Annotated in this window: 42 protein-coding genes, 1 pseudogene and 1 riboswitch (1 of these 44 only partly in view); of the genes and pseudogenes, 22 read left to right on the plus strand and 21 right to left on the minus strand. The window is 73.0% G+C overall.

The window, feature by feature from the left end; genetic code table 11:
* Nucleotides 1-160 precede the first annotated feature (160 nt).
* Nucleotides 161-1,921, plus strand: a complete 1,761-nt coding sequence (locus tag ACIGXE_RS06715; protein WP_399744199.1) for a protein kinase — start codon at nt 161-163, stop codon at nt 1,919-1,921.
* Nucleotides 1,922-1,927: 6 nt separating this feature from the next.
* Here ACIGXE_RS06715 and ACIGXE_RS06720 read toward each other — a convergent pair whose 3' ends face one another.
* The gene (locus ACIGXE_RS06720; protein ID WP_399744201.1) at nt 1,928-3,760 is read right to left on the minus strand and encodes a glycoside hydrolase family 15 protein; all 1,833 of its coding nucleotides are present in this window, start codon (nt 3,758-3,760) and stop codon (nt 1,928-1,930) included.
* 189 nt (nt 3,761-3,949) lie between these two features.
* Here ACIGXE_RS06720 and ACIGXE_RS06725 point away from each other — a divergent pair, with 189 nt between their 5' ends.
* Together ACIGXE_RS06725 and ACIGXE_RS06730 are read left to right on the plus strand one after the other, a co-directional pair.
* Nucleotides 3,950-6,262: an MMPL family transporter gene (locus ACIGXE_RS06725; protein WP_399744203.1), complete on the plus strand. Its 2,313-nt coding sequence runs from the start codon at nt 3,950-3,952 to the stop codon at nt 6,260-6,262.
* A gap of 352 nt (nt 6,263-6,614) precedes the next feature.
* Nucleotides 6,615-6,771: riboswitch (cyclic di-AMP (ydaO/yuaA leader) on the plus strand.
* Between the two features lie 4 nt (nt 6,772-6,775).
* Nucleotides 6,776-7,603, plus strand: coding sequence for a transglycosylase SLT domain-containing protein (locus tag ACIGXE_RS06730; RefSeq protein ID WP_399744205.1), 828 nt, complete (start codon nt 6,776-6,778; stop codon nt 7,601-7,603).
* Between the two features lie 156 nt (nt 7,604-7,759).
* Here ACIGXE_RS06730 and ACIGXE_RS06735 read toward each other — a convergent pair whose 3' ends face one another.
* From ACIGXE_RS06735 to ACIGXE_RS06745, 3 genes are all read right to left on the minus strand, one after another.
* Complete coding sequence (locus ACIGXE_RS06735) at nt 7,760-10,699, minus strand: ABC transporter permease (protein WP_399744207.1); 2,940 nt, start codon at nt 10,697-10,699, stop codon at nt 7,760-7,762.
* Nucleotides 10,696-11,436 carry an ABC transporter ATP-binding protein gene (locus ACIGXE_RS06740; protein ID WP_399744209.1) on the minus strand — a complete coding sequence of 247 codons (741 nt, stop codon included), beginning with the start codon at nt 11,434-11,436 and terminating at the stop codon, nt 10,696-10,698. The genes ACIGXE_RS06735 and ACIGXE_RS06740 overlap by 4 nt, the downstream gene beginning before the upstream one ends.
* A gap of 549 nt (nt 11,437-11,985) precedes the next feature.
* The gene (locus tag ACIGXE_RS06745; RefSeq protein ID WP_399744210.1) at nt 11,986-13,479 is read right to left on the minus strand and encodes an AMP-binding protein; all 1,494 of its coding nucleotides are present in this window, start codon (nt 13,477-13,479) and stop codon (nt 11,986-11,988) included.
* Between the two features lie 418 nt (nt 13,480-13,897).
* Between ACIGXE_RS06745 and ACIGXE_RS06750 the strand changes: the two genes are divergently transcribed.
* On the plus strand, nt 13,898-14,488 hold the full coding sequence (locus ACIGXE_RS06750; protein WP_399744212.1) for a LapA family protein: 591 nt from the start codon (nt 13,898-13,900) through the stop codon (nt 14,486-14,488).
* A gap of 80 nt (nt 14,489-14,568) precedes the next feature.
* Here ACIGXE_RS06750 and ACIGXE_RS06755 read toward each other — a convergent pair whose 3' ends face one another.
* Nucleotides 14,569-15,219, minus strand: a complete 651-nt coding sequence (locus ACIGXE_RS06755; protein WP_399744214.1) for a CBS domain-containing protein — start codon at nt 15,217-15,219, stop codon at nt 14,569-14,571.
* A 305-nt stretch (nt 15,220-15,524) separates the two neighbouring features.
* Between ACIGXE_RS06755 and ACIGXE_RS06760 the strand changes: the two genes are divergently transcribed.
* Together ACIGXE_RS06760 and ACIGXE_RS06765 are read left to right on the plus strand one after the other, a co-directional pair.
* Nucleotides 15,525-15,674, plus strand: a complete 150-nt coding sequence (locus tag ACIGXE_RS06760; protein WP_399744216.1) for a hypothetical protein — start codon at nt 15,525-15,527, stop codon at nt 15,672-15,674.
* On the plus strand, nt 15,671-18,061 hold the full coding sequence (locus tag ACIGXE_RS06765; RefSeq protein WP_399744218.1) for a glycoside hydrolase family 65 protein: 2,391 nt from the start codon (nt 15,671-15,673) through the stop codon (nt 18,059-18,061). Before ACIGXE_RS06760 ends, ACIGXE_RS06765 begins: the two co-directional genes overlap by 4 nt.
* A 66-nt stretch (nt 18,062-18,127) precedes the next feature.
* Here the strand turns inward: ACIGXE_RS06765 and ACIGXE_RS06770 are convergent, their stop codons facing one another.
* Nucleotides 18,128-19,144, minus strand: coding sequence for an Acg family FMN-binding oxidoreductase (locus tag ACIGXE_RS06770; RefSeq protein ID WP_399744220.1), 1,017 nt, complete (start codon nt 19,142-19,144; stop codon nt 18,128-18,130).
* Nucleotides 19,145-19,169: 25 nt separating this feature from the next.
* Nucleotides 19,170-19,790, minus strand: coding sequence for a CBS domain-containing protein (locus tag ACIGXE_RS06775; RefSeq protein WP_399744222.1), 621 nt, complete (start codon nt 19,788-19,790; stop codon nt 19,170-19,172).
* Nucleotides 19,791-20,078: 288 nt separating this feature from the next.
* On the opposite strand from ACIGXE_RS06775, the gene ACIGXE_RS06780 reads away from it, so the two are divergent.
* Both ACIGXE_RS06780 and ACIGXE_RS06785 read left to right on the plus strand, forming a co-directional pair.
* Nucleotides 20,079-20,981: a universal stress protein gene (locus tag ACIGXE_RS06780; protein ID WP_399744224.1), complete on the plus strand. Its 903-nt coding sequence runs from the start codon at nt 20,079-20,081 to the stop codon at nt 20,979-20,981.
* A gap of 184 nt (nt 20,982-21,165) precedes the next feature.
* Entirely contained in the window at nt 21,166-22,896 is a 1,731-nt protein-coding gene (locus ACIGXE_RS06785; protein WP_399744225.1) for a GAF domain-containing protein, read from the plus strand.
* A gap of 143 nt (nt 22,897-23,039) precedes the next feature.
* On the opposite strand, the gene ACIGXE_RS06790 is transcribed toward ACIGXE_RS06785, so the two are convergent.
* The 3 genes from ACIGXE_RS06790 to ACIGXE_RS06800 form a co-directional block, all read right to left on the minus strand.
* Entirely contained in the window at nt 23,040-23,729 is a 690-nt protein-coding gene (locus ACIGXE_RS06790; RefSeq protein ID WP_399744227.1) for a response regulator, read from the minus strand.
* A gap of 51 nt (nt 23,730-23,780) precedes the next feature.
* Complete coding sequence (locus ACIGXE_RS06795; protein ID WP_399744229.1) at nt 23,781-24,419, minus strand: CBS domain-containing protein; 639 nt, start codon at nt 24,417-24,419, stop codon at nt 23,781-23,783.
* 332 nt (nt 24,420-24,751) lie between these two features.
* Nucleotides 24,752-25,459, minus strand: coding sequence for a B3/4 domain-containing protein (locus ACIGXE_RS06800; RefSeq protein ID WP_399744231.1), 708 nt, complete (start codon nt 25,457-25,459; stop codon nt 24,752-24,754).
* Between the two features lie 135 nt (nt 25,460-25,594).
* Between ACIGXE_RS06800 and ACIGXE_RS06805 the strand changes: the two genes are divergently transcribed.
* The 4 genes from ACIGXE_RS06805 (at nt 25,595) to ACIGXE_RS06820 (ending at nt 28,775) form a co-directional block, all read left to right on the plus strand.
* A complete protein-coding gene (locus ACIGXE_RS06805; RefSeq protein ID WP_399744232.1) occupies nt 25,595-26,179 on the plus strand; it encodes a helix-turn-helix domain-containing protein in 585 nt (194 codons plus the stop codon).
* Between the two features lie 193 nt (nt 26,180-26,372).
* Nucleotides 26,373-26,912 (plus strand): YbhB/YbcL family Raf kinase inhibitor-like protein, encoded by a 540-nt coding sequence (locus tag ACIGXE_RS06810; protein WP_399744234.1) that lies wholly within the window; start codon nt 26,373-26,375, stop codon nt 26,910-26,912.
* A 150-nt stretch (nt 26,913-27,062) separates the two neighbouring features.
* Nucleotides 27,063-27,965, plus strand: a complete 903-nt coding sequence (locus ACIGXE_RS06815; RefSeq protein ID WP_399744236.1) for an AraC family transcriptional regulator N-terminal domain-containing protein — start codon at nt 27,063-27,065, stop codon at nt 27,963-27,965.
* Nucleotides 27,966-28,127: 162 nt separating this feature from the next.
* A complete protein-coding gene (locus ACIGXE_RS06820; protein ID WP_399744238.1) occupies nt 28,128-28,775 on the plus strand; it encodes a TetR family transcriptional regulator in 648 nt (215 codons plus the stop codon).
* A gap of 233 nt (nt 28,776-29,008) precedes the next feature.
* Here ACIGXE_RS06820 and ACIGXE_RS06825 read toward each other — a convergent pair whose 3' ends face one another.
* Together ACIGXE_RS06825 and ACIGXE_RS06830 are read right to left on the minus strand one after the other, a co-directional pair.
* On the minus strand, nt 29,009-30,616 hold the full coding sequence (locus ACIGXE_RS06825; protein WP_399744240.1) for an MFS transporter: 1,608 nt from the start codon (nt 30,614-30,616) through the stop codon (nt 29,009-29,011).
* Nucleotides 30,617-31,309: 693 nt separating this feature from the next.
* The gene (locus tag ACIGXE_RS06830) at nt 31,310-31,945 is read right to left on the minus strand and encodes a TetR/AcrR family transcriptional regulator (RefSeq protein WP_399744242.1); all 636 of its coding nucleotides are present in this window, start codon (nt 31,943-31,945) and stop codon (nt 31,310-31,312) included.
* 135 nt (nt 31,946-32,080) lie between these two features.
* Here ACIGXE_RS06830 and ACIGXE_RS06835 point away from each other — a divergent pair, with 135 nt between their 5' ends.
* The 5 genes from ACIGXE_RS06835 to ACIGXE_RS06855 are packed head-to-tail and all read left to right on the plus strand — an operon-like array spanning nt 32,081 to nt 38,243.
* Nucleotides 32,081-33,235, plus strand: coding sequence for a VOC family protein (locus ACIGXE_RS06835; protein ID WP_399744244.1), 1,155 nt, complete (start codon nt 32,081-32,083; stop codon nt 33,233-33,235).
* A 28-nt stretch (nt 33,236-33,263) separates the two neighbouring features.
* Nucleotides 33,264-34,292, plus strand: a complete 1,029-nt coding sequence (locus ACIGXE_RS06840) for a fumarylacetoacetate hydrolase family protein (RefSeq protein ID WP_399744246.1) — start codon at nt 33,264-33,266, stop codon at nt 34,290-34,292.
* The gene (locus ACIGXE_RS06845; protein WP_399744248.1) at nt 34,289-35,923 is read left to right on the plus strand and encodes a bifunctional 3-(3-hydroxy-phenyl)propionate/3-hydroxycinnamic acid hydroxylase; all 1,635 of its coding nucleotides are present in this window, start codon (nt 34,289-34,291) and stop codon (nt 35,921-35,923) included. Before ACIGXE_RS06840 ends, ACIGXE_RS06845 begins: the two co-directional genes overlap by 4 nt.
* The gene (locus tag ACIGXE_RS06850; RefSeq protein WP_399744250.1) at nt 35,920-37,893 is read left to right on the plus strand and encodes an acetoacetate--CoA ligase; all 1,974 of its coding nucleotides are present in this window, start codon (nt 35,920-35,922) and stop codon (nt 37,891-37,893) included. Before ACIGXE_RS06845 ends, ACIGXE_RS06850 begins: the two co-directional genes overlap by 4 nt.
* Nucleotides 37,890-38,243, plus strand: a complete 354-nt coding sequence (locus tag ACIGXE_RS06855; RefSeq protein WP_399744252.1) for a DoxX family protein — start codon at nt 37,890-37,892, stop codon at nt 38,241-38,243. The genes ACIGXE_RS06850 and ACIGXE_RS06855 overlap by 4 nt, the downstream gene beginning before the upstream one ends.
* A 155-nt stretch (nt 38,244-38,398) precedes the next feature.
* Here ACIGXE_RS06855 and ACIGXE_RS06860 read toward each other — a convergent pair whose 3' ends face one another.
* The 3 genes from ACIGXE_RS06860 to ACIGXE_RS06870 form a co-directional block, all read right to left on the minus strand.
* Nucleotides 38,399-39,874 (minus strand): NUDIX domain-containing protein, encoded by a 1,476-nt coding sequence (locus tag ACIGXE_RS06860; protein ID WP_399744254.1) that lies wholly within the window; start codon nt 39,872-39,874, stop codon nt 38,399-38,401.
* 382 nt (nt 39,875-40,256) lie between these two features.
* Nucleotides 40,257-41,816: a DUF4139 domain-containing protein gene (locus ACIGXE_RS06865; RefSeq protein WP_399744256.1), complete on the minus strand. Its 1,560-nt coding sequence runs from the start codon at nt 41,814-41,816 to the stop codon at nt 40,257-40,259.
* An 8-nt stretch (nt 41,817-41,824) separates the two neighbouring features.
* Nucleotides 41,825-44,047, minus strand: coding sequence for a DUF4139 domain-containing protein (locus tag ACIGXE_RS06870; protein WP_399744258.1), 2,223 nt, complete (start codon nt 44,045-44,047; stop codon nt 41,825-41,827).
* A 361-nt stretch (nt 44,048-44,408) separates the two neighbouring features.
* Between ACIGXE_RS06870 and recQ the strand changes: the two genes are divergently transcribed.
* Nucleotides 44,409-46,547 (plus strand): DNA helicase RecQ, encoded by a 2,139-nt coding sequence (gene recQ, locus ACIGXE_RS06875; protein WP_399744260.1) that lies wholly within the window; start codon nt 44,409-44,411, stop codon nt 46,545-46,547.
* 179 nt (nt 46,548-46,726) lie between these two features.
* On the opposite strand, the gene ACIGXE_RS06880 is transcribed toward recQ, so the two are convergent.
* Both ACIGXE_RS06880 and ACIGXE_RS06885 read right to left on the minus strand, forming a co-directional pair.
* Nucleotides 46,727-47,422 (minus strand): type 1 glutamine amidotransferase domain-containing protein, encoded by a 696-nt coding sequence (locus ACIGXE_RS06880; RefSeq protein WP_399744262.1) that lies wholly within the window; start codon nt 47,420-47,422, stop codon nt 46,727-46,729.
* Between the two features lie 473 nt (nt 47,423-47,895).
* A pseudogene (locus ACIGXE_RS06885) lies at nt 47,896-48,828 on the minus strand (GlxA family transcriptional regulator); the annotation flags it as partial.
* 89 nt (nt 48,829-48,917) lie between these two features.
* Between ACIGXE_RS06885 and ACIGXE_RS06890 the strand changes: the two are divergent.
* Nucleotides 48,918-49,850, plus strand: coding sequence for an NADP-dependent oxidoreductase (locus tag ACIGXE_RS06890; RefSeq protein WP_399745144.1), 933 nt, complete (start codon nt 48,918-48,920; stop codon nt 49,848-49,850).
* 151 nt (nt 49,851-50,001) lie between these two features.
* Here the strand turns inward: ACIGXE_RS06890 and ACIGXE_RS06895 are convergent, their stop codons facing one another.
* A complete protein-coding gene (locus ACIGXE_RS06895) occupies nt 50,002-51,432 on the minus strand; it encodes a PLP-dependent aminotransferase family protein (protein ID WP_399744264.1) in 1,431 nt (476 codons plus the stop codon).
* 116 nt (nt 51,433-51,548) lie between these two features.
* On the opposite strand from ACIGXE_RS06895, the gene ACIGXE_RS06900 reads away from it, so the two are divergent.
* Both ACIGXE_RS06900 and ACIGXE_RS06905 read left to right on the plus strand, forming a co-directional pair.
* Nucleotides 51,549-52,409 carry a hypothetical protein gene (locus ACIGXE_RS06900; protein ID WP_399744266.1) on the plus strand — a complete coding sequence of 287 codons (861 nt, stop codon included), beginning with the start codon at nt 51,549-51,551 and terminating at the stop codon, nt 52,407-52,409.
* Nucleotides 52,410-52,538: 129 nt separating this feature from the next.
* A complete protein-coding gene (locus ACIGXE_RS06905; protein ID WP_399744268.1) occupies nt 52,539-53,336 on the plus strand; it encodes a polysaccharide deacetylase family protein in 798 nt (265 codons plus the stop codon).
* 2 nt (nt 53,337-53,338) lie between these two features.
* Here ACIGXE_RS06905 and ACIGXE_RS06910 read toward each other — a convergent pair whose 3' ends face one another.
* The 3 genes from ACIGXE_RS06910 to ACIGXE_RS06920 form a co-directional block, all read right to left on the minus strand.
* Entirely contained in the window at nt 53,339-54,763 is a 1,425-nt protein-coding gene (locus ACIGXE_RS06910) for a glycosyltransferase (RefSeq protein ID WP_399744270.1), read from the minus strand.
* Between the two features lie 182 nt (nt 54,764-54,945).
* The gene (locus tag ACIGXE_RS06915; RefSeq protein WP_399744272.1) at nt 54,946-55,497 is read right to left on the minus strand and encodes a YciI family protein; all 552 of its coding nucleotides are present in this window, start codon (nt 55,495-55,497) and stop codon (nt 54,946-54,948) included.
* Nucleotides 55,498-55,684: 187 nt separating this feature from the next.
* Nucleotides 55,685-56,128 (minus strand): Lrp/AsnC family transcriptional regulator, encoded by a 444-nt coding sequence (locus ACIGXE_RS06920; protein ID WP_399744274.1) that lies wholly within the window; start codon nt 56,126-56,128, stop codon nt 55,685-55,687.
* Nucleotides 56,129-56,230: 102 nt separating this feature from the next.
* On the opposite strand from ACIGXE_RS06920, the gene ACIGXE_RS06925 reads away from it, so the two are divergent.
* Nucleotides 56,231-57,137: the 5' portion of an SMP-30/gluconolactonase/LRE family protein gene (locus ACIGXE_RS06925; protein WP_399744276.1), read on the plus strand. It continues 38 nt past the right edge of the window; the window shows 907 of its 945 coding nt (coding positions 1-907); its start codon is at nt 56,231-56,233; its stop codon lies off the right edge, out of view.

Consider the following 57,137-nt stretch of genomic DNA (forward strand, 5'->3'; position numbering starts at 1 on the left):
GGGGGCGGGCGGGCGGCGAGGGTCGGCGGCCGGCCCCCGCGGCGGGTGGCGGGGGGGGGGCCCCCGCCGGCGCGCCCCCCCCCCGGGCCCCGCCCCCCCCGCCGCCGTAGGGCACGGCCGGGCACCGGCCTGTCACCGGCACCGCCTACGATGACCGCCCATGAACACGAGTGACGACGACGGCAGACCCCTGGTCGACGGACGCTTCAGGCTGGTCTCCCGCCTGGGCAGCGGCGGCATGGGCACCGTCTGGCGAGCCCGCGACATCGCACTGCACCGCGATGTCGCGCTCAAAGAGGTCCGCCCGCCCGACCCGGCGGTCGAGGAGGCGAACCCCGGCTTCGCCGCGCAGCTGCGCGAGCGGGCCGTCCGCGAGGCCCGGGCCCTGGCGCGCCTCTCCAACCCGCACGTCGTGACCATCCACCACATCGTCGAGCCCCCGGACGGCTCGCATCCGTGGATCGTCATGGAGCTCGTCGAGGGCCGTTCCCTCTACGACCGTCTGGCCGAGGGACCGATGCCGGTCGCCGAGGCCGTCACCCTGGGCCGCCAGGTGCTGTCCGCCCTCCGGGCGGCACACGCCGCGGGCATCCAGCACCGTGACGTGAAACCGGCCAACGTCCTGCTCCGGCCCGACGGCAGCGCCGTGCTCACGGACTTCGGCATCGCCGCGTTCGACGAGGCGACGTCCCGGCTCACCTCCAGCGGTGACCTGATCGGCTCCGCCGAGTTCATCGCCCCCGAGCGCGTGCGGGGCGAGGAGGGCAACCCGGCCTCCGACCTGTGGTCGCTCGGCATGCTCCTGTACGTGGCGACCGAGGGCCACCACCCGCTGCGCCGCGCCACGAGCCTGGCCACGGTGGTCGCCGTGCTGGACGACCCGATTCCCGCGCCGGTGCGTTCCGGCGCGCTCACCCCCGTGCTCGACCGGATCCTCGTCCGCGACCCGGCCCTGCGGCCGGACGGCGCCCAGCTGGAGCAGCTGCTCGCCGAGGCGGAGACCCGCTCCGGGACCGGCCAGGGCCAGGCCGCTCCCGCCACGCCCGGCGGCGCCGTACCGCCCGCCCCGGGCATCTACACCCCTCCGTACGCCCACCCCGCCTACGGGTCGCCCGCCGGCTACGGGCAGCCGCTCGCACCCCACGGTGCCCCCGCGCCCGGCGGCTTCGGCCCGCCCGTACCGGCCCCGACGGTGCCCGGCGGCGCGCCCGTAGCGGCGCCGACCGTCCCCAGCGGCGCGCCGCGCCCGACCGGGGCCCGCCCGGGCCGACGGGCCGCCGTCCTCGTGGGCTCCCTCGCGGTGGCGACGGCGGTCGTCGTCGGCGCCGTCAACCTCATCCCGGACGGCGGCGACAAGGGCGACGGGGCGAAGGGCGGATCGACGCCGTCGAACAGCAGCCGTACGCCGGGCGGGTCGACCGGCGCCACCGCCGCGAGGACACCCACGACCGTCCCCGCGGCCGGCGGTTCCCTCCTGACGACGGCCGGGGCCCGCACCGTCATCGAGGCGTTCCGCAAGGCCAGCGGGAGCACGACCATGAAGGAGCTGACGATCTACGAGGACTACGCGCTCGCGGCCATCCCGACCCGGCCGGGCGCGAAGTCCTACGACTCGTGGGAGTACCGCGGCGGCGTGGCCCGCAAGGCCGGACCCGGCGGCACCATCAACGCGAGCTTCCCCGACGAGCAGCCGATGGACGTCGCGGCGATGCCGTGGGACACGCTCCCCGCGCTGATGAAGCGCGGCGAGAAGGAGCTGAAGGTGGAGAACCCCAACATGCGCTACGTCGTCGTCGAGCGCTGGACCTTCAACGACGACCGTCCCACGATGCGCTTCTACCTCACCAACGAGTACAGCGCGACCGGCTACCTCGCCGCCGACGACAGCGGAAAGGTCGTGTCGAGTCACCCGGCGGACTGACGGGGCTCACGCCGGGCTCATCCTGTCCAGGACCTCGTCCAGGGTCGTGGCCGCCATGATGAGCGAGAGATGGGTGAACGCCTGGGGGAAGTTCCCCAGTTGCTCCCCGCTCGGGCCGATCTCCTCCGCGAACAGCCCGACGTGGTTGGCGTACGTGAGCATCTTCTCGAAGGTGAACCGGGCCTGCCGCACCCGCCCGGCCCGGGCCAGCGCGTCCACGTACAGGAAGGTGCACAGGCTGAACGTGCCCTCCGCGCCCCGCAGGCCGTCCGGGGACGCGCCCGGGTCGTAGCGGTGCACCAGGCTGTCGTGCACCAGGCCCCTCTCGATGGCGTCGAGCGTGCTCAACCAGGCCGGGTCGGTCGGGTTGAGTAGGCCCGCGCGGGGGATCAGGAGCAGCGAGGCGTCGAGGACGTCACCGCCGAAGTACTGCACCAGGGCGCGGCGCCTCTCGCTCCAGCCGCGGTGCATGATCTGGGTGAAGATCTCGTCGCGCGCGGTGCGCCAGGTGTCCAGGGCCGCCGGGCGGCCGAACTCCTCGGCGAGCCGCAGCCCGCGGTCGAAGGCCACCCAGGACATCACCCGGCTGAAGGTGAAGTCCCGCTGGCCGCCCCGGGTCTCCCAGATCCCCTCGTCGGGGCTGTCCCAGGACGTGGCCAGCCAGTCGAGCAGGGCGGCCACGGCCTTCCAGCCCCGGTACGTGGGCTGCGGGTCGAGGCCGCGGCCCTGCGCGAGGGCGTACAGGGCCTCCCCGTAGATGTCGAGCTGGAGCTGGTCCGCCGCCCCGTTGCCCACCCGCACCGGCGCCGAGCCCCGGTAGCCCTCGAAGTCGGACAGGATCTCCTCGGGGAGCCAGGGGTCCCCGTCCACCCGGTACATGATCTGCAGCGGCCGGCCCCCTGCGGAGGGCGCGCCGGCCCGTTCGGTGACGCGCTCGGTGAGCCAACCGGTGAACGCGGCCGCCTCCTCGACGAACCCGAGGTCCAGCAGGGCCCGTACGGCGAGGGCGCCGTCCCGGATCCACGTGTAGCGGTAGTCCCAGTTGCGCTCGCCGCCGACGAACTCGGGCAGCCCGAGGGTGGCCGCGGCGATCGGGGCGCCGGTGGGAAGGTAGGTGAGGAGCTTCAGGGTGATGGCCGAGCGGTGCACCATGTCCGGCCAGCGGCCCCGGTACCGTGCCCTGCGCACCCACTTCTGCCAGAAGTCGACGGCGTCCCACAGGGCCGCCTCCACCTCCTGGGCGTCGGGCAGCGGCGGGACGGGGGCGTCCGGGCCCGTCACGGTGAACGAGGCGCCCGCCATGTTCCCTTCGGTCAGGGTGAGGCGTCCGTGGACGTCGTACCGTCCGTTCTGCTCCAGCGGCACGTTGGTCTGGAGGAAGGCGGTGACCCCGGGCGCCCGGAACGTCGCCGTGCGTCCGTCGACGTGGGTGTCGTGCGGATTGCTGCCGAAGCCGAAACGGGGCCGGCACTCCAGGGTGAAGGTGACGGTCCCGCGGGTGCACCGCATCACGCGCAGGATGGCGTGGTCGTCCGTGGGGCGGCCGGTGCGGTCGGGAGGCATCCAGTCGATCAACTCGCCCACGCCGTCGGCGGACAGGAAGCGGGTCACCAGCAACGCCGTGTCGGGGTAGTAGAGCTGTTTGACCGTCACGTCCGGGCCGTCGACCGACAGCCGGAAGTAGCCGCCCCGGTCGTGGTCGAGCAGCGCGGCGAAGACGCCGGGGGAGTCGAAGCGGGGCGCCGCGAACCAGTCGACCACGCCCTCGTCCGAGACGAGGGCGGCGGTCTGCAGGTCTCCCACCAGGCCGTGATCGGCGATGAGCGGGTAGCGCTTCATGATTCCACTATCAGCGACGGGGCGGCTTGGCGACATCGGGGGACGCGGGCGGGCGGTGGCCTGGTCGGAAGTGGTCGAGATGCCGCCGCCGGATGAAGGGCGAACAATTGATTCAGGACCGGCACACCCGCACGTCGTCGGAACCGTTTCATCCGCTCGGGGACATTCCTATCCGGACTCGGCGGTGCCATGAACGCAGCAAGCCCGGCCCAGGGCAGCGGATCGTCAGCGCGCAAGGCCACGAGCAGTCCAGCGGCGCAGAAGAGCAGTCTCTACCGGCTGGGGCACTGGTGCGCCCGGCACTTCGTCATCACCATCGCGCTGTGGCTCGCCGCCGTCGCCGGACTCCAGATCGCCGACCGCGCGGTGGGCGGCCAGTTCTCCGACAACTTCGCCCTGCCCGGCGTGCAGTCCTCCGAGGGACTCGACGTGCTGCAGGCGCACGACCCGGCCGCCGGCGGCTACGGGGCCCAGGTGGTCCTCAACGACCCCTCGAAGCCGCTCACTCAGGACGCCTCCCAGGTGAACTCGGCGGTCGCGGCGTTGCAGAAACTGCCCGACGTGCTCAACGTGCAGAACCCGCTGCCGCCGCCGGGCACGACGCCGCCGACACCGCCCGCCAATGTGCCCAACACGGGCCCGCTGTCCACGGACGGCAAGACCGCCTACATCACCATCCGCTTCAGCGTCCCGCCGTCCACTCTGGGCACCGACTACCTGAACGGCGTCGACACCGCCGTGCAACCCCTGCGCGCCGCGGGCGTCGACGTCGAGTACGGCGGCCCGCTCGGCGAACTGGCCCGGCCGGCGGCCGACGACCGCACCAGCGAGGCGATCGGCTTCGCCGTCGCGATCGTGGTGCTCCTGATCGGCTTCGGCAGCGTCATCGCCGCGGTGATGCCGCTGGTCACCGCGCTCATCGGCGCGATCTGCGGGCTCGCGCTGCTCGGCCTGACGGCGGCGGCCTTCACCTTCGGCACCGTCTCGCCGACCCTGGCCACCATGATCGGTCTGGGCGTCGGCATCGACTACGCGCTGTTCCTGATCACCCGTCACCGCCAGAACATCATGAACGGGCACGATCCCGACGACTCCGCGGGCCTGGCGACGACCACGAGCGGCCGGGCGGTCCTCGTCTCCGGCTGCACCGTCATCATCGCCCTGTCCGGCCTGTGGGTCTCCGGCGTCACCTTCATCGGCAAACTCGGCCTGGCGGCCGCCTTCACGGTCGTCACCGCGGTCGTCGCCGCGCTCACCCTCGTCCCGGCCATGCTCGGACTCGTCGGACGCCGCATCGACCGCTACCACGTGCGCAAACCCGTCGCGGAGACCGACGCCGAGCCCAGCGCCCCCGCGCACGGCACCTGGCACCGGTACGCCCAGCGGGTGGAGCGGCGGCCCTGGTACTTCCTGGTCGGCGGGGTCGTCACCCTGGTGATCCTGGCCATCCCGCTGTTCTTCATCCAGCTCGGCCACATCGGCGACGGCGCCGACCCCAAGTCGTTCACCGACCGGCGCGCCTACGACCTGATCTCCACGGCCTTCGGGCCCGGGGCCAACGGGCCCCTGACCGTCGTGGTGGACCAGACCGCGGTCCCGGCCGGCGATCGATCGGCGCTCGCGAGCAAGCTCCAGCAGTCGCTCACGAACGTGCCCGACGCGGCCTCCATCACCCCCTTGCAGCCCACTCCCGACGGTGACGTGCTGATCGGCACCGCCTACTCGGTCGCCTCCCCGCAGGACGAGAAGACCACCCAGCTCACCAACCACCTCGTCGACGACGTGCTGCCGCAGGCGGTGTCCGGCACGGACGCGAAGACCTACGTCACCGGGACCACGGCCGCCCAGGTCGACTTCCTGGACATCGTCTCCAGCCGGCTGCCGCTGATCATCGCGGTCGTCGTGGCGCTCGCCTTCCTGGTCATCCTGATCGTCTTCCGAGGGCTCCTCGTGGCCCTCAAGGCCGCCGTCCTCAACGTGCTGTCCATCGCCGCCTCCTACGGCGTCGTCGTGGCCGTCTTCCAGTGGGGCTGGGGCGGCCCCGCCCTCGGCGTCTCCGGCAAGGTGCCCATCGAGAGCTACGTGCCGATGATGATGTTCGCCATCGTCTTCGGCCTCAGCATGGACTACGAGATCTTCCTGCTGTCCCGGGTCCGCGAGGCGTGGCTGCGCACCGGCGACGCCGAGGCGAGTGTGGCCCACGCCCTGGAGATCACCGCGAGGGTCATCACCTGTGCCGCGCTGATCATGGTGAGCGTCTTCGCGGCCTTCATCGTGTCCGACAACATCGTCATCAAGATGCTCGGCCTGGGACTCGCGGTGAGCGTGCTCATCGACGCGACCGTCGTCCGGCTCCTGCTCGTGCCCGCCGTGATGACCCTGCTGGGCCGGCACGCCTGGTGGACCCCCCACTGGCTCGACCGCATCCTCCCGCACCTCGACACCGAGGGGGAGGCGGCCCTGGAGCAGGACGAGGAGCGGGGCCGCGAGCCGGCCCACTGAGCACCGCGCGTGCACATTCGGACAAAGAGGTAGATGTCACTCTATTAAGCTCCAATGCCGGAATGCTGAAGGAATTCCGGCATTGGAGCTATTTCTGTGCCGTAAGGGCATGAGGGTGGGGCTGAGTGAGATGGGTCACGGCTATTCCGGGCCGGGGAATGCTGGCGCGACGTCAGATGCGAGCCGGTGAAGAGGCGTTGGCGCGGCGCGGATGAATGAGAGGAATGATCCTTTATATTTCCTCGAATGATCCATTTGCTTTGATTAATTTCCGTCTTGTTCTCGCCGGATGAATTCGCTTACGGTCACCCGGCAACCGGACGGAAACGCCGAATCCTGCCGCCGACCGGGAACCGCACACACGACCACTTCCGGCAGGAGCGGGGGACCCAGGTTTGCCGCCGGTCCCGGACTCCGGGGACGGCTCGGGGTGAAGCCGTGCCTCCAGCGCGGCCGGGCATCTCCTGCCCGAACCCGACAGCTCACCTCGCAGGCGGAGGAGAGGACCCCGCCATGCGTGGAAACGGCAAGCACCGTCGCACCAAGAAGTCTCCGCTCACCCGCGGCATCGCCGCCGCCGGTCTCACCGGCAGCGCCGCGCTGGCCCTGCCCCTGGCCGGCGCGACGACCGCGGGCGCGGTCACGCCGCAGGCGGCGCACACCGTCGCAGTCGAAAAGGCGACGGTTCGCGTGGCGCAGGTGGCGCAAGCCACGCAGCTGGCGAAGGCGCCCGCCACGGTCCGTTATTCCGTGGTCGCCGGCGACTCCCTTTCGAAGATCGCCCGCAAGTATTCGGTGAAGGGCGGCTGGAAGAAGGTCTACCAGGACAACCGGCGCGCCGTCGGCGCCGACCCGGGTCTCATCCGCCCCGGCCTGCGGCTGACCGTCGACGCCCGGGGCGCGGCGCTCTCGGGGGCGAAGCCCCCGACCGCCCGTACCGGGACGGCGGCGAGCACCAAGACGGGCGCGAGCGCGGGCACCGTGGTCCAGGCCGCGGCCCCGGCGAAGGCGACCTCGTACCCCGACAACCTCGACGGCTGGATCCGCGAGGCCCTGGACATCATGGCCAAGCAGGGCATCCCCGGCAGCTACGACGGCATCTACCGCAACATCATGCGCGAGTCGTCGGGCAACCCGCTGGCCATCAACAACTGGGACTCCAACGCTTTGGCCGGCACCCCCTCCAAGGGCCTGCTCCAGGTGATCGACCCGACCTTCCAGGCCTACCACGTCCCGGGCACGGCCAACGACCCGTACGACCCGGTCGCCAACATCACGGCGGCCTGCAACTACGCGGCCGACCGCTACGGCTCCATCGACAACGTCTTCGGCGCCTACTGACCCCGGCGCACCCGCTGACAGCACACGGTGCTCCCGTACCCCGGCCGACCGGGGTACGGGAGCACCGTCGTACGTGCGGGTCCCGGTCGAGGGCCTCGGACCCGGTGGGGCTGACGGCGGCGGGGTGGCGATCCGCGGGGGCCGGGAGCCGTCGGTTCAGTCCGCGACGCGGACCGCGCGGGCCGGGCGGATGGCGGCGGCCCGGCGGGCCGGGCCCACGGTGGCCAGGAGGGATGCGGCGAAGGTGGCCGCGGCCAGGGCGCAGATGCTGGTCCACTCCAGCGGGAACCCGCCCTCGAGGCCTTCGAAGGCGGCGCTGTTGCGGTACATGAGCCAGGTCGTGAGGACGCCGAGGAGGGAACCGAGCACGATCCCCTCCGAGGCGACGAAGGCGCTCTCCCAGAGGAAGGACCGCTGCACGGTGCGCGCCCGGAAGCCGAGGGCCCGCAGGATGCCGATGGTGCGGCGGCGTTCGCGTACGGCCCGGACCATGACGACGCCGAGGCCGGTGATGCCCACGCCGAGGCCCAGGGCGAGGAAGCCCTGCATGAGGCGGAAGAAGGCGGTGCTGGAGTCGAACTGGTGGCGGATCTCGGATGCGATCGGGGTGGCCACCAGGCTGGACCGGAGCTGCTCGCCCTGCACCTGGGCGGCCAGGTCGTCCGCGGAGGTGCCGGGGCGGGTGCTGACGAGGGCGGAGGCGTTCTGCGCCTGGTCGCCGTAGAGCTCGCGGATGCTCCGCTCTCCCATGACGACGGGGTAGGTCGTCGAACTGGCGCCGGTACCGGGGTAGAAGACCATGCCGTTGTCGAGCACCCCGGCGATGACCTTCTGCTCGCTGCGGCCGGTCCGCGGGTCGGTGACGGTGAGGGTGTCGCCCGGGTCGTAGTAGTCGCCGGCCGGGCCGCCGGTGCTGCCGAAGAAGCCGTCCAGGACGACGTACCGAGGGTCGGTGGCGAGCGCGTGCCAGACCGCCGCGTCGTCCGCGAGCCCGGGCAGCCGCTCCCGGAAGGTGATGCCGGTGATCGCGCCGTCCGGCACCCCCACGGCCGCGACGTCCAGCGGCTGGGTGCTGCGGTGCCCGGGGTCGGTGGCCCGGCCGGCGGCGTTGAGCAGCGGTGTGACGGCGGAGATCCGGGCGGCCGACGGGCCGTTGCGCAGCTCGGCGACGAGCCGGTCGCCCGCGACCTGGGGGTTGTAGTCGAGCCGCAGCGAGTACCCGGCCGTGGCGTCGGTGACGACTCCGTCGACGCCGGCGCGCAGGATCCCGGAGATCTCCGTCAGCAGGACGAGGACGAACACGATCAGCGTGTACATCACGAGCGTGGCGCCCGTACGGAAACGTTTCGCCAGGGGGTAGGCGACCGCGAGGCGCGCCGCCAGCCCCGACTCCGAGGGCCGCTCGAGCAGACGCCGCACGGGGCGGAGCAGGGCCTTCTGGTTGTCGCTGACGAGCACGACCGCGGAGAACGCGGCGAGGGCTCCCTGGATGACGTACACGGACATGGAGGGCGTGTCGAAGATCCGGGGGCGCAGGACCGGTGCCAGAAGGGTCCACGCGAGCACCGCGCCCGCCACGAGCGTGGTGGCGGCGTGCCGGGGCATCACGCGCATCAGGGCAGGGGTGGCGAACGCGAGCGCGAGCGCCGGCATGAGGTAGGTGGCGTCGGCCTGGCTGCGAGCGATCGCCGGCACGGCCGCGAGCGCGAACAGGATCGACAGGACGCTGCACACGACGAGCAGCCTGCGGCGCGGGCGCCGGCCGGGCGTCGACGGCAGGTCGCGGATGGCGGCGATGATGTTGAACCTGCTGATGCGCACACTGGTGGCCAGGATCGCGGCGAACGCGATGAGCAGGCCCATGGCCACCCCGTTGAGGATGCTGGTCGGCGTGACGGCGAACGCGATCCGGATGCTGCTGCCGCCGACCGACCAGCCGCTGAAGATCTCCGCGGCCACCACGGCGACGCCCCAGCCCACGGCGACCCCGATGGCCACCCCTGGCAGGGCCGACAGCAGCGCGTACACCGCCCCTTCGAGGGTGAAGGAGCCGACCAGGCGTGAACGCTTCATGCCGATGGCCCGCACCATGCCCATCTGGGTCTTCCGCTCCTCGCCGAGCATGACGAAGATGTTCACCAGCAGCAGGGCGCCCGCGATGATGCTGAAGCTGCCGATCATCAGGAACAGCGCGCCGAGCGAGTCCCCGGCCTGCCGGGCGTCCCGCAGCACCGTGTGCTTCGGGGTGTCGACCGCCGCCTGGCCGGCGAGCGGGCCCAGCGCCTCGCGGATGTCCTCGGTCACGCGCGGGGTCAGGGTCTCGCCCCGCTCCACGCCGCCACGGTTGGACACGAACGTGACCGACCGGGGCTCCGTCCCGGCGGCGCGCGCCGCGGCGTCCAGGGTTCCCGGCGCCAGGAACGCGTCGCGGTTCAGCCTGCCGCCCAGGCCCACGCCGGCCAGGCCCTGCTCCGGCACCACGCGTTCCACGCGGTAGGTCTGCGGAGTGCCGAACAGGTAGAGCGTGACGGGGTCACCGGCTCCCGCCCGCAGGGACTGCGCCAGCGCCGCGTTGATCACGACCTCGCCGGGCTCGGGGTTCGGCCCGGCGAGACCGGAGCTCCCGTTCGGTGCGCCGAACCGGGCGGCGTCGTCGAAGTCCATCTGCCAGGCCAGGACGCGTGGTTCGGCGACGGTGCGGCCGCCGGGGCGCGAGACGGCCGACGCCTGGGTGGCCTGAGCACTCAGCACGCCGTCGACGTCGGGGTCGCCCGTCAGGGAGGCCAGCCGTTCGGTGACGGTACGTCCGGCCGGGCCGGGCGGGGCGACGACGCGCTCGTCCACCGGGCCCAGGGTGCGGTAAGCCTCCTGCCGCACCGAGAAGTTCAGGGTGTCGCCGACGACCAGGGCCCCGATGATGATGGCCGTTCCGAGCACGGATCCGCCGATGACGAGCGCGGCCTCGGTGCGCCGCCGGGCGAGCTGCCGGAAGGCCAGCCGACGCGAGACCGGCTGCCGGACGGCGACGAACAGGAGCACCGCGAGAGCGAGCGCCAGCGCGATGAGCAGCGGGGCCAGGAGGTTCGGATACATCATCGGCCCCGGGAGACGCCGGTGACCCGGCCGGGGTCAGGGACGCGCCGGCGCAGGTCCTCCACCAACCGCCCGTCACGCATCCGGATGAGCCGGGGAACGCGTGCGCCGATGGCGGCGTCATGGGTGACCAGGACGATCGTCTGGCCCTCGTCGCGGTTGAGCGCGCACAGCAGGTCCATGACCTGGTCGGCCATAGCGCTGTCGAGGTTTCCGGTCGGTTCGTCCGCCCACACGACGGCGGGCCGGCCCGCCAGGGCCCGGGCGATGGTCACCCGCTGCTGTTCACCGCCGGACAGTTCACTGGGCCGGTGGTCGACGCGGGGCGCGAGGCCCACCCGGTCGAGCATGGCCAGCGCCCGGCGCCGCGCCTCACGCGGCGGGGTGCCGACGAGCAGCAGGGGGAGTTCCACGTTCTCCGCCGCGGAGAAGACCGGGATGAGGTTGAACGACTGGAAGACGAAGCCCATCGTGCGGGCCCGGTGCTCCGTGCGCGCGGCGTCCGACATCGCGAACAGGTCGCGACCGTCGATCTCCACCCGGCCACCGTCGATGTCGTCGAGCCCGGACAGGCAGTTGAGCAGGGTCGTCTTGCCGGATCCGGACGGGCCCATGACTCCGACGAGCTCTCCGTGGCGTACGACGAGGTCCAGGTCGTCCAGGGCGGTGACCGCCACCGAGCCCGTCCGGTAGATCTTGCGGACTCCCGCGGCGACCAGAAGGGGCCGGTCACTGTTCATGCCTTCCATCCGAAACCCGGAAGGAAGCCGCCGCTACGGCCATCCGGACCCGGGCGGGGGGACAACCGGCCCTATCGGGAGCCGGAGGGCGAGGCCGCGGGGCCGGGCTGTCCGGGGCCGCCGGGCAAGGCTGTCCGGAGCCGCAGGGTGAGGTCATGCGTCCTCGTCGGCACGCGCGCGTCCCGACGGTCGTCGAGGGGCGGCGCCCAGGCGAGCGGTGCGGTGACGGCGATGTGCCGTGTACGTCGTGACGGGCGGCCCTCTCCGTGCCCGACCGGCCCGCGCAGGGGCCCGGTCGGCCCTATGCGTCGTCTGCCGCCCAGGGGAGGGTGGGGAGTGTCCGGCCCGATCGGGAGCAGGGACTCCTGCAGGGTCGCCGGTCCGGCCGTCGGGAGCGTGAGTGGCCATGATGTTCTGGTACGGCAACGGCATGAACGGGTGGGGCTGGTTCGCCATGTCCGCGGGGATGATCCTCTTCTGGGGTCTCCTCATCACCGCCGTCGTGTTGGTCTTCCGCACGCTGGACCGATCCGCGGGACGGCCCGCGCGTCAAGGCCCCGCCGCGCCCGAGACGCCCGGCGGACCGGATGACGTCGTCCGCGCGGCCCACGGACCAGAAGCCGCGGAACCAGAATCCGCGCGGCCCACGAACCAGAACCAGTCGTCGGCGTCGCGGCTGACCAGGTCGCCCGTCAGGTACCAGCCGTCGGCGAAGCACGACTCGTGACGCCGGGGCTCGTGCAGGTACCCGCGGAACATCGACGGCCAGCCCGCCCGAAGGGCGAGCTCACCCTGCGCGTCGGGTTCCCGCAGGACCCGTACGCGTCCGTCGTCGACCACGGCCCGGCCGTCCTCGCCGCAGGCGAGCACGGCGGCTTCGACGCCGGGCATCGGCCGTCCCATCGAGCCGGGGCGTACGGGATCGGCCGGGAAGTTGGCGAGCATGACGGCGCCGGTCTCGGTCTGCCACCAGGTGTCGTGGACCGGTGTTCCGAGCGCTTCCCGACCCCAGTGCACGGCCTCTGGACTGAGCGGTTCGCCGACGCTCGCGAGGGAGCGGAGCGACGAGAGGTCGTGACGCGCGGCCGGCCGGACGCCGCCGCGCGGCGCCGCCCGCATGAGCCCGCGCAGGGCGCCGGGTGTCGTGTACCAGACGGTCACGTGCTGGTCGGCGAGGATGCCGTACCAGCGGTCGGGGGCGAAGCCGCCCTCGTCGACGATCGTCGTCACGCCGTGGGTGAGCGGCGCGACGATTCCGTACGACGTTCCGGTGACCCAGCCTGGGTCGGCGGTGCACCAGAAGACGTCTCCCTCGTGCAGGTCCAGGGCGTAGGCGGCGGTGACGTGATGGGCGAGGACCGCCTCGTGCACGTGCACCGCGCACTTGGGCGGGCCGGTCGTGCCGCGGGTGAAGTGGAGCAGCGCCGGCTCCGCCGGATCGGTCGGTCCCACCGTGTACGCGCTTGGCGCGCCGTCCGTCAGCGCGTGGAAGGAGAGGGTGCCCCGTGGCGGGGCGCCTCCGGGGTCGAGCAGCAGCACGTGCCGCAGGTGCGGGAGCCGGGACCGCACGGGTGCCACCTCGCGTTCGTACAGCTCCCGCGTCGTGACCAGGGCCCGGGCGTTGCCCAGCTTCATGTGCGACGCGACGGGTCCGGGGCCGAGCGCGGTGAGGAGAGGACACACGACACGTCCGGCCCGCAGGGCCCCGAGGACGATGGCGTACAGCTCGTAGCGGCGGCCGAGCAGGATGAAGACCCGCTCTCCCCGGCCGACACCGAGCTGCTCCAGGACGTGGGCGAACCGGGAGCTGTCGCCGGCCAGCCCGGCGAAGCTGACCGTCCGCAGGGAACCGTCGCGAGCGACGCAGCGCAGCGCGTCCCGTTCGCCGTGCCCCTCCCGCAGGTGCCGGTCGACCGCCTCGTACCCGATGTTGACGCCGCCACCCGGCAGCCCGGCGAGCCGGGACCGCTCGCGGCGCCAGGAGAACGTGGCCCGGGCGCTCTCGTATTCGGCCATCACGGGGGCCACCCACCAGGCGTTCATCGCGGTGACTCCCGGACGCCGGCCCGGCGGCCCTCCCGAGCGGGGAGCTCGGCGGTGGGAGCGGCGGTCACCACGTCGAGCGTCCCCACGTCGAAGACAGAGCGGTGCTCCATGACGCTCCTCCATCACGGGACGGGCGGATCCCGTGGCTCCCACCCTGACGCGCGGACCGTCCCGGCAGCAGTGCCGAACGGTCCCCATCAGGGACCGTTCGCCCCCATGAGACCGGCCGACCGAGGAGATCTGCCGCCGACCGGGCGAACTCCGGCACAAGGGTGAGAGTGGAGGTAGGGGCCGAACCGGGTTCCGAAACCCGGTACGGATCCAGGCCTGGGCCCACCACATCGGCAGCGAGCTCTGCGCCACACGCCGAGCGGCGCTGTTGAGGTATCCGGCCCTCCCACCCCGGAGGTGCGACATGAGCCGGCAGGACGCATCAGGCCGCCGTCCGGCGGCGTCCGGAACGGACCGGCGCGCGCGTGCCCCGCTCGTCCTCGTTCTGGCGATCGCCGTGCTCTGCGGTGCCGTGGCCGCCGGAGTCCTGTGGAATGCCGGAGCCAGGGCCGACCGCGAGCTCGCCGCCCACCGTCACCGGGTGCAGGCGACCACGACGGGGCGCGCCCACGATTCACCCGTCGCGGTGCGGCCAGGGGCCAAGCCGCAGCCCGTCGCACCGGCGGTCTGGGCGTACCCCGACAACGTCCGCAGGTCGGGGACCGTCCAGGTCCCGCCCCGGACGCCTCAGGGGCACACGCTGATCATATGGGTGGACGACCACGGCAGCCCCGCCCGCCCACCGGGAAGCACCGCGGACCGCGCGCTGACCGCGATCGCGGGCAGCACGACGGTGGCGAGCGCGGCAGCGGCGTCGGGCGCGGGTGTCCTCGCCCTCGTACGACGGCGCTCCGAAGGCCGTCGGCTCGCCGCCTGGGAACGGGAGTGGGAACAGGTGGAACCCGTCTGGTCCGGCCGGCTCCGGCGGGGCACCGGCGGGACCGGCGACGAATGACCGTACGAGCGGTGCGGTGGCACGGCGGCCGGGCGGACCGCACGTCGACGCAGCGCCCGCACCCCACGTCGTCCAGGCGTTCACGCCCCCTCCGCGGTGAGCTCGCACCGTACGTCCACCACGCCCTCGACGGCCCGGGTCAGCCGCTCCGCGAGGGGGACGAGGGCGCCGTCCCGGACCTGTCCGGTCAGGGTCACCACGCCGGCGTCCACCCGGACGTCGACGCGCTGCCGCGAGAGCGGGAACAGGGACTCGACGACCTCGCGGCGGATCTCGGCGGCCAGCTCCTCGTCCGGGCGCAGGAAGACCTTCAGGAGGTCGGACCGGCTGACGATCCCCTGGATCGTGCCGTCCGCTTCGACGACCGGGAGCCGCTTCACCCGGTGGGTGGCCATGAGGCGCGCCGCCTGCGGCAGCGACGCCCCCGGCGCGACGGTGACGGCCGGCGAGGTCATCAGGTCCTGGGCCCGTCGTGAGCCCGCCTTGGCCGTGGCGTCACGTCGGTGCAGCTGTTCGACGAGCCCCAGGCGGTGGTCGTGGAACTCCTCCTTGAGGAGCAGGTCCGCCTCGGAGACCACCCCGACGACCCGGCCCTCGCCCTCGACCACGGGAACGGCGGTGACGTTCCACCGCTGCATCGTGGTGACGATCTCCTTGAAGTCCGCGCCGGGCAGGACGGCGACGACCTTCTTGGTCATGACGTCGGCGACGGTGAACTGCTGCGTGGTCATGGCTCTCTCCTCATCGGGGCGTAGGACAGGGGCTCCGCGTCGACGTGCCGGCCGTGATGTCCTCCGGCCCTTCTCTCACAGGTTCCCGCGGTGTGTGCGCCCGTGGCAGGGCCGCGCAGGGCATACCAGGGGTCCGAAGGACCCTGGTCGGCGGACCAGGACGGGCACACCCGAGCGGGGGAAGCGGCCGGGTCGAATCGCCTGTCCGGCGTCGGCGTCGCGGCATACCGGGCGAACCGGTCCCGGTTGCGGCTCCCGAGGTTCGCGAAACCCTGGAAGGGACCGCAGGCGAGGAGGATCCGCGCATGAGACGTCGAGGCGGCTTCGGGCTCGTCGTCGGCCTCGACCGCGCCCGCGACGGGCAGGGCACCGCCGCCCTGCTCCCGCAGGGCGCCGACCCGGTAGCCGCCGATCGCGTGGCGCCGGCCTGCGGCGCGTGGGGCGAGCGCGGATGAACACCGCCTGGACGTGGAGGTACGACCGCTACGCGCCGGAACGCGAGCAGCTCGTCGAGGCACTCTGCACGCTCGGCAACGGCCGGTTCGCCACCCGGGGGTCCGCCCCCGAGTGCGGCGCCGGCGCCGGCCACTACCCGGGCACCTACCTGGCCGGCTGCTACGACCGGACCACGTCCGCCGTCGCCGGTGAGCGGGTCGAGAACGAGGACCTCGTCAACCTCCCGAACTGGACGGCGCTGAACTACCGCTGCCTGCCGGACGACGGGCCGCCCGGCCCCTGGCTGACGCCCGACGCCGAGGAGCTGCGTCACCACGACGTACAGCTCGACCTGCGCGGGGGCGTGCTCACCCGAAGCATGCTCTTCCGGGACGCCCACGGACGCGGACTTCGCGTCGGCCACACCCGGATCGTGCACATGGGAGACGCGCACCTCGCGGCCCAGCGCACCATGTTCCGCGCCTACGGCTGGAGCGGTGCCGTCGAGGTGAAGTGCGTCCTCGACGGCGACGTCACCAACTCCGGGGTGGAGCGCTACCGGCACCTGGAGAAGAACCACCTCGGAGACCACCGGACCGGGTTCGCCCCCGACGGCGTCGCCTGGCTCACGTGCGGGACGGCCGATCCGGGCTTCCGGATCGCCCTGGCCGTCCGTACCGTCACCCGCCCCGCCCGTCCCGCGCGGGAGGCGGCCACGACCACCGGCACCGTCCAGACCTACCTGCTGCCCCTGGGCCACGGCCGTTCGGCCACGGTGGTGAAGACGCTGGCGCTGCGCGCCTCGATGGACCGGCCGGCCGCCGACCCGCTCGCGGCGGCCCGGGACGACCTCGCCCTGGCCCCCGCCTTCCCCCGACTGCTCACCACCCACCAGGCGGCCTGGCAGCGCCTCTGGGAGCAGGGGGAGCTGCGCGTGCCCGGAGAGGCGGGCCGCATCCTGCGGCTCCATCTGTTCCACCTGCTGCAGACGCTTTCCCCGCACACGGCCGACCTCGACGTGGGCGTCCCCGCCCGGGGTCTGCACGGCGAGGCCTACCGGGGCCACGTCTTCTGGGACGAGCTGTTCGTGCTGCCCTACCTGGACCTCCACTTCCCCGAAGTGGCCCGGTCCCTGATCATGTACCGGCACCGTAGGCTCCCGGCCGCCCGCGAGGCGGCCCGCCGGGCCGGCGGCGTCGGGGCCGTCTACCCGTGGCAGAGCGCGAGTTCGGGCCGGGAGGAGACGCAGGAGCTGCACCTCAATCCGCGTTCCGGGCGCTGGCTGCCCGACTTCTCCAGGCTCCAGCGGCACGTGGGCTCGGCCGTCGCCTACAACGTGTGGCGGTACGCCGAGACCACCGGCGACCGCGGCTTCCTGCACTCCGCCGGCGCCGAGATCCTCCTGGAGATCGCCCGCTACTGGGCCTGGGCGGCCGCCTTCGACCCCGAGGCGCGGCGTTACCGGATCCGCGGTGTCGTGGGCCCGGACGAATACCACGACGCCTATCCCGATGCCACGACCCCCGGCATCGACGACAACGCCTACACCAACGCGACCGCCGCCTGGGTGCTGGCCCGCGGCCTCGATCTGCTGGGCGAACTGCCCGACGCCCGGCGCGCCGAACTGGCCGAGCGGCTGGCGCTCGACGACCGGGAACTCGACCGCTGGGAGGATGTGTCCCGCCGCCTGTACGTGCCCTTCCATCAGGGCGTGATCAGCCAGTTCGAGGGCTACGGAGAGCTGGCGGAACTCGACTGGGAGGCGTACCGCGCCCGGTACGGGGACATCCGCAGGCTGGACCGGATCCTGGAGGCCGAGGGCGACACGGTCAACCGGTATCAGGCGTCCAAGCAGGCCGACACCCTCATGCTCGGCTATCTCTTCCGGCCCGAGGAGCTGTCCGCCCTGTTCGCTCGGCTCGGCTACGTGCTGGACGACGAGCTGTGGCGTGCCACTGTCGCGTATCACCTGCGGCGCACCAGTCACGGCTCGACGCTCAGCAGCCTCGTGCACGGCTGGGTACTGGCCCGGCAGAAGGGCGCCGACGCCTGGCGGTACTGCGAGGAGGCGCTCCTCGCGGACGTGGCCGACGTCCAGGGCGGCACGACCGGCGAGGGTGTCCACCTCGGGGCGATGGCGGGCACGATCGACCTCGTCGAGCGTGGGTTCACCGGCCTGGAGGCCGGTCCGGAGGGGTTCCGGGTGGTGCCGGTGCCTCTGGCGGAGATCCCTCGGTTCGCCTTCACGCTCTGCCTCCGCGGGCATCGAGGGGTGAGGGTCCGCATGCTCCCCGGGCGGCTGGCCGTCCGCGTCCCTCCCTCGCCGAACGAGCCGCTCGTCGTCGTGCTCCCGGGTGAACGGCGCTTCACGGTGCCGGCCGGCACAGAGCGCTGGTTCCGATGGTGAGCGGCCCCGTCGAACGCCGGTCCGATGGTGAGCGGCCCCGTCGAACGCCGGTGAGGGCTCAGGCGCTCAGTCGAAGGAGAGCACGTCGGCGACGGGCCGACGGGGGGTGGCCCGTCCCCGGGGCCCGTAGCCGAGCCGGATCACCATGTGGACGAAGCCGATCGTCGAACCGGGATCGCGCGCCTGGGAGCGGAGCTCGGGCCACTCCAGGAGCTGGGACATGAGGGAGGTGGACAGCCCGTCGAGGGTGGCCTGGAGCAGTATCCGCTGCATGGCCTGGCCGGCCCTGAGCCAGTCCTCGGGGGTGTCGTCGACCGTGCCGAGCAGCGCGATCAAGGGCCTCTTCTCGAAGCGCGCCGAGGAGCGTTCGGGAGCTCGGCGGGCGGTGTCGAAGTCCCGGACCGGCGAGGTGACGTCGTACTGTCGCGGGCCGAGGGCGTACGCGGGGATCCCCTCGGTGTCACCGCCCTCCCCTGCCGCGTCACTCCGCACCCAGGTGGCGATCTCCGCGCGAACGGACGCGTCCGCGGCTTCGTACAGCTCGGACGCGTGGACCAGACCCAGCACGGTGTCGGTGTGCCACGCTCCCGGCACGACCAGTCGGCAGCCTTCCAGGAGGGCCGCGGCACAGAGCTCGTCGAGGATCTCGGGGGGAATCCGCTCCTCGGTGAACGGGAGGCGACTGGTGTGCCGTTCCCGCAGGGCGGGGTGGAGCACGGCCAGGTCGACCTCCTCGGCACCGGCGGCCGGGTCGACCTCCTCGGCACCGGCCCGCGCGAGCCGCGCGTCGGCGAGATGCCACGGGTCTTCGGGGTCGGGGAGCAGCCGGATCACGGCATGCCGGCCACGGTGCGCGGCGGCGACCCGCAGGTTGAACAGGGCGGCGCCGCAGCCGAGGTGGAGGCCGCGGTGGTCGGGGTCCTCGCGTGGCATCTCGCGCGACGGGTCGCCGTACAGCTCGACGGTGTCGGCACCGGCCCGGTGGACGAACCTCCACGGCTGTGCGTTGTGCATCGACGGAGCGGTGACGGCGTCTTCGACCAAGGACGTCACGAGCGTTCGGGGCAGAGTGGTGGTGGACACGGTTCGTCCTGACTGTGCGGGTGATTCACGGGAGGTCATGCGCGCTGCGCGCGGGGGAGGCGAGTCGTGCGGCCGCCTCGTCGACGGACAGCCGGTCCACGACGGCGACCACACCGTCCACCCGGTCGGCGAGTCCGACGAGCGTCCGGGCCTGGCCCTGTCGCCGGACCCGGCCTTCGAGCGTCACCACACCGTCCAGCACATGGACGTCGACCGCGTCGGCGCCGAGACCCAGGGCGTCCGCCAGCACGTCCTCCCGTACACGGCGGCGTATCTCCGGATCCGGACGGAGGAAGACGCGGAGCAGATCGCGGCGGGTCACGATCCCCACCAGCCGCTCCTCCTCGTCGACGACGGGAAGACGCTCCACTCCCCGGCGCACCATCAGCCGGGCCGCGTCCGCCGCCCTCTCCTCCGCGTACACCGTGATCGCCGGCGCGCTCATGAGCTCCCGCGCGGTCGGCTGTCCGTGGGCCGGCAGGTCGGATTCCGAGACGACCCCGACGACGTGATCGTCGTCGTCGATGACGGGGACACCGCTGATGTCGTGCTCGGTGAGCAGCTTCGCCACCTCCCTGAACGAGGTGTCCGGGACCGCGGCGACCACGTTGTCGGTCATCAGGCTGCCGACCTTCAGGTGCTTCATGGCCGCACCTCCTGTTCGAGCGGCCGGGCGGCTGGTTCCGCTTTCCACCACCGTCCGTCGCACGCCCGGCGACCTGCGAGGGCCGAACGGTCCAGCGTCGGGCCCGACCGGACCCCGCGTGAGCGAGAGGGACCTTTGGCCCCTCCCTTGCCCCCAGAGGCCCCTCCAGGCGCGGGGACACGGATGTCACGGTGGAGAACAGTCCCTCCGACCGGATTCCCACGGACCGGATTCCCACGGACCGGATTCCTACGGACCGGACTCCCGCGGACCGGACGAGGAGGAGCCATGGACGGAACCACGGACCGCCCCGGCCTCGGCAGGGTCGTCGTCGGCGTGGACGGATCGCCGTCCGCCCGGGTGGCGGTGACGTGGGCGGCGGACGAAGCGGTGCTGCGCGGCGGCGGTCTCTGCCTCGTCCACGCGACGGACAGCGAGACCGCCTCGCGGCTCCTCTCCGCCGCGGAGGTCGAGCAGACCCGGCGAGCCGGTCAGGAGTTGCTCGACCGGACCGCCGGGGAGGTCGTGGGGCGCCATCCCGAGCTCGTGGTCGTCACGGAACTCAGCGGTCGTTCGCCCGTCGAGGGCCTGCGCAAGGCCGCCGCGCTGAGCGGCACGATCGTCGTCGGCCACCGCGGCCGAGGCGGCTTCTCCTCGCTCCTGCTCGGCTCGGTCGGGCTGGAGGTCACGGCCCGCGCCACGACCCCGGTCGTCGTGGTCCGGGCGGCCGAGGAGCCCGCCGAGCTCGGTGCCGTTCTCGCGGCGGTCCGGGACGGGAACGACCTCGGCTGCGCCCGGACCGCGGCCCGCGAGGCCCTGCTGCGCAAGGTGCCGCTGCGGCTTCTGCACGTGTGGGGCACGGTCCCGTACGCCGGGGGACGACCCCCGCTGCGCAACGGCGCGCCGGGGAACGCCCGCGAGCACGTGCGCGCGCTGTCCGAGGTCGCGGATCGACTCCGGGAGGAGTTCCCGGAACTGGCGCTGCACACCGAGGGCGAGAAGAGCCACAGCGTCCCCGGCACGCTCGTCGAGGCGTCCCACCACGTCGACCTCCTGGTCGTCGGAGGCCGCCGGGCGCCCGGGTTCCTCGGACCGACGCTCGGCCGGACCACGCTGAGTCTGCTGCAGCACGCCCACTGCCCGGTGGTCCTGATCCCGCGGCACGGACCCGGCCACGGGAGCACGACATGACCGCCGCCGTCTGCGCGCCCGCCGGATTCCTCGCGCCGGCCTGGGCCGCGGGCGCCTCGCGGCACGGCTGGTCCGGACGGCTTTCCGGCGGATGAGCCCAGCAGGAACGGCCGGGACATCGGGACTACGGTGAGATCAGGCGTGCCGGGCCGGTCGGGTGCGCCTGACGCGACCGGAGGTTTCGATGGGCCGGGAGGACACCGAGTCCGGCCACGCGCGGCTGCCGCGGCTGAGGCTGGACGAGCTGCTCGACGAGCTCCAGGTGCGCATCGACGAGGTGCGGGGCACCAGGGACCGGCTCAACGGGCTGCTCGAAGCGGTCATGTCCGTCGGCCGTGAGCTCGACCTGCCCCAGGTGCTGCGCGGCATCGTGGAGGCGGCCGTGACCCTCGTGGACGCCGAGTACGGAGCCCTGGGAGTCATCGGCGACGACCAGAAGCTCGCGGAGTTCCTCCCCATCGGCATCGAGGACGACGTGCGCGAGCGGATCGGCGCACTGCCCTCCGGACACGGCATCCTGGGCGAACTGATCCGCCACCCCGAACCGCTGCGCCTGCCCGAGCTGTCCGAGCACCCGGCCTCGTACGGCTTCCCGCCCCACCACCCGCCGATGCACACCTTCCTCGGTGTCCCGATCCGCGTCCGCGACGAGGTCTTCGGCAATCTCTACCTCACCGAGAAGCGCGGAGGGATGGACTTCGACACCGAGGACGAGGCCGTGGTCACGACCCTGGCCGTCGCCGCCGGCATCGCCATCGAGAACGCCCGCCTCTACGAGGAGGGCCGGCTGCGTGAGCGCTGGCTGGCCGCGAGCTCCGACTTCACCAGCGCGCTCCTGTCGGGCGTGGAGGAGTCCGAGGTCCTGGACGGGATGCTGGAGCGGGCGGTGGACATCGCTGGCGCCGACATCGGGGTCTTCTACCTGGTCGGACCCGGGGGTGAGCTGCGCGGATCGCTGGCCAGCGGCGAGGGGGCCGAGACCCACCGGGGTGTCGTGCTGCCCAGCAGCGAGGGAACCCTCGCCGCCGCGGCTCTGGAGCGGGACGGTCTGGTCACCGCGGCCGATGTCGAGCACGACCCCCGCATCACCGTGCAGCCCGAGCGCTGGAAGGGCTTCGGGCCGGCGGTGGCCGTCACGGTCGGTACGAAGGAGCGGCTGAGCGGAGTGCTCATCCTCGCGAGGCGCCACGCGCGGCCGCCCTTCGCGGGCGCCGAGATCATCGCCCTGCCCGCCTTCGCGGGGCAGGCGGCACTCGCCCTCGAACTGGCGGACCGGCGCCGCGACGCCGAACAGGTGAGCCTCCTGGAGGACCGCGACCGGATCGCCCGCGACCTGCACGACCTGGCCATCCAACGCCTCTTCGCCACCGGCATGACCTTGCAGAGCGCCCGCCGGTTCGTCGAGCACCCGGAGGCCGTGGACCGGCTGACCCGGGCGATCGACGACCTGGATGCCACCATCAAGATCATCCGATCCACGATCTTCGGCCTCCGGGACCACGAGGCCCCGGGAACCAGGCCGAAACTCAGAAGCCGCATCGTCAAGGCGGTGGACCAGGCCGCCTCGGCACTCGGCTTCGCGCCCGCCCTGCGGATGGAAGGCCTCCTGGACACCGAAGTGCCGGCCGACATCGCCGACGAGGTCATCGCGGTCGTCGGCGAGGCGCTCACGAACGTGGCTCGCCATGCGCGGGCCCGGCGGGCCGAGGTGTCCGTCGCCGCTGACGACGGCGTCCTGACGGTGACGGTACGCGACGACGGCGTCGGCATCGGCCGGGACCACCCCCGCAGCGGACTGCGCAACCTCGCGGAGCGTGCCGAACGCCTGGGCGGCGACCTGTCGGTCCGGGCCGGGGCGGGCGCGGCGGGGGGAACGCTGCTGGAGTGGCGCATCCCGCTGGCGTCCGACGATTGAGGAGGGCGACGGAGGACGACTGAGGCGGGCGACTGAGACTGAGGCGGGCGACGGAGCAGGGCGACGGAGGGGACGACTGAGGAGGGCGACGGAGAGGACGACCGAGGAGGGCGAGTGGCGAGTGAGGAGGACGACCGAGGAGACTACTTCTCGGCGTCGCGCTCGTGGACCTGTGCCGCGATGACGGCGGCCTGTACGCGGCGTTCCACGCCGAGCTTGCCGAGCAGCCTCGAGATGTGGTTCTTGACCGTCTTCTCCGAGAGGTAGAGGCGCTTGGCGATCTGCCGGTTGGTGAGCCCCTCGCCGATCAGTTCCAGCACGGCCCGCTCCCGTTCCGACAGCGCCGCGAGCCGCTCGTCCTCCGGCGCCTTCGCCACCTCGGGGTCCCGCAACGAGTGCATGAGCCGGGCGGTGGTGGCCGGATCGAGCATCGACTGCCCCGTGGCCACGGTCCGTACCGCCGACACGAGGTCGGAACCCTTGATCTGCTTCAGCACGTAGCCGGCGGCCCCCGCCATGATCGCGTCGAGCAGGGCCTCCTCGTCGTCGAACGAGGTCAGCATCAGACACGCCAGGTCAGGCATCCGCGAACGAAGCTCCCGGCACACCGAGATCCCGTCCCCGTCGGGCAGCCGCACGTCGAGGACGGCCACGTCGGGCCGCAGGGCAGGCCCTCGGGCCAGTGCCTGGTCCGCCGTCGAGGCCTCCCCGACCACCGCCATGTCGGGCTCGTCGTCGATCAGGTCGCGCAAGCCCCGCCGGACGACCTCGTGGTCGTCCACGAGGAAGACCCGCGTGGTCGTCGTCGTGTCGGCTGCCGGCAGATCGGTCATGGCGACCCCTGTGGTCGGTGGATACCTGCCCACCCCTACAAGGATTGTCCGTCAAGCCGCGTCATCCCGGGCACCGAGTTCCATCCGTACGTCCACGACACCTTCCACGGCCCGCACGGCGCGGGCGACCAGGGGCACCAGCGCGCGGTCGGACAGCTCGCCCCGCAGGACGGCCACCCCCTCGACGACCGTGACGTCCAGCCCTGTGAGGGTCGCCGCGCCCCCGAGCACGGCACGACGGACCTCCGCCTCGATCTCCTCGTCGTCCCGCAGGAACACCTTGAGCAGATCGCTCCGGCTCACGACCCCCTCCAGCATCCCGATCCCGTTCACGACCGGAAGCCGCTTCACCCTCCGCCGGGCCATGATCCGCGCCGCCTCCGCGAGAGAAGCGTCCGCGTGGACGGTCACGGCCGGACTCGACATGAGCTCCCCGGCCCGCACCGCCCTCGCCTTGGCGGCCTCGTCGAACTCGTCCGGACGCGGGTCCACGCCCCGGAACTCCTCCTTCGGGAGCAGATCCGCCTCCGACACCACCCCGACCACTCGGCCCTCCCCTTCCAGGACGGGGAGGGCGCTCACCTTCCACTGGTCCATGAGGGCGACGATCTCCTTGTAGGACGCGTCACGGCCGATCGCGATGGCGGTGTGGGTCATGACGTCGCTGACGGTGTAGCGCGAGACGGTCATCGTGTCCTCCCCAGGACAGCGGGTCGGCGTACCGACCGGCCCACGGGCGCGGTCTTCCGTCGCTCTCCGAGCGCCTTCTCCGGCCTCCCTCCGAGTGTCTCCCCGGCCCGGCGGCCTTGGGGAGGGCCGGATGGCCCCATGCCCTCGCCGTGCGATGCGCGGGAACCCGGGCCGGCGGGGGTCGTGGATGCCGGATGCGCAACCCTTCCGCTCCTCCGGCCGCGAGGGGCCTCGGGGGCGCCGTCGCCCTGCCCGCAAGCTCCACCGGCGGGGGAGGAGGTTCGGTCGAGGGCATGCCCGGGGGCGCCTGGGGAGAGGCGTGGAAGGGAGGCTCAGACGTCGGCCTCGGGCTGCGTGGCGCTGAGGTAGTGGATGCCGGTCCGGTCGGTGTGCGGGGCGAGCAGGTCCTGGAGTTCTCCGGCGGCGGTCTTCAGGAGGTTGCCGTCGCGCGTGGCGTGCAGGGTCTCGAGGACGAAGGTGACGTGGGTGGAGTCCTCGGTGACGCAGGTCTGGTGGGCGTCGCGGTGGTTCCAGTGGCGGGTCAGCACGATGTCGGCGTCGGCGTAGACGATCTCGCCGGGCCTGGGGTTCTCGACCGTGCCAGGTTCGCCGAGAGGGGTGAACTCCTCGCTGCCGTCCGCGGGGCGGATGTCGACCGCGCCGGTGACGCGGTCGAGGTCGAAGGCGCCGGCCGGCAGGCCGTGGCGGACGGAGACGGAGTTGTAGGAGTCGACGGCCGGGTTGATGCGCGGCAGCGTGCCCTTCTTGGTGAAGCGGCGGCCGAGGGCGTCGACGCTGGGGCGGATCCGGCGCGGGTTCGTACCGAAGGAGCGGTAGGCGGCATGCCACGCCTCGATGCGCGGGTCGGTCTCGTCGGCGGGCTGCCATGTGCCGTCGGCGAGCCGCCGCTCCAGGTCGTCCATGGCGGCGGCGGTGGCGGGCCACGGCTCGTGGCCGCGGATGCCGGTGGCGGTGACCAGGGCCACGAGGGCGTCGGGGAAGGCCTCCGCGACGGCGGGGGCGAGGCGGAAGACGGTCATGTGCGCGGTTCCGTTCGATGTGGGCGTTACTCTTCCAATGGAACGACCAGACCGTACAACGAATCGACCGCCCGGTGTCAACAGAACGACCGGACGGTGCAATGGAATGATCCCCCTGGTGAGGATGGTGACCGGATGGCCGAGACCGAGGCAGCCCTGCGCACGCTCGCGCGCAACGTGAGGGCGGCCCGCAACCGCGCGGGCCTGTCCCTGGACGAGCTCGGCCGGCGCGCCAAGGTCAGCAAGGGCGCGTTGGTCGGCCTGGAGAAGGCCCAGGGCAACCCGAACTTCGCCACCCTGGTCAGGCTCGCGGACACGCTCGGCATCTCCGTCTCGGCCCTCATGGAAGGCCCGAGCGAGGCCCGCGTCCGCGTCGTGACGGCCGACGCCGTGATGCCGCTGTGGAAGGGGGAGCGCGGCAGCGAGGCGCGGCTCATGCTGACGACCTCGGGCCCGGCCCCGGTCGAGGTGTGGCGCTGGCGCCTGGAACCGGGCGAGGAATACCCGAGCCACCCCCATCAGGCCGGCGTCGTGGAGACCGTCAGCGTCACCTCGGGTCGCCTGGTCCTCGTCGTCGACGGCGGCGAACACCCCGTCGAAGCGGGGCAGACGGCCACGTTCGACGGCGACGCCGCCCACGCCTACCGAGGCGCCGGCACCGAAACGTGCCATCTGATCATGACGGTCCACCTGCCGCCCGGCCCCACTCCCACGACCTGACCTGCGCGACCGACCTGTCCCGCGCGGCCGCGCACCTGGCCGATGGTGCCGGCCACAGGGCCTCACGAATCACGAATCTGCCGACTCCTTGCACGATCCTCTCGGCGACGGGTCGCCGGCACTCCCTGCGTGGTCGGATGAGGATCACGCCCGTTCGGGCGATGTCATCCAGAGCACGGAGAAGGAATCAGAAATGAGCGACCCGTCGAACCGACGTCCGCTGCCGCACGACTTCCACCCGCCGGTGCCCGTCCTGGCGGTCAACAGCGAGGACCTGATGGACGGTGGGGTCCTGCCGGACGCGCACGTGTACGCGAAGGGGAACTCCTCGCCGCAGCTGAGCTGGTCGGCGGGGCCGGAAGGCACCCGTGGCTACGCGGTCACCTGCTACGACCCCGACGCGCCGACCGGCAGCGGATTCTGGCACTGGACGGTCTTCGACATTCCGGCGGATGTCACCGAGCTGCCGGCCGGGGCCGGAACCGGGGCCTTCGAAGGGTTGCCGGCGGGTGCCGTGCAGGCCCGTAACGACTACGGCAGCAGGGACTTCGGCGGGGCCGCCCCGCCGCCGGGGGACGGTCCGCACCGCTATGTTTTCACGGTCTACGCCGTGGACCAGGAGAAGCTGGGACCGGACGCGGACGCGGCACCGGCTCTCGTCGGCTTCCATCTGCGGTTCCACACCGTGGCCCGGGGTCAGCTGATCGCCGAGTACGAGCACACCGAAGACTAGGACCCCGCACCCGGTTCTCGGGTCCCTCCCCGTCGGCGTCCCCTCCGCCCGGCAGCACCCCTCCCGCTTCCCCGCACGATCGTCGCGCGTCCTTGCACGATCCTCTCCCCGCTGGGAGGAGCATGTCGGTGGGTGTGCTGAGATGGCGGCATGTCCCTAGACGAGCTCCGCGATCTGCTGGAGCGGCATGCGCGGCCTGACCTGACCACACCCATCGACGGCGTCCGGATCTGCCGGGCCGACCCGGGCGCCGAGCCGGAGTACGCGATGTCCGGCGTGATGCTGGCGGTCATCGCGCAGGGCGCCAAGCGGCTCGCGCTCGGAGACCGGGTGTACGAGTACGGGGTCGGCCAGTATCTGGTCACCTCGGCCGATCTGCCGGTGACCGGACGCGTCGCACCGGGCGGGCCGCAACTCGGTTTCGGGATGACGCTGGAGCCCGCCGTCATCGCGGAGTTGATGCTGCGGGCAGGCCCGGGCGACCTGCCGCGATCGGCGGGGGCACCTCGGCCGGGGATCATGGTCAGCGCGGCCCCGGCGGAGCTGATCGACGCGATCGTCCGCCTGCTCCGCCTCCTGGACCGGCCGGGTGACCGCCGAGTGCTGGTCCCTTTGGTCAAGCGTGAGATCCTGTGGCGCCTGATGACAGGGGAACAGGGCGAGGCCGTCCGCCAACTCGGCCTCGCGGACAGCAGCCTGAGTCACATCACCCGGGCGGTCGACTGGATCCGGGACAACTACGCGGCGGCCTTCCGGGTCGAGGACCTGGCGCGTTCCTCCGGGATGAGCGTCTCCGCGTTCCACCGGAACTTCCAGTCGGTGACGGCGATGAGCCCGATCCAGTTCCAGAAGCAGATCCGGTTGCAGGCGGCGCGGCTGCTGATGGCCAACCGACCCCACGACGTGACCGGCGTCGGCCACCGCGTGGGCTACGACAGCCCCTCGCAGTTCAGCCGGGAGTACAAGCGCCAGTTCGGCGTGGCCCCCAGCATCGACGCGGCACGCCTACGCGAGCAGCAGCCCGCCGCCCCCGCACCCGCTGCCGCGCCCTGACGGGCGCGGGGGGGGCGACCCCCAAGAGCCGGAGAGCATCAAGGAGCGTCCCGCCTGATCAGAGGGGACGCTCCGCGGACGCGGCCACGGACCGGGCCGGGACCCACATGTCAGAATGGATGTGCCCCTTCTTCGTCCGGTTTTCATCATCGAGGTTCATCCGTGTCCCAGCCCGTTGGCCGTGTGCCGCAGCGACGCAATGCACGGTCCAACCGGGCGCGCATTCTGGCCACAGCGCGCCAGGAGCTCGGACGGAACCCGGACACCACTCTGGAGGAGCTGGCGCGTGCCTCCGGCGTCGTGAGGCGCACTCTTTTCGGGCACTTCCCCGGCCGGGCGGCGCTCCTGGAGGCGCTGGCCGAGGAGGCCGCCGAGGCGCTCAAGGCCGCCGCAGCGGCTGGAGTGAAGGCACCCGAGCCGGCCGAGCGGGCGCTCGCGCGCTTCTCGTTGGCGATGTGGCCGGTGGGCGACCGTTACCGGATGCTCCTGGCGCTGGCCCAGCGGGATCTGGGCATGGAACGGGTCGGTGAAATCCTCAAGCCCGCCAGGCTCAGGGTCACGGCCATTCTGGAGCGGGGGCAGCGGGACGGCGTCTTCCACTCCCACCTGCCGCCCTCGGTCATGGGTGCCGGCCTGGAGGCGATGACGGTCGCCCTGCTGGAAGAGGTCAACGCCGGCGCGCTGGAGGACGACGGGACGCGTACGGCCGTCGCCACGCTCATCGCGGCCGGTGTGCCGGAGAAGCAGGCGCGCGTCGTGGTCGAGGACGTGGCCGCCGCGATCGCGGCGGAAGCCGTCGCCGACAGCTGAGTCGCAGCACGGCTGTTGGTGCGAGACAGACCCCGGTGCGAAGGCATCGGGGTCTTGGCACGTGTGCCCCGCCTCCAACACCGTGGTGACGTTGGGGACGGTGCCGGGTGTCCCCTCCCGGCACCGTCCGGAGCCGTGCGCCGCTCAGGCACGGCCCGTTCGGGGGTGGAGGAGGCCGGATCGGGTATCCGACCTCCGGTCGGCGCTCAGGGGTCGCGCCGGGCCTGTGGGGCTCAGGCGGCGCCCACGGGCTCGGCCTCAGCCGCCACCGGATCTTCCTCGCCGTGCTTCCCCGTCGCCTTGCGACCGGGAAGCACGGCAATGACGATCAGAGTGCCGGCGCCCATGACGATCGCGCCGATGAGGCTGGTGTGGGCGATGGCGTGGGCGAAGGACTCGTGTACCGCCTCGATCAGGGTCTGGGCCTGCTGGGGGCCGCCGCCCGGGGTCTTGGCGACGTGCTCGGCGACCGCGAGGCCGCCGCCCACCGAGTCCTTGGCGGTGTCCATCGCCTCGGCCGGGAGGCGGCCGCCGATCATGTCGGTCAGCTTGTCCTTGTAGGACGTCGCGAGGAGCGAGCCGAGCACGGCGATACCCAATGCGCCGCCGAGTTCCAGCGCGGTGTCGTTGGCGCCGCCGCCGACGCCCAGCTCGGACTCGGGAAAGGAGCCCATGATGGTGTCGGTGGCCGGGGAGAGGCTCAGGCCGATCGCGAAGCCGAGCATCAGCAGGGGCGTCAGGAAGTCCGAGTAGGTCGAGCCCGACTCGATCTGCGTGAGCAGGAAGACGCCCGTCGTGCCGATCACCATGCCGGCGCCCACGACCAGCTTCACCCCCGACTTCGGGGCCAGCTTGCCGGTGACCGCGGCGCCGACGAAGACGGCTCCCGCCAGCGGCAGAAGGCGTATGCCGGTCTCCAGGGCGTTGTAGCCGAGAACGAACTGCAGGAACTGGGTGGAGTAGTAGATCGAACCGAAGGTGCCGAAGAAGAAGAACAGCACCGCGAGCATCGAGCCGCTGAAGGGGCGCTCCTTGAACTTGCGCACGTCCAGCATCGGGTTCGGATGCTTCAACTCCCAGGCCACGAAGGCCGGCAGGCCGACAGCAGCGACGACGGCCGCGGTGATCGGGCCGGCGCCCCAACCGAAGTGCGGGCCCTCGATGGTCGCGTAGACCAGGCTGCCGATGAAGACGATCGAGAGCAGACCGCCGACGTAGTCGATCCGGCCCATGCCCTTCGCCTTGGACGGCGGCACCAGGAGCAGTGCGCCGATGACGCCGAGGACCGCGATGGGGACGTTCATGAGGAAGGTGGAACCCCAGGCGTGCTCCTCCAGCAGCCAGCCGGCGGCCACCGGGCCGGCGGCGATGGCGAGACCGGACGTGGCGCTCCAGGCCGTGATGGCCTTGGCGCGCTCGGTCCTGGGGAAGATCGCGACCAGCAGCGACAGCGTGGCCGGCATGACGACGGCGGCACCGACGCCCATGATCGCGCGGGCGATGACGACCAGGTTGGTCTCGTGGACCAGGCCGCCCATCACCGAACCGCCCGCGAAGACCAGCAGGCCCAGGATGAGTGCGCCGCGCCGGCTGTATTTGTCGCCTATCGCGCCCAGAACGAGCATCAGCGCGGCATACGGGACGGTGTAGCCGTCGATGACCCACTGCAGGTCACTGCTGGACAGCCCCAGGTCCTTGGTCAGGTCCGGCGCAGCCACGACGAGCGACGTGTTCGCCATGACGACGATCAGCAGGCTGAGGCAGAGCACCAGCAGGGCCCACCAGCGCCGTGGATAGGGCCCGGTCATCTTCTCGGCGGGTGTGTTCACAAAGAGCGGCATCGAAAGCTCCTCGACGGGAAGGCGAAGCGGAGGCTTCGGGGTTCGCGGATGGGGTGTGAAGGGCGGGCGCCGCCGTGGACCGGCGAGGCACCGCAAGCAGTTAATTGCCCCCTGATGTGCAGGTTAGTTTATTGCCCATCGATGTGCAAATAACGGGTCCTCGCCCCATCGGCCAAAGGTTCCGACATGGCCGGGCGAGCGTCACGGACGCCTCAGGGCGCAGTCGGACCCTTCTCGCGAGGGCTCGCCTCGTTGCAGGGACACCTGTTGGGGCTCCTGGAGTGCGTCAACGCCGGGACCTGGATCGAGGTGGCGAACCCGTCGGTGAGCCCCACTGCAGCGGCGCCGCCGTGTACGGGAGCCCCTCGGTACCGAGGAGGCGGCGCCGGCTCGTTGTCGCGATGCAGTGCGCCTGTCGGCGGCGTGACCGTGAGTGCGGGCGTCTCCGCGGCGAAGGGCAACCGCATCGCCTTCGCGGACGTCCGTACGGTCCAGGACGAGCTGATCGCGCCCTTGAAAGCGCTGCTCGACAAGGCCCTGGAAGAGTGCGTCCCTCTGGAGAACGTCCCTAAAGGGCTGCACCTGCGCACGGTCACCGTCGCGGAGAACGGGATCGAAGCCCACTTCACCGGCCGCTCGGTCACCGTCCGAGCTCGTCGTCCACCGGGTAGGGGGAGTGGACGCAGGGGTGGGTCAGGCGAGGTCGGGGAGGGGGCGCCGGGCGACCTCATGGGCGTCGTCCGGCGGGACGCCCAGCATGCGCAGGACCATCTCGGCGAGGTTCACCGCGGCGTCGTCGCCGTCCACATCGGGGCGGGCGAATCGCAGCTCGACCAGGGACAGCAGAGTTCCACCCAGCGCGGACAGGGCCACCGCCGGGTCGACGGCGGTGAAGCGGCCGGAGGCCATGCCGACCTCGATGTCCCGGCGGGCCCGTCGCGACAGGCCGTTGTCCGAGTGGATGTGGCCCAGGCCGCGGCGGCGCAGCACCTGCATCAGCTCCGGGTGCGACTCGGCCATGCGGGCGCTGAGCCGGAAGCCCGTCGCGACGAGCTCCGCGGGGTCGTCGATGCCGGCCAGGTTCTCGTCGAAGGTCTGGCCGAACTCCTCCAGCGCGTCCTGCACCGCGGCCTCGAACAGCTCCGTCTTCGAGTCGAAGTGGTTGTAGAACGATCCGAAGCCGACGTCGGCGCGCTCGGCGATCGCCTGGATGCTGACGCTGGTGTCCCCGGTCTCGGCGAGTATCCGGCGGGCCGCGCGGACGAGGGCTCCGCGGGTCTCGGCGCGACGCCGCTCGAATCGATTGCTGGGCGGGGCTGACCTAGGCATACGCAGAGTCTAACCGTGGAGACGATGACCGTCGCAGTCCTGATGGATTCATCATTTCCCGCCGCGAACGCCTTGACGACAGAACTGTCACACTTGATGATTTCCTCATTACGGCAATGTCGCTTGGAGGACACCATGTCCGAAACCCGCGTCAACGCAGTCGGCGGCCCGGACGTCAGGACGGCCCATCAGGACCTCCACAGCGCTCAGGGCGCCCTGCGTGGCGAACATCCCGGGCGGTCCCGCAACCCCGTGATCAAGGTGGCCGACCTGGCCTGGCTGGAGTTCGAGAAGCCCGACCTGGACCGGGCCGAGGTCTTCGCCCGGGACTTCGGCTTCGGGATCGCCGCCCGGAGCGAGAGCGAGCTCTGGCTGCGGGGCACCTTCGCCGGCTCACCGTGCATGGTGATCCGGCGCGGCCGGACCTCCCGTTTCATCGGCCCGGCGTTCCGCGCCGCCGAGCGGGCCGACCTGGACCGGCTGGCCCGCGCCACGGGCACGTCCGTACGGGACGCGGACGTGCCCGGCGGCGGCAAGGTGGTCGACCTGCTCGACCCCTCCGGCTTCCCGGTCCGGGTCGTGCACTGCGGGGAGGAGCTGCCGGCGCTGCCCGAGCAGCAGCCGCTGCTGCTCAACTTCGGCACCGACCACCGTCGTACGAACGTCGTCCAGCGCCCGCCGCGTGAACCCTCCCGCATCCAGCGTCTGGGGCATGTGGTCCTGGAGACACGGGTGTTCGGGCGCGCCCTCGACTGGTACCTGGACACCCTCGGGATGATCGTGTCCGACTTCCTGTTCCTGGACGGCCAGCGCGGCCGTGGCCCGACGATGGCGTTCATCCGCTGTGACCAGGGCAGCCGGCCCGTTGACCACCACACGCTGGCCATGCACCTGGGCCCGGGCAACGGCTACGTCCACTCGGCCTACCAGGTGACCGACCTCGACTCGATCGCCGCAGGCGGCGAGTACCTGGCCGAGCGCGGCTACCAGCGCAGCTGGGGCATCGGCCGGCACATCCAGGGCAGCCAGCTCTTCGACTACTGGCGCGACCCCGACCGCTTCATGCTGGAGCACTTCGCCGACGGCGACCTGTTCTCCTGCGACCTGGAGCCCGGGTGGGCACCCATGTCGACCACCGGCCTCGCCCAGTGGGGACCTCCTGCCACCCGTGACTTCCTCGGCGCGAGCCCCACCCCGCAGCGGGTCCGTGACGTCATCGAAGCCCTGCGAGGCGACAACGAGATGGACCCGGCACGCCTGCTGGGCCTGCTCAAAGCCGCCAAGTCCTGAACCCCGACCCCTTCACGAAGGTACTGACATGAGCACCAACGTCCTGCGCACCGCCGACGGATGGTGGGTCCTCCTTCCCCAAGCTCTCGACTCCGCTCGAGCAGGGGAGACCCCAATCGACCGGGCCGTCCCCGTCGACACCAAGGCCGCCACCACCGCCGAGCTGATCGCCGACCGGGCGGCCGTACGCGAGGCCGCCCTCTCCGGGGAGGCGGGCACGCCCGTCGCCGACCTGGTCGCCCTCTCGCCGGTCACCACTCCCTGCCGCGTGGTCGCACAGATGGTCAACTACCGCAGCCACGCCCGCGACTCGGGCTTCACCGGCGACATCCCGCCCGCCTTCTTCCGCAAGGCGTCCGGGTCGGTGAGTGGCCCGGGCGAGGCGATCGTCCGGCCGTCGCACGTGAAGTTCCTCGACTACGAGATCGAACTCGGGCTCGTCATGGGCGCACCCCTGCCCGTCGGCACCGTGGTCGAGGAGCGTGACCTGCCGTCGTACGTCGCCGGGCTGGTGATCACCAACGACGTCAGCGCCCGTGAGGTGCAGCTGACCAAGACGCAGTTCTACGAGAGCAAGTCGTACCCGACCTTCACACCGACCGGGCCCTACCTGGCGCTGCTGGAGCCCGAGGACTTCGCCCACCTCCTCGATCTGCGGCTGCGGCTGTCGGTCAACGGCGAGCTGCGTCAGGACCGCACTCTCGCCGACATGATCGTCCGCCCGGCACAGGCGCTGACCTTGCTGGCCCGCTTCCAGACCCTCGACCCCGGCGACCTGCTGCTCACCGGGACCCCCGGCGGCACGGCCCTCAAGGCCCCGCCCAAGGCGGTCGAGAAGATCGGCGCGCTGCTGCCGCCCGCCGTGAAGTGGAAGGCGTTCTTCAAGAGCCAGGCCCGTAACCCGCACTACCTGCACAGGGGTGACGTGATCACGGCGACGATCTCGACCGCGGACGGGCGGATCGACCTCGGCGAGCAGCGCACGCCCGTGACGGACGCTGCGGGTACCCCCTCCTCGAAGAGCTTGGGGGAAGGACCCGAGGTGAGCCGCACATGACCGCCGACCAGGCCGGACCCCGGGACACCGCACCCGGGCCCGCACAGACAGACCCCGCACAGACAGACCCCGCACCCGTCGTGATCATCGGCGCCGGGCCGGTGGGCGTGACCGCCGCCCTCCTCCTCGCCCGGCGCGGCATTCGCACCGTCATCCTGGAACGCCACCAGGACGTCTACCCGCTCCCGCGCGCCGTCGCCACCGACGACGAGGTGCGCCGCATCCTCCAGGCCGCAGGCGTAGGCGAGGAGTTCGCCGCGATCGCCCGCCCCGCGAACGGACTTCGGCTGCTGGACGCCCGGCACCGGGTCACGGCCGAGTTCCGACGCTCCGAGCGCGGCCATCACGGCTACCCGCAGACCAGTATGTTCGACCAGCCCGAACTGGAGCGACTGCTGCGCGACGCCCTCGCCCGCCGCCCGGAGTGCGAACTGCGGGGCGGTGTCGAGGTCACCGGCGTCGGCCCGGACACCACCGGCCCCGTGCGGGTGACCTACCGTGACGACGACGGTGAGCATCATCTGTGGGCCGAGGCGGTCCTCGGCTGCGACGGCGCGGGCAGCCTCACCCGTGCCGCCATCGGCGCCGCATGGGAAGACCTGCGCTTCGAGGAACGCTGGACCGTCGTCGACGTCCGCACGAAGGCCGACGTCCGCTGCTGGGAAGGCGTCGACCAGGTCTGCGACCCGCACCGGCCGGCGACGTTCATGCGCGTCGGTGAGGACCGCTACCGCTGGGAGTTCCGGCTGCAGGACGGGCAGCAACCGGTCCGCGAACTGATCGCCCCGTGGCTGTCGCCCTCGTACGACGGGGACTTCGAAGTCGTACGGGAGACGCAGTACACCTTCCGGGCGCGGGTGGCCGACCGGTGGCGCAGCGGACGGGTCTTCCTCCTCGGCGACGCCGCCCACCTCACCCCGCCGTTCATCGGGCAGGGCCTGTGCTCGGGCCTGCGCGATGCCCACAACCTCACCTGGAAGCTGGCCCGCGTCCTGGGCCAGGGCGGCGACGAGCGGCTGCTGGACACCTACGAGAGCGAGCGCAAGCCGCACGCACGGCACGCGATCCGGCTCGCGGTCGCCATGGGGTGGGCCATGACCGGCGGCCAGGACGGCGCCGCCGCACTGCGCCGCAGGATCCTGGCCGCCGCCTGCCGCATACCCGGCCTCACCGCGGCTGCGGGCCGCGACCTCAGCCCACCCCTGACCGCCGGGCCCCTCGTCCGGCGCCGTATACGCAGGAGCCTCGTAGGCACCCACTGTCCCCAACCATGGGTGGCGGGACTCGACGGCCGGCGCTCCCGTCTCGACGAACTGCTCGGCGACGCCTTCACCGTCCTGACCGCCGCCGAACCCTGGCCCTCGCTGCGCGCCCTCGCCCACGGGCTCGGCGTCCCGGCGATCCCCGTGACCGACCTCCGTGACGACGGCACCCTCACCGCCTGGCTGCGCGCCGGCCGGGCGGACGCCGTCCTGCTGCGCCCCGACCGCGTCGTCATGGACGTCGTCCCGGCCGGGAGGCACGACTTCACGGACACCGCCGCCTGGGCGTCCCTCCTGCACACCACACGCAGCCCCCACCCTTCCCCACGGACCGTCGAGAAAAGCCTGCCGAGGAGCGCCACACGATGACCAGGCCGTACCCGGAACCCTTCACGACGCCCGATCCGCAGGCCGTCGCCGACAGCCGCCTCATGGACTTCGCCCGCCAAGCCGGCGTGGACGGCACCGACTACGCCACCCTGCACCGCTGGTCGGTCACCGACCTGGAAGGCTTCTGGGGCGCGGTGTGGGACTACTTCGACATCGACGCGGACTCCCCGTACGAGCAGGTGCTCGCTGAGGAGCGGATGCCGGGCGCCCGCTGGTTCCCCGGCGCCACCCTCAATTACACCCACCACGCCCTGCGCAACCTCACCGACGACACCGTGGCGATCATCGCCCTCGACGAGACCGGCTCCGGCTACGAGGTGACCGCGGGCCGGCTGCGCGCCCAGGTCGCATCCGTCGCCGCCACCCTGCGCGACCTGGGCGTCGGCAAGGGGGATCGGGTCGTGGGCTACCTGCCCAACACGCCGCACGCGATCGTCGCCTTCCTCGCCGCCGCCAGCCTGGGCGCCGTGTGGTCGGTCTGCGGGCAGGACTACGCCCCCAAGGCCGCCGCCGACCGCTTCGCCCAGCTCGAACCGACCGTCCTGATCTCTGCCGACGGCTACCTCTTCAACGGCAGCACCCACGACCGTCGCGACGCCACCCTCGAACTCGCAGGCGCGCTGCCGACATTGAAGGCCACCGTGCTCGTGGGCCACGTGGGCCTGCCGTGGCCGCCACAGACGTACCCGTCACTCGTGGTGCCGTGGGAGGACGCCGCCACCCGCACCGAGGAACTCACCTGCACGCCGGTGCCGTTCGACCACCCGCTGTGGGTCGTGTTCTCCTCGGGCACCACCGGCCTGCCCAAGGGCATCGTCCACGGCCACGGCGGCGTCCTGCTCGAACATCTCAAGACCCTCGGCCTGCACTCCGACCTCGGTCCCGGTGATCGCCTCCTGTGGTACACCACCACCCACTGGATGATGTGGAACCTGGTCGCCTCCACGCTGCTCACCGGCGCCACCACGTGCACCTACGACGGCAGTCCGGCGCCCTTCGCCAAGCTCGACGTCCTGTGGGAGCTGGCCGCGCGGCACCGGGTGACCGTCTTCGGCACCAGCCCCCAGTACCTGCTGGGCATGGCCAAGTACGGGATCGACCCCTCGGCCCACGACCTGTCGTCGATCCGTGTGGTCGGCTGCACCGGCTCCGCTCTGCCGGCCTCCGCCTACCCCTGGGTCCGCCACCACGTCGGCGACCACGTCCTGCTCGCGTCCACCAGCGGGGGCACGGACGTCGTCTCCGGATTCGCCGGCAGCGCCCCCAACACGCCGGTGTGGGCGGGGGAGCTCTCAGCACCCCACCTTGGCGTGGCCCTGGCCGCGTACGACGCCGAGGGCGTCCCGATCGTGGACCAGGTCGGGGAACTGGTGGTCACCCGCCCGATGCCGTCCATGCCGCTGTACTTCTGGAACGACCCCGACGGCACCCGCTACCGCGACGCCTACTTCTCCTCCTACCCCGGCGTCTGGCGGCACGGCGACTGGATCACCCTCACCTCCCACGGCTCGGTGATCGTCCACGGCCGCTCCGACAGCACCCTGAACCGCAACGGCGTACGCCTGGGCAGCGCCGACATCCACGACGTCGTCGAACGCCTCCCGGAGATCACCGAGGCCCTCGTCATCGGCGCTGAAGAACCCGACGGCGGCTACTGGATGCCCCTGTTCGTGGTCCTCGCCGCCGACGCGACCCTGGACGACCCGCTCCGCGAGAAGATCAAGGAGGCGATCCGGACCGGCGCCTCACCCCGCCACGTCCCCGACGAGATCCTCGAAGTCCCCGGCATCCCGCACACCCGCACCGGCAAGAAACTCGAAGTCCCCGTCAAACGCCTCCTCCAGGGCGCCCCGGTCGAGCAGGTCGTCAACCCCGCAGCCGTGGACGCCCCCGACCTCATCGACCACTTCGCCCAGATGGGCGCCGAACGCCGGGACCGGTCGACGTGACAACCGCGCGGATCACCCTCGCCGTCGTCCTGACCCTGGTCTTCCTGTCACTGGGAGCGGCGAAGATCGCCGCGGTGCCGTTCATGCGCCAGGCGGCAGCCCACCTCGGCATGTCGCCGGGCCTCTACCGCGTCGTCGGCACCCTGGAAGTCGCCGGGGCCGCCGGACTGGTGCTCGGACTGGCTTCCGCCCCCATCGCGGTGGCCGCCGCCATCGGGCTGGCGCTGCTGATGACGGCGGCCGCAGTGGTCCACCTGCGCCACGGCGACCCGCCCGTACGGGCCCTGCCCGCCGCCCTCCTGGCCCTGACGGCGGCGTCGTACGCCGGGGTGGCGATCGGCACCGGCTGACGGCCGCACCCCACGTCGAGCGCCCGGCCGCCGCCGTCGAGGGCGGATCGACCTCGGCGAGCAGTTCCCGCTCGCGCTCACCGAGCCGCCGGAAGCCCTTGCCGTCGCCGTAGTGCTGGTCCCACTGGTCGCGGGCCGCATACGTCAACGTGCTGTCATCGGTCCCACCCCAGTTCCGTATAGGCCCGGCCGGATCGGATTCCCTCGATCGCGGCTCGGGTGTAGGGGACGATCGGTTCCGGCAGGTCCTTCGGGCTCCACCACTGCCAGGCCACGCACTTGTCCGGCTCCCGGAGCTCCGGCGTGCCCTCCCAGAGGTGGGCGCGAAAGAAGAGCCCGATGCGCGGCTGGGCGCCGGGCCGATTCACCATGTGCACGGTGTGGACCAGTTCGACGTCGGCAGGGTCGATCACCAGCCCTGCCTCCTCGTACGCCTCCCTCACCAGGCATGCGGTCGCGGCCTCCGCCTCGCAGTGGCCCGCCAACAGATGCCAGGACCCGCCGGCGTACGCCGAATCCGGGTGCCGCAGTCCCAACAGGATCTGGCCGTCCCGTTCCAGGTAGAGGTGGACACCGACCACGTGCGGCACCGTCCCGGACGGTGCCCCCGCCGGCGCGGTCCCCGCGGCCGACGCCGGACCGCCGGCGGGCGCGGGGTGGTCGGCGGCGTGCCGCTCCAGCAGCGTCCTGGTCGACGGCGCCATCGTCATGTGCGGGAATTCCTCCGGGCTCACCCAGGCGAGCATCACGCCCTCCGTCAGGGGTAGCCGGGCCGGGTCCCCGTTCCAACGGCCGGTGAACAGCTGGATCGGCACGCGGGTTCCGTCGGTGCCGGTGACGTGCTCGGCCGCGTACGGTTCCAGGCCGGCGACGCCGAGGCCCGCCTCCTCTCGGAGTTCCCTGCGGATGGTGTCCAGCAGGGTGCGGTCCTGCGGCTCCCGGCCACCGCCGAGCAGCGACCAGCGCCCGGGCTCCCAGATCCACGGCTTGTCGGCGTCCCGCAGGTGCAGCAGGTACCGGCCCTGGCCGTCATGGATGATCGCGGAGGCGTTCACCGGCGCGATGACTCCGTCCAAGGCGGAGGCGGCGAGCTTGCCGCGCAGGGTGGGGGACGACACGTCTTCGAACGGCAGCCAGACCGCACCCGCCATCTCCCCGGCGTCGAGCGTGAGCCCGGGCGCGTCGTCGGCGAGGTAGAAGACGAAGCGGAAGTCGTAATGCCGGTGTGCCGGTTCGCCCTTCGCGGGGTTGGAGCCGATCTCGTGGACGTCGATGTCGATCGGCGTGTCGCGGAATTCCGGAGTCAGGACGAGGGCGGAGGCCGGGATCCCCGCCTCCTCCTCCACCTCCCGCAGGGCGGCGCCCAGCAGTGTGTCGTCGGCGGCTTCGACGTGCCCGCCCGGGGCGAGCAGCAGGCCTCCCGTCGCCTTGTGGCGGATGTGGAGGACCCGTCGGTCCCGGTCGATCACCACCGCGCTGCAGGTGATGTGGCCCGGCAGGGCGGAGCGATCGGTCGGATTCCCGTCGGCCTCCAGGGCCTCCAGCAGCCCGGCCATGGCGTCGCGCTCGTCGGCGTGCCGGTCCAGGTAGGCGGTGACCAGGGTGCGGATGCGGGGGAGCGTGGGCGGCATGTCAGAACCTCGCAGGCCGGGGAGGAGGGCGGTGATCGGGGTGTCGCAGGGTTCAACGACGCTGCCCGACCTGTCGAACACATGTGTTTCGGACGCACTACGAACCCCATGGGCAGGCGAATACGCGTTCGTGCGGTATGCATCGACCCCCGCCGTAGGAGGGTGGTGGCCGTGGCCGCGGGTGGCCGAAACGCCGACACCGTTCACGCGACTCGCGACTCGCGACTCGCGATTTTCGATGAGCGGCTGGCGGCTGGCGGCTGGCGACTCGCGGGTCCGGCGTCGGCCGATGGCCCGGAACAGAAGCGCGCATGCCCCCGACGACGGCCGGGTCGTCGGCCGTCATCGGGGGCATGCGGGGGGGGTCCGGGAGCGCGGGCGGCTACAAGCCGCTGACCTTCGACGTTGCCGAGAGCTCGTAGACCAGGGTGATCGTGCGGCGGCCGCCCGGCGGAAGGGGGACGGACCAGTGGGCGATGCCCTCGGCGTCGACCGCGTCGGGGGCCGGCGAGCAGGACGCTTCACGGACGCGCACCTCGACCGCCGAGACCTCGGAGACCGGGATCCGCTCCCGGACCACGACCACCCGGTCGCCCTGCTCACCGGGGGCCGCGAAGCGCGACAGGTGCAGGCGGACGGTGCGGGTGACCACCGTGCGCTGGGTGAGGCCGGTGGTGTCGCGGGACTCCTCCGTGTGGCGGACCACCCGGTGGTCGTCGCTGCTGCCGAAGGCGAGCTCCACCGGCGCGCCGGGCGCCGTGAAGTCCAGCGTGCCGCGGCCCGTGAAGCCGCTCCCGCGGACCAGGTCCACCGGCCCGGCGAGCAGCGCGTGACCGGACCGGTTGGCGCCCCGCACCACCTGGGTCACCAGCGGCGACAGCTCCGGCGAGCAGGCGTACTCGCTGCTCACGGGCGTGGTGAAGGAGGAGACGGCCACCCGGTGCGCCCGGCCGTCCGCCGGCACGGACACCGGCGCGGGGGCGCTCAGGACCCGCACCTCGCCGCCGTCATCTACGCCCGGCAGCCCCAGCACCGAGGCCGGGCCGAGGTCCCCGATCTCCTCCTCGCGCAGCTCCACGTCGACCGTGCGGCGCTCCGCGGCGGACCGGTCCGTCAGCGTCAGGCGGTCCTCCGAGAGCCGCGGGGGATCGGTGGCCAGGGCCGACCGGGCGGTCGACAGGGTCAGCCGTACGTCCGACCAGTCCTCGCCCGTGCGCTGCCAGACCACGGCGTCGGTCTCCAGCGTCAGGGAGTCGCCGTCCAGCACGGCCCGGTACGCCGGACGCCACAGCGCGCACGGCGTCAGGTGGGTCAGGCGCAGGCCGACCGGCGCGGCGACCGCGCTCTCGACCGTCAGCTCGACGTACGCGTCCAGCTCGGCGGGCTGCGTCTCGGCCGACTCCATGGCCCGCAAGATCTCGCCGAGCTCGGTCCCGAGGGTCGTCAGGCGGGCCTCGGCGGCGCGCAGCTCCTCGCCGTACGCGTCGCGCTCCGCGTCGACCCGCTCCAGCTCGGCCGACCAGCGGGCCGCTTCGGTCTCCCCGTGGCCGGCGCCCTCGCCGACCTCGCGCAGGAGATCGGCGGCGAGCCGGCCGAGCAGACCGACCCGGGTCCGCAGGCGGTCGCGCCGCCGCTCCAGCGCGAACCGCTCCTCCTCGAGTGCATGGACGCGCCGGCGGAGCGCGGAGTCGTCGGCGGACGGCTGCGGCCCGCGCGGCGTCCAGGCGCGGACGAGGCGCACGTCGAGGACGGCCGCCGGATGGTCGGCGGTGAGCTCGGCGTGCAGGGTGCGGTCGACGGCCAGTGCGCCGACCGGTCCGAGACGCAGCCGCTGGACCCCGGCCGCGAGGTCGAGCACGGTGGTGCGCTCGACGTGGGCGCGGTCCTCCAGGCAGGTGACGGCCGTGACGGGAAGGGCGATCGGCTTGGGATCCGTGGACATGATGCGCGTCAGCTCCTGCGGTTGCCGCCGGTCAGGGCCTTGCCGGCCGGAATACGGATCTCGTAGCCGCCGTCGAGGGCGGTGGTGCCGCCGGCGGGCAGGTCCACCCGCCAGACACGCGTCCCGGGGACGTGCCGCTCGGGCCCCGCGCCCTCCTCGGGGGTCAGCCAGTCCGCCCGCTCCTCGATGCGGACGTCCGGCTCCGAGGTGACGGGCACGCGCTCGCGGACCTCGACGGTGACCGGCCGGGCGAGCCGGTTCGCCAGCTCCACGTGGACGCGGTGGTCAAGAACGGTGATGTGGTTCCGCAGTCCGGCGGTCGACTCGTTCAGGTTCGTACGCCGGGTGACCCGGATGCCCTCGGCCGGACCGAGCCCCACCCGCCGGACCCCGCCGGGCGCGAGCGTGGGCAGCGCGGCGGTCAGCAGGAAGTCGTCGTCCACCGTGACCTCCACCGGTCCCGCGAGCAGTGCCTGATCGGTGGCGTTGGACACCACCAGCGTCGCGTACACGGTCGGCTCGACGGACGGCACCGCCAGGTATTCGGTGCGCAGCCCGACCCGCAGCTCGGCCACGGTGACGGTGTGCCAGGTGCCGTCGGACGGGATGTCGGCGGGCGCGGCGGCGTCGAAGCGGTGGTCGAAGGAACCCGCCGACTCGCGCGGGCGCACGGCGTGGCCCGGCAGCGGCAGGGAGGCCACCGCCTCGGCCCGGCGACGGTGCTCTGCCGCCACCGCGTCGAAGGGCGACGCGGGAAAGAGCCGGCCGCGGCGCCCGCCCGGCTCGTCCGGGCCGCTCAGGACGAGCCCGGCGTAGTCCAGCTCCGCGCCGCTGGGCTGCGGCGGTCCGGGCGGGGGCGGCGCTACGGGCGCGGGGGCCGCGGCCGGCGCGGGAACCGGTGCCTGCGCCTGCGGCGGTGCGGCCATGCCGGGAGCGGCGGGGCCGGCCGGGGCCCTGCGGGCCGCGGGCGCCGCGGAGCGGCTGACGGCGCTCGGCGGACCGCCCGGCGCCGCCCCGTAGACCTCCGGGGGCCCGCCGTACGCGCCGCCGGGCGCGGGAGGCGGGGGCGGCGAGCCGTAGGCCGGCGGCGCCATGGCCGGCACGCCGGTCATCGGCGGCGGGGGCGGGGCCGTCGGGAGCGGGGCGGGAACGGGCGCGGGAAGAGAAGCGGGGACGGCAGCAGGGATGGCAGGGGAGGTGTGGCCGGCCGCCACGGGCAGGGGCGCGGCCGCGACCGGCCGCGGGCCCGCCGCGTCGTACCCGGTGAAAAGGTCCGCGAGGCCCGCGGGGGGCTCCCGCCAGCCGGAGGGCGCGGCGGCGGGCTGCCGGCGGCCGATCCGCATCGAACGGAGCTTCGGCAGGTCGGTACGGCGCCGGAGATCGGCGGTGGCGAGGGCGAGGCGCACGCCGGTCCAGTCCTCACCCGTGCGCTGGGCGACGGAGGCGCGCAGTACCAGGTGGCCGGTGCCGTCTCCCTGACGGTGGTTCAGGCGGTACGTGGGCACCCACACGGCGCCCGGGACCCCGTACTCCAGCTCCACCTCCGCGTCCGGCTCCGCCGCGCCGTCCGCGCGGCGGGCAGCGGACTCGGCGCCGGGCTCGGCGGCGAACTCGGCGGGCAGGTCGAGGGTCAGGACCGCCGAGACCGTGGTCCGCACCAGCGCCGAGGGCGCGTCCGTCGAGGCCCGGGCGAGCCGGTCCACGGCGATGCCGAGCTCGTGCTCGACCTCGCGCAGCGCCTCCTCCAGTTCGGCCAGGCGGGCGTGCAGCCCGGTCAGCCGCTCGTCGACGAAGGCGGCGAGGTCCAGCCACGCGTCCACCGGGGTACGGCGGTGCGGGTCCTCGCGCCGACGGGGCGGGGGCACCGGGTGGAGCCCCTCGGTCTCCTTGATCAGGGTCGTCTGCCGGTCCCGGCGGGCCTGGGCCGCCGCGTACGCGTCACGCAGCCGGTCGACCTCACGGCGCAGCACGTCGGGCGAAGCGCCGTCGAGGGGCTCGGCCTCCGTCTCCACCCGCGCCTCGGTGACCCGTACGCCGGCGGCGCCGCCGACGACCCGGGCCCGCAGCGAGCCGGGGTCCAGCGAGCGCGGCAGTCCCGTCACCCGCAGCCGTCCGCCGCCGGGCGGCAGGCTGCCCCGCGCCACGCGGCGGCAGAGCGCGCCCTGCGCGTACACCACGACCGATTCGAGGGTCGAACCCCACGTCCGTGCCGCCCCGGTCTCCGCCGTCATACGTCCCCCGCCCCGCCCGTCGCCTCCACGTGCTGGGCGAAGCCTAGCGGGAGCGAGGCCCCGGAACCGGCCCCGGAACCGGTTTGGCAAGCCGCCCCGGAAACCGGTTGGCGAGCCGCCCCGGAAACCGGTTGGCGAGCCGCCCCGGAAACCGGTTGGCGAGCCACCCCGGAAGCGGTTCGGCAGGCGGCCCCGAATCCGGTTCGGGAAGCCGTCCTGGAGACGGGAAACCGGCACGTGGATCCGCGCCCGAACCGGCAGGTGCCCCGCCTCCGGAACCGGCTCGTACCCCACGCCCCGAGTTATCCACAGGTTTCGGCGGGCGGGTCGGAGCGTCGGTGCAGGCCGCTAGGCTTTTGGAATGACCCTCACCGACGCTTCCTCCGAGATCTCCGACGCCTTGCAGGTGCTCCGCCGCGTCTTCGGTTACGACTCCTTCCGCGGCGAGCAGGAAGCGATCATCGAGCAGGTCGTGTCGGGCGGCGACGCCCTCGTGCTGATGCCGACCGGCGGCGGCAAGTCGCTCTGCTATCAGATCCCGGCGCTGGTCAGACCGGGCACGGGCATCGTGATCTCGCCGCTGATCGCGCTCATGCAGGACCAGGTGGACGCGCTCACCGCGCTCGGCGTGCGGGCCGGCTTCCTCAACTCGACGCAGGACCCGTACGAGCGGCAGGCCGTCGAGCAGGCCTTCCTCGCCGGCGAGCTCGACGTCCTCTACCTGGCTCCCGAGCGGCTGCGAGGCGAAGGGACGCAGCGGCTGCTCGACCGGGGCACGGTGTCGGTCTTCGCGATCGACGAGGCGCACTGTGTCGCCCAGTGGGGCCACGACTTCCGGCCCGATTACCTCGGTCTCTCGATGCTGCACGAGCGCTGGCCCAAGGTGCCGCGGATCGCGCTGACCGCGACCGCCACCGAGGCCACCCGTGCGGAGATCGCCGAGCGACTGGGGCTCCGGGAGGCCCGGCAGTTCGTCGCCAGCTTCGACCGGCCCAACATCCAGTACCGCATCGCGCCCAAGGCCAACGCGCTCAAGCAGGTCCTCGAACTGATCCGCACGGAGCACGAGGGCGACGCCGGCGTCGTCTACTGCCTGTCCCGTTCCTCCGTCGAGAAGACCGCCGCCTTCCTGGTGGAGCACGGGATCGACGCCGTGCCGTACCACGCCGGCATGGACGCGGCCTCACGGGCGGCGAACCAGGCGCGCTTCCTGCGCGAGGACGGGGTCGTGGTCGTCGCCACCATCGCCTTCGGCATGGGCATCGACAAGCCGGACGTGCGCTTCGTGGCCCACCTGGACCTGCCGAAGTCGGTCGAGGGCTACTACCAGGAGACGGGTCGCGCCGGACGCGACGGCGAACCGGCCACGGCCTGGCTCGCCTACGGGCTCCAGGACGTGGTCCAGCAGCGCAAGCTCATCGACGGCTCCGAGGGCGACGAGACCCACCGGCGCTCGCTGGCCGCGCACCTGGACGCGATGCTCGCCCTGTGCGAGACGGTCGAGTGCCGTCGCGTGCGGCTGCTCGCGTACTTCGGGCAGTCGGCCGAGCCGTGCGGGAACTGCGACACGTGCCTGACCCCGGCCGAGTCGTGGGACGGGACGGTCGCGGCGCAGAAGCTGCTGTCCACGGTGTGGCGGCTGGCCAAGGAGCGGCGTCAGAAGTTCGGTGCCGGGCAGATCATCGACATCCTGCAGGGCAAGAAGACCGCCAAGGTGATCCAGTTCGACCACGACGCCCTCTCGGTGTTCGGCGTCGGCGCGGATCTGTCCGTGGCGGAGTGGCGGGGCGTCGTGCGGCAGCTGCTCGCCCAGGGGCTGCTCGCGGTCGAGGGCGACTACGGGACGCTCGTGCTCACGGACGGCAGCGGCGAGGTGCTCGGCGGGCGCCGCAGCGTTCCCCTGCGTAAGGAGAAGGCGCCGGCCGCCGCCTCCCGCAAGGCTTCCGGGACGAGCTCCGGCAAGGGTGCCCGGGTCCCGGTCGACCTGCCGGCCACCGCCGTGCCGGTCTTCGAGGCGCTCCGCGCCTGGCGGGCCGCCACGGCACGCGAGCAGGGCGTCCCGGCCTATGTCGTCTTCCACGACGCGACCCTGCGCGAGATCGCGACCCGGCTCCCGACGACGGTCGCGGAGCTGGGCACGATCGGCGGCGTCGGCGAGGCCAAGCTGACGAAGTACGGCGAGGGCGTCCTCGGCGCACTGGCCGAGTACGGCGCCGCGGCGCCGGCCGCGGCCTCCGCCGCGGGCGCGACCTCCGGCCCGGCTGGGACTCCTGCCCCGGCCCCGAGCGCCGCCCCGGCCGCGGCCTCCACCCCGGCCCCGAGCGCCGGCTCGGCTCCGGCCCCGGCGGCCGTCCCGGCCCCCGCCGGCCCGCGCGCCTCCTCCGCGTCTGCCACCGCTCCCGCCACGCCCACCCGGCGCCGGCCGGTCGGGCCGGCAGAGGATTCGCCCTTCGACCCCTTCGACCCGGAGGAGGAGCCGCCGTGGGACGACTGGGAGTGACGGGAGTGACGGGAGGATCAGCCGGGAGCTGACCGGCGGAGCACGGTCCGTGCCCGCGGCCTCGGTGGATGCGGTCGGCCGGGGCCCGCGCCGTGGCGTCCGGCCGCCGGTGCGCCGCGGACGTCGCGCCGCGCAGCCGGTCTGCGCCTGCCGGCGCTTGCCGGCGCCGTGTTCGTCCGTCAGGCCAGCTTCTTGAGTACCTCGGCCGCCAGCGGGGCGGAGGAGGCCGGGTTCTGACCGGTGATCAGGTTGCGGTCGACGACCACGTGGGGGGCCCACGGCTCGCCGACCACGACGTCGACGCCGGCCTCGAGGAGACGGGTCTCCAGGAGCCACGCGGCCTTGTCGGCCAAACCGGCCTGGGTCTCCTCGGCATTCGAGAAGGCGGCGACCCGGTAGCCGGCGAAGGCGTTGGTGCCGTCCTCCCGCACGGCCGCGAGAAGCGCGGCGGGAGCGTGGCAGACGACGGCGAGCGGCCTGCCGGAGGCGAGCGCGTCGATGAGCAGCCGTCCGGAGGTCGCGTCCACGGACAGGTCCTCCATCGGGCCGTGCCCACCGGGGTAGAGGACGGCGGCGTAGTCGTCGAGGCGCACGTCCTCGAGACGGATCGGATCCTTGAGCTCCGTGAAGGAGTCCAGGACGGCGGCGATCCGGTCGGCGCCTTCCTGTCCGCCGTTCACCTCGGGGGCGAGGCTGCTCTCGTCCACGGTCGGCACCACACCGCCCGGGGTGGCGACGACGATCTCGTGGCCGGCGGCCGTGAACGCCTCGTACGGGGCGGCGGCCTCCTCCGCCCAGAACCCGGTGGGGTGCTCGGTGCCGTCGGCGAGGGTCCAGTGGTCGGTGCCGGTCATCACGAAAAGGATCTTCGACATGAGTGTCTCCAAGAGGGGCGGGCCGCGGCGGGCCCGAGGTTCCGGGGCCGCACGCTCCGGCGCTCCGCGAACCTGGTGCTGAGGAGGCGGGTCGTCGGTGCGGCGGCGACGTACTCGAACGTAAGACCTCCGTCGCGGGTGTGGCCAATGAGGAAACCGATGTCTGCCATCGGCCTTCCGATGGGCCCTACAGGAATACCGCTCGACTGCCCCGGGGTGCCGCCGACTCGCGGCGACGCTCACTCGGCCGACGCTGCCCCCGCCGGTGCGGCAGCCGGTGCGGCCCCTGCACCTGCGGCCCCCGCCGGTGCCGCCGCCGAGGCCGCAGGTGTGGAGTCAGCCGGCGAGGCTGCCCCTGCCGGTGCGGCCCCCACCGAGGCCGCAGGTGCGGAGTCCGCCGGCGACGCCGCCCCCGCCCGTACGGCACCTGCCGGTGCGGCGCCCGACCGTGCGGACTCCGCCTGCGTGCCGCCACGGAAGGTGCGCCGGTACGCGAGCGGGGAGACGCCGATCGCGGCGTGCAGATGCTCGCGCAGGGACGTTCCGCCGGCGAAGCCGACCTGCCCCGCGATCTCGTCCACGGCGAGGTCGGTGGTCTCCAGGAGGTGCCGGGCACGGAACAGCCGCTGCTGGATCAGCCAGCGGCCGGGGCTCGTCCCGACCTCCTCGCCGAAGCGCCGCGCGAAGGTGCGCAGACTCATCCGGGCGTGCTCGGCGAGCTCCGCCAGCGACAGCGGCTCGTGCAGGTGCTCCAGGGCCCATTGGCGGGTGGCCGAGGTGCCGTTCGTGGCCGTCTCGGGCACCGGGTGCTCGATGTACTGCGCCTGGCCGCCGTCCCGCCACGGCGGTACGACGCAGGCCCGGGCCGCCTGGTTGGCGACGGCGGCGCCGTGGTCCTTGCGTACGAGGTGGAGGCACACGTCGACGCCGGAGGCGGCGCCGGCCGAGGTGAGCACGTCACCGTCGTCCACGAACAGCACGTCCGGGTCGAGCGCCACCCGCGGGTACCAGGACCGGAAGACGTCCGCCAGGGACCAGTGGGTGGTGGCGGGCCTGCCGTCGAGCAGCCCCGCCGCGGCCAGGACGAAGGCCCCGGTGCAGATCGACACGAGCCGCGCGCCCGACGGCACGGCGGCCAGCGCCTCGCCGACTCCGGGCGCCGACTCCCTTGTGATCAGGGAGGGTTCGATCGACGGAACCAGCACGGTGTCGGCCGTCGCGAGGATCTCCGGGCCGTGCTCGACGGTGACCGAGAAGTCCGCGTTCGTGGCGACGGGTCCGCCGTCGAGCGAGCAGGTGAGCACCTCGTAACGGCCCCAGGTCGCGCCGAAGACCCGGCTGGGGATGCCGAGTTCGAAGGGGTACACCCCGTCAAGGGCGAGGACGACGACACGATGGACACCCATGGCACGATCCCGTCGAAGATTGGCAATCACGCCATGGTACGGCCCAGGGGGCTCCGGCCAGGCTGGGGCTCATGACGAACGACACCACGATGCGCGCCATCAGCCAGGACACCCACGGAGCTCCCGACGTCTTGAGGGAGGTCGTGCTGCCGCGGCCCGCCCCGGGCCCCGGCCAGATCCTCGTCGCCGTCCGCGCGGCCGGAGTCAACCCGACCGACTGGAAGCACCGGGCGGGACGCCTGTTCCTCGACCGGCTGCCGCTCGTCCTCGGCTGGGACGTCTCCGGCCTGGTCGAGGCCGTCGGCTTCGGCGTCACCCTCTTCAAGCCGGGCGACGAGGTCTTCGGGATGCTGCCCTACCCGCACGGCGTCGGTGCCCACGCCGAGTACGTCACCGCCCCCGCCCGTGCCTTCGCCGCCAAGCCCGCCGGCATCGACCACGTCCAGGCCGGCGCCCTGCCGCTCGCCGCCCTCACCGCGTACCAGGCGCTCGTCGACACCGCCGACGTCCGCGCCGGTCAGCGGGTCCTGATCCACGCCGCCGCCGGGGGCGTCGGCCACCTCGCCGTCCAGATCGCCAAGGCCCGCGGCGCCCACGTCATCGGCACGGCCAGCGCCCCCAAGCACGCGTTCCTGCGCTCACTCGGTGCGGACGAGGTCATCGACTACCGCACCGGCGACTTCCGCGACGCTGTCCAGGACGTCGACATGGTCCTCGACCCGCTCTCCGGCGACACCCGCACCCGCTCCCTGGACGTCCTCCGGCCCGGCGGCGTCCTCGTCTCCATCCTCCCCGGTACCGACCCCGACGACCTGGTCAAGGCAGCGGCCCGCGGGGTGCGCGTCGAGACGCTCCTCGTCGAGGCCGACCACTCCGGGATGAAGGCCGTCGCCGAACTCGCCGCGTCCGGCGCCCTGCGCGCCCACGTCGAGGCCGTCTTCCCCCTTGCCGAGGCCGCGAAGGCCCACGCACTGGGCGAGACGGACCGCACCACCGGAAAGATCGTCCTCACCGTGCCGTAGCGGGCCGGGGGACCGTGGCGCGGTTCCGTAAGCCACTACCGGGTCCCTGCCGGGTCGCCGATGGTCCACCGCTTCTGGCCCCTCCGGGCCCCCAGGCCTCCGGGCGTCCGAACCTCCGGGCCTCCGGGCCTCCGGCCCCCTCAGGCCCCGCCTAACGCCCCGCCGCCAGCCGACGCGCGTGTTCCTCCCACGCGGCGGTCAGTCGGTCGACGGCCGGCTCCAGGGTCTGCGGCGACTCCGCGAACGAGAGCCGCAGGCCGTCGCGGTGGCGGCCGTCGACGCAGGCCGTGGCGCCGGGCGCGACCAGGACTCCGTAGCGGGCCGCCAGATGAGCGAAGGACTCGCTGTCGGGCACCGGCAGCGTCAGCCACAAGGAGGGCCCGGCCTGCGGGACCTCGGCCCGCCAGGCCGGCAACTGGCCTTCGAGCAGAGTCAGGAGCAGGTCGCGGCGCTCCCGCAGGGCTCCGCGCAGCTCCTCGTACCAGCCGCTGTCGGCGGCGCGCAGCAGCCGGGCGGCGAGGAGCTGGGCCGGGACGCCCGGCGCCAGGTCCTGGCTCGCGCGGAGCCGCAGCAGACAGGCGTGCAACGGGGCCGGGGCGCGCAGCCAGCCGATCCGCAGGCCCGCCCAGAAGGTCTTGGAGAGCGAACCGAGCGCGACCACCGACTCCTCCTCGGCGGCGAGGGGGACGTGCGCCGGCCGGCCGGGCTCCAGGTCGAGTCCGGCCTGCGCGAGGTCCTCGACGAGGACGGCCCGGTGGCGGCGCGCCAGGTCGAGCAGGGCCGCGCGGCGGGCGCTGCCGAGGACGGCGCCGGTGGGGTTGTGGGCCGCCGGGTCGACGTAGACGAGCGGGGCGCGCAGCCGGGCGGCGGCCCGGTCGACGGCCGGCGGCTGGAGCCCGAGGCCGTCGACCGGCACCGGTACGAGCCGTCCCTGGCGGCCCGTCACCAGCCCGGCGAGGCCGGGGTAGGTCGGGCAGCCGGTGATCACCGAGCGCTGCGGGGCGACCAGTGCCTCCGCGACCAGCGCGAGGGCCTGCTGGGCGCCCGCGGTGACGATCAGCTGCTCCGGGGTGGTCGGAAGTCCGAGGCGGTCGGTGAGGTGGGCGGCGAGGGCGGTGCGCAGCTCGGGCAGTCCGGCCGGGTCCATGCCGTGCCCCTCGAAGTCCGTCACGCGCAACGAGGCGTCGACGGGCGGCAGATGACCGGTGCCCGCCGGAACGGACAGGGACAGGTCGATCGTGTCCCCGTCGCCCGCGAGCCGGCGCAGCAGCAGGGCGGAGCCGGAGGTCTCGGGCGGGGTCCGGGTCCAGCTCGGCCGGGGACGTACGTAACTGCCGGCCCCCTGTCGGCGTTCCACGAGACCGGCCTCGGCCAGCTCGTCGTAACCGCGCACCACCGTTCCCCGGCTCACCCCGAGCGCGTCGGCGAGCAGCCGCTCGGCGGGCAGCCGGGCGCCGGCGTCCACCCGACGGCGTTCGATCGTCTCGGCCAGGACCGCGGCGATCCGCCGGTAGCGGGGTCCGGGACGGTCCCGCCAGCCGTCCAGGGCGATCCGCACCCACCACTCCAGATCCTGGTCCATTCCGCCATATTGGCACTGTCCGGTGACGCCGGACCCCGCGCACCCTGGTCTCCGAAGACAGCGGCGGTCGGTCCCGTGCGGGGCGGCCGCCGGGAGAACGGGACAAGGAGAACACCGTGGAACCGAGCCCCACGCTGGCCAGACGCCTGTGGGAGGCCATCGAGCCGATCCACGCCGTCGTGTACTTCGCGCCGGAACCGGCCGCGGCCGCCCGGGCGATCGGACTCATCGGCTTCTGGATGGGCTACTTCGCCGGCCGCATCGCCCCGCTCGGCCCCCTCACCGCCCCCGCCGCCAACGCCCTCTGCTTCGCCTTCGCCCCCGCCCGGGTGGCCCGGGCCCTGCCCGACGCATGGGCGTACGCGACTCCGGAGAAGGTGCTCGACAGCCGCATCGGGGCGGTACGGGCGACCCTGGCGCGCACCCTGCCGGCCACCGGCGGCGGCGACCTCGAACGCCTGGTGGCCCTGCTGGAGCGGGCCGTCGAGGGCTGCGGCTACGAGGGCCGGACGCTCGCCGCCGCCTGGTCCACCGTGCCGCGCCCCACCGACCTGCTCGGCCGGCTCTGGCTGGCCACCACGGTCCTGCGCGAGCACCGCGGCGACGGGCACGTCATCGCGATCGCCCACGCCGGGCTGACCGGACTCGACGCCGGCCTCGCCCACGTCGCCACCGGTCAGGTCTCCCGCGAGCTGCTCCAGACCAGCCGCGGCTGGTCCGACGCCGAATGGGAGCGGGCGCGGCGCCGGATGACGGGCCGGGGCCTGCTCGACCGCGACGCGCGCCTGACCCGGAGCGGCGGCACCCTGCGCCGGGAGATCGAGCACGCCACCGACCGGCTCGCCGGCGACCCCGTCACCCTGCTCGGCGCCACCGGCGTCGAGGAGGCCATCCGGCTGGCCGCCCCGCTCAGCCGCCACCTCGTCGACACCGGCGTCGTTCCGGTCCCCAACCCGATCGGGGCGCCACGCCCCTGACGGGCACCGCCTCGTCCACCCCCGCGGAAACTCGGCTTGACCTCGAAGGCTTTGGGTGAAACCTTCCGGCCGTGTGATCCGTCCTCCCCTCTGGGAGACGGTCAAGAACTCACGGGGAGTGGGCATTCCATGGGGCTGAAGGGCAAGTACACCGCGCAGATAGCCGTGGTGGCCTCGGCGGTGGCACTGAGTCTGGCGGCCTGGGGCGCCGCCGCGCTCACGGACACCGAGGCCACCGCGCAGGCGGGGGACTCCGGGAAGGGGCGGACGCCGGCGTCGCAGGGCAAGGAGCCGGCCCAGGTGCCACCGGTGAAGGTGCCCGAGAGCATCGCGCACGCCGCCGAGGCGGGCGGCACGGCGGTGAACATCACCATCGACGACGGCCCCGACCCGCAGTGGACGCCCAAGATGCTCGACATCCTCAAGGAGAACGACGTCAAGGCCGTGTTCTGCATGGTCGGACCGCGGGCGCAGGAGTACCCCGAGCTGGTCAAGCGGGTCGTCGCGGAGGGGCACCGGCTCTGCGACCACACCGTCACCCACGACACGACGATGGACAAGAAGTCCGTCGCGTACCAGAAGCAGCAGATCATGGACGCGAAGAAGATGATCGAGGACGCGGCCGGCGGCGCGAGGGTGGAGTACTACCGGGCGCCCGGCGGCGCCTTCACCCCGGACAGCCGGCGGATCGCCGCCGCGGCGGGCATGCGGCCGCTGGGCTGGAACGTGGACACGAAGGACTTCGAGAAGCCGGGCACGGCCGCGATCGTGCACACCGTCAAGAACGAGCTGTCCAACGGCCCGACGATCCTCTTCCACGACGGCGGCGGTGACCGCACCCAGACGGTCGCGGCCCTGGAGCAGGTGCTCCCGTGGCTGAAGGAGCAGGGCCACGCCTTCAGCTTCCCCGTCCGCGTGACCCCCTGAGGTCAGCGGCGCACCCGCCGACCGCCGTACCCCCCATGGTCATCGGGGTCGTCGGAGTCGTCGGGGCCGCCCTGTCCGTCCCGTCCGTCGAGCACGACCTGCCCGTCCCGCCGGTTGTGTCCGTCGCCCCCGTCGAGATCGTCCCGCCCGTCCCGCCGGCCGTGCCCGTCGCGCTCGTCCCGCCCGTCGCACCCGTCCCGGCTCAGGCCGTCGAGTGCCGCCCGTAGGCGCGCCACGCCGTCCTCCCGCCGCAGCCGTTCGGCTAGGGCGGCGGCGCGGCGCCGATAGGCCGGGTCGCGCGTGGCGGCGGTCAGCGCCTCGGCGAGCGGCTGCGGCGAGGTGAACCGGCTCAGGGGTACGGGGCCGGGCGAGACGCCTACGGCGACGAGCCGGGCGGCCCAGAAGGCGGCGTCGAACCACATCGGCAGAGGTACGGCGGGCACGCCGGCGCGCAGACCGGCGGCCGTCGTCCCGGCGCCCCCGTGGTGCACGACCGCCGCGACGCGCGGGAACAGCAGCGAGTGCGGCACCTCGCCGATGCTCAGCATGTCGTCCCCCTCGGCGTGGAGTCCGCTCCAGCCGGCCTGGATCACCCCGCGCAGCCCGGCCGCCCGCAGTGCCCGCACGACCAGCCCGCTCACCCGCTCCGGCTCGGCCACGGTCAGACTGCCCAGACCGACGAACACCGGGGGAGGCCCGGCGTCCAGGAAGTCGCGCAGGAGCTCGGGCAGTTCGGCGTCCGCCGAGGTGTAGGACCACCAGTAGCCGTCGATGCTCAGGCCCGGGCGCCAGTCCGGCGGGCGCGGCACCACGAGGCTGCTGAAGCCGTGGTGGACCGGCCGTTCGCGGCGCGCCCCGCTCCGGCCCCGGGCGCCGCCGAGCTCGCCCCGTACCTCGCGGGCGGCCCGGGCGAACACCAGCTCCAACGAGGCGTCGACGGCCCGCGCCGCCAGCCGGTTGCCCGCACCGCCCAGGGACCGCACACCGAGGACGGACGGCGGGAACGCCCGGGTGGGCGCGAGCGGTTGGAGGTGCAGATCCCGGCTCGGCAGCCCCAGGGCGTCGCCGATGACACGCCCCAGCGGAGCGACGGATCCGGCCAGCAGCAGCACGTCACTCGTACGCGCCGCCGCCACCATCCCCGGGGCGAGTTCACCGGCCAGCCTCCGGGCCATCGCCAGCATCGCCGCCAGTCTCCGCGGCCCGCTCCGGATGGTCAGGAGTCGCCGCCCGTCCTCGGACTCCAACTCGGCCCGCGGATCGACCGGCAGCCCGCGAAACGCGAGCCCGGCCTCCCGTACCAGTCCCGCGAACGACTCGTGGGTCACGACCGTGACCTCGTGCCCCGCCCGCGCCAGCCCGTGCCCGAGCCCGGCGAACGGCGCGACGTCCCCGCGCGAACCCGCTGTCATCAGTGCCACACGCATCGTCCGCAGTATGCCGGACCCACGCCCGTGAACGGCGGAGCCGCGACGGAGCCGCGACGGAGCGCGACGCAGCGAGCGACGAAAGCGAGAGCCGTACGACTGCCGCTGCCCAGGGCGGTTATGCCGTTCCAAGACCGGTACGGCGGCTCAAGCCCGCCCGACGGCTCAGTGCCCGATGCGCCCTAGGACGGGCGCCCCCCGAACTGCCAGTCGTGCACCTCGATGTCCGCGTACCGGTCCTCCGTCAGGATCGCGCGTGCCGCCTCCGCGTCCGGGGCTCGGAGGAGGGCTGCCGTGCCCAGCCACGCGGTGCCGTCGTCGGACAGCAGCGGGCCGTAGGCGATGAGCTCGTCCTGGTCGGCCGGGAGGCCGAGGTCGGCGGGCTCCCCCGTGCCGAGTCCGATCACCAGGTAGCGGGCACCGCCGGTGCGGCCGCCGGGGAAGTCCCACATGGTGCGTCCGAGGGTGTTGCGCCAGCGGCGCAGCATCACGTCGCGGTAGACGCCGGCCTGGTAGTTCGGCTCCTCGAAGGCGAACGCGCGGGCGGCGGCGAGATCGGGCAGGTCGACGATGTGCACGCTGCCGCTCGGGGTCTCGCCGTCGGGGCCGAACGTCGGGCCGCGGGCGATCAGCTCCTTCGCGAAGCGGTCCATGTAGGACCAGTGCGCTTCCAACAGCTCGTCGCGCAGCGGGAGGGAGCCGGGCCGGTCGCGGTGGTAGGTGAGGAACTCCATGAGCCGATGATCTCCTGGCGGGATGGCCGGCACCATCGAAATTCCGGCAGTCGGCACCGCACGGCGCCTCGCGCACGGCGCACGGCGCCCGGCGCCCGGCGCCCCGCGCAGACGTCCGGCGCCTGACGCCCGGCGCCCCGCGCCCGATGCCCGGCGCCCCGCGCACGACGCCCGACCGGTGTACGGCTCAGGCCGTGTGCGGCGCGACCGGGCGCTCGAAGAAGGTCTCCAGCACGACCGTCGCCTGCGTCCCGCTCACCCCGTCGATGGCGTAGATCCGCCGCAGCACGTCCTGGAGCTGTTCGGTGGTCGTCGTCCTGACCTTCACCAGCACCGAGGCGCTCCCGGCGATGACATGCGCCTCCAGGATCTCCGGCAGCGCGGCGAAGTCCTGGGCGGAGTCGCCCATCCAGGCGGTCGAGTCGACCATCACGTACGCCAGGACGCCGCCGCCCACCGCGGCCGGGTCCACCTCCACCGTCGTGCGCCGGATGACTCCGCGCTCGCGGAGCTTGCGTACGCGCTCGTGCGCCGCGCCCGCCGAGAGGCCCACGGCCCGGCCCAGAGCGGCGTAGGACTGGCTGGCGTCCTGCTGAAGCCGCGTCAGCAGCTCCCGGTCTATGTGATCCACGACTCTCCGTTCGGCTTGAGCTTGCGAAGACCGTACCTCATCCACCAATCTCGCCGTCGAGCCGAAGAATATTCGGCACGATGACGGGGAGGGACCGGACCCATGACCACCGAACGCCCTGCGCTCTACGAGATGTTCGACGACCGCTTCCGCACCGGCCGCTGCATGAACGGCGACGAAGGCCTGGAGGTGCTCCACACCGGCTGCCGCTGGGCGGAGGGGCCGATCTACCTCCCCGCGTGGCGTCAGCTCGTCTGGAGCGACATCCCCAACGACCGGATGCTGCGCTGGGACGAGGAGACCGGTGCCGTCGGCGTCTTCCGCCGCACCGCCGGGCACACCAACGGCAACACCCTCGACCGCGAGGGCCGGCTCGTCACCTGCGAGCAGGGCAACCGCCGGGTGACCAGGACCGAACACGACGGCACGATCACGGTCCTGGCCGACCGCTGGCAGGGCAGGCGGCTGAACAGCCCGAACGACGCGACGGTGAAGTCGGACGGCTCCATCTGGTTCTCCGACCCCGACTTCGGCATCACCAGCGACTACGAGGGCTACCGGGCCGAGAGCGAGATCGGCGCCAACAACGTCTACCGGATCGACCCGCACACCGGTGAAGTGCGCCTGGTCGCCGACTGTTTCGAGGCGCCCAACGGCCTCGTCTTCTCCGCCGACGAGAGCCGGCTCTACGTCTCCGACACCCGGGCCGGCTACGTGCGCGTCTTCGACGTCCGTGACGACGGCACGCTCTCCGACGACAAGGTCTTCGCCGACGCCTCCGGCCGCCCGGACGCCCGCTTCGACAACCTCCGCTTCGACGACGGCGGTCGGTTGTGGGTGGCCGCGATGAACGACGGCGTGCACTGCTACGACCCCGACGGCACCCTGATCGGACGTCTGAACGTCCCGGAGGCGGTGGCGAACATCTCCTGGGGCGGGGCCAAGCGCAATCGCCTCTTCATCGCCGCCGAGACCAGCCTCTACTCGGTGGTGATGGCCGTCACGGGCA

Source organism: Streptomyces sp. NPDC053431, assembly GCF_044544925.1.
In the GTDB taxonomy this organism is placed as follows: domain Bacteria; phylum Actinomycetota; class Actinomycetes; order Streptomycetales; family Streptomycetaceae; genus Streptomyces.

Excerpts from the sequence above, each read along its gene's own strand:
- ACIGXE_RS06845 (WP_399744248.1), top strand. The coding sequence starts at position 34,289 with ATGACCGCCGACCAGGCCGGACCCCGGGACACCGCACCCGGGCCCGCA.
- ACIGXE_RS06760 (WP_399744216.1), top strand. The coding sequence starts at position 15,525 with ATGAGACGTCGAGGCGGCTTCGGGCTCGTCGTCGGCCTCGACCGCGCC.
- ACIGXE_RS06750 (WP_399744212.1), top strand. The coding sequence starts at position 13,898 with ATGAGCCGGCAGGACGCATCAGGCCGCCGTCCGGCGGCGTCCGGAACG.
- ACIGXE_RS06740 (WP_399744209.1), bottom strand. The coding sequence starts at position 11,436 with ATGAACAGTGACCGGCCCCTTCTGGTCGCCGCGGGAGTCCGCAAGATC.
- ACIGXE_RS06805 (WP_399744232.1), top strand. The coding sequence starts at position 25,595 with ATGGCCGAGACCGAGGCAGCCCTGCGCACGCTCGCGCGCAACGTGAGG.
- ACIGXE_RS06880 (WP_399744262.1), bottom strand. The coding sequence starts at position 47,422 with ATGTCGAAGATCCTTTTCGTGATGACCGGCACCGACCACTGGACCCTC.
- ACIGXE_RS06840 (WP_399744246.1), top strand. The coding sequence starts at position 33,264 with ATGAGCACCAACGTCCTGCGCACCGCCGACGGATGGTGGGTCCTCCTT.
- ACIGXE_RS06720 (WP_399744201.1), bottom strand. The coding sequence starts at position 3,760 with ATGAAGCGCTACCCGCTCATCGCCGATCACGGCCTGGTGGGAGACCTG.
- ACIGXE_RS06800 (WP_399744231.1), bottom strand. The coding sequence starts at position 25,459 with ATGACCGTCTTCCGCCTCGCCCCCGCCGTCGCGGAGGCCTTCCCCGAC.
- ACIGXE_RS06765 (WP_399744218.1), top strand. The coding sequence starts at position 15,671 with ATGAACACCGCCTGGACGTGGAGGTACGACCGCTACGCGCCGGAACGC.
- ACIGXE_RS06735 (WP_399744207.1), bottom strand. The coding sequence starts at position 10,699 with ATGATGTATCCGAACCTCCTGGCCCCGCTGCTCATCGCGCTGGCGCTC.
- ACIGXE_RS06755 (WP_399744214.1), bottom strand. The coding sequence starts at position 15,219 with ATGACCACGCAGCAGTTCACCGTCGCCGACGTCATGACCAAGAAGGTC.
- ACIGXE_RS06905 (WP_399744268.1), top strand. The coding sequence starts at position 52,539 with ATGGGGCTGAAGGGCAAGTACACCGCGCAGATAGCCGTGGTGGCCTCG.
- ACIGXE_RS06795 (WP_399744229.1), bottom strand. The coding sequence starts at position 24,419 with ATGACCGTCTCGCGCTACACCGTCAGCGACGTCATGACCCACACCGCC.
- ACIGXE_RS06725 (WP_399744203.1), top strand. The coding sequence starts at position 3,950 with ATGAACGCAGCAAGCCCGGCCCAGGGCAGCGGATCGTCAGCGCGCAAG.
- ACIGXE_RS06815 (WP_399744236.1), top strand. The coding sequence starts at position 27,063 with ATGTCCCTAGACGAGCTCCGCGATCTGCTGGAGCGGCATGCGCGGCCT.
- ACIGXE_RS06730 (WP_399744205.1), top strand. The coding sequence starts at position 6,776 with ATGCGTGGAAACGGCAAGCACCGTCGCACCAAGAAGTCTCCGCTCACC.
- ACIGXE_RS06860 (WP_399744254.1), bottom strand. The coding sequence starts at position 39,874 with ATGCCGCCCACGCTCCCCCGCATCCGCACCCTGGTCACCGCCTACCTG.
- ACIGXE_RS06785 (WP_399744225.1), top strand. The coding sequence starts at position 21,166 with ATGGGCCGGGAGGACACCGAGTCCGGCCACGCGCGGCTGCCGCGGCTG.
- ACIGXE_RS06830 (WP_399744242.1), bottom strand. The coding sequence starts at position 31,945 with ATGCCTAGGTCAGCCCCGCCCAGCAATCGATTCGAGCGGCGTCGCGCC.
- ACIGXE_RS06745 (WP_399744210.1), bottom strand. The coding sequence starts at position 13,479 with ATGAACGCCTGGTGGGTGGCCCCCGTGATGGCCGAATACGAGAGCGCC.
- ACIGXE_RS06850 (WP_399744250.1), top strand. The coding sequence starts at position 35,920 with ATGACCAGGCCGTACCCGGAACCCTTCACGACGCCCGATCCGCAGGCC.
- ACIGXE_RS06825 (WP_399744240.1), bottom strand. The coding sequence starts at position 30,616 with ATGCCGCTCTTTGTGAACACACCCGCCGAGAAGATGACCGGGCCCTAT.
- ACIGXE_RS06715 (WP_399744199.1), top strand. The coding sequence starts at position 161 with ATGAACACGAGTGACGACGACGGCAGACCCCTGGTCGACGGACGCTTC.
- ACIGXE_RS06910 (WP_399744270.1), bottom strand. The coding sequence starts at position 54,763 with ATGCGTGTGGCACTGATGACAGCGGGTTCGCGCGGGGACGTCGCGCCG.
- ACIGXE_RS06915 (WP_399744272.1), bottom strand. The coding sequence starts at position 55,497 with ATGGAGTTCCTCACCTACCACCGCGACCGGCCCGGCTCCCTCCCGCTG.
- ACIGXE_RS06775 (WP_399744222.1), bottom strand. The coding sequence starts at position 19,790 with ATGAAGCACCTGAAGGTCGGCAGCCTGATGACCGACAACGTGGTCGCC.
- ACIGXE_RS06890 (WP_399745144.1), top strand. The coding sequence starts at position 48,918 with ATGCGCGCCATCAGCCAGGACACCCACGGAGCTCCCGACGTCTTGAGG.
- ACIGXE_RS06790 (WP_399744227.1), bottom strand. The coding sequence starts at position 23,729 with ATGACCGATCTGCCGGCAGCCGACACGACGACGACCACGCGGGTCTTC.
- ACIGXE_RS06895 (WP_399744264.1), bottom strand. The coding sequence starts at position 51,432 with ATGGACCAGGATCTGGAGTGGTGGGTGCGGATCGCCCTGGACGGCTGG.
- ACIGXE_RS06810 (WP_399744234.1), top strand. The coding sequence starts at position 26,373 with ATGAGCGACCCGTCGAACCGACGTCCGCTGCCGCACGACTTCCACCCG.
- ACIGXE_RS06835 (WP_399744244.1), top strand. The coding sequence starts at position 32,081 with ATGTCCGAAACCCGCGTCAACGCAGTCGGCGGCCCGGACGTCAGGACG.
- ACIGXE_RS06865 (WP_399744256.1), bottom strand. The coding sequence starts at position 41,816 with ATGTCCACGGATCCCAAGCCGATCGCCCTTCCCGTCACGGCCGTCACC.
- ACIGXE_RS06780 (WP_399744224.1), top strand. The coding sequence starts at position 20,079 with ATGGACGGAACCACGGACCGCCCCGGCCTCGGCAGGGTCGTCGTCGGC.
- ACIGXE_RS06870 (WP_399744258.1), bottom strand. The coding sequence starts at position 44,047 with ATGACGGCGGAGACCGGGGCGGCACGGACGTGGGGTTCGACCCTCGAA.
- recQ (WP_399744260.1), top strand. The coding sequence starts at position 44,409 with ATGACCCTCACCGACGCTTCCTCCGAGATCTCCGACGCCTTGCAGGTG.